Source organism: Amycolatopsis sp. CA-128772, assembly GCF_002904295.1.
GTDB lineage: Bacteria > Actinomycetota > Actinomycetes > Mycobacteriales > Pseudonocardiaceae > Amycolatopsis.
Window position 1 is genome coordinate 57,672 of the sequence record NZ_PPHG01000083.1, and the last position, 57,541, is coordinate 115,212.

Annotated in this window: 51 protein-coding genes (1 of these 51 running past the window's edge); 24 read left to right on the plus strand and 27 right to left on the minus strand. The window is 71.4% G+C overall.

Annotated elements, in window-relative coordinates:
• Positions 1-98 precede the first annotated feature (98 nt).
• From rplI to C2L59_RS35365, 7 genes are all read right to left on the minus strand, one after another.
• On the minus strand, positions 99-560 hold the full coding sequence (rplI, locus tag C2L59_RS35335) for a 50S ribosomal protein L9 (RefSeq protein ID WP_086838958.1): 462 nt from the start codon (positions 558-560) through the stop codon (positions 99-101).
• 14 nt (positions 561-574) lie between these two features.
• Positions 575-823 carry a 30S ribosomal protein S18 gene (rpsR, locus tag C2L59_RS35340; RefSeq protein WP_003098744.1) on the minus strand — a complete coding sequence of 83 codons (249 nt, stop codon included), beginning with the start codon at positions 821-823 and terminating at the stop codon, positions 575-577.
• Between the two features lie 43 nt (positions 824-866).
• Complete coding sequence (locus C2L59_RS35345; protein WP_013231003.1) at positions 867-1,382, minus strand: single-stranded DNA-binding protein; 516 nt, start codon at positions 1,380-1,382, stop codon at positions 867-869.
• 17 nt (positions 1,383-1,399) lie between these two features.
• On the minus strand, positions 1,400-1,726 hold the full coding sequence (gene rpsF, locus C2L59_RS35350; RefSeq protein ID WP_176173898.1) for a 30S ribosomal protein S6: 327 nt from the start codon (positions 1,724-1,726) through the stop codon (positions 1,400-1,402).
• 113 nt (positions 1,727-1,839) lie between these two features.
• The gene (locus tag C2L59_RS35355) at positions 1,840-2,718 is read right to left on the minus strand and encodes a hypothetical protein (protein ID WP_103353880.1); all 879 of its coding nucleotides are present in this window, start codon (positions 2,716-2,718) and stop codon (positions 1,840-1,842) included.
• Positions 2,719-2,803: 85 nt separating this feature from the next.
• Complete coding sequence (locus tag C2L59_RS35360; RefSeq protein WP_199199410.1) at positions 2,804-3,709, minus strand: hypothetical protein; 906 nt, start codon at positions 3,707-3,709, stop codon at positions 2,804-2,806.
• Positions 3,710-3,826: 117 nt separating this feature from the next.
• Positions 3,827-4,657, minus strand: coding sequence for a hypothetical protein (locus C2L59_RS35365; RefSeq protein ID WP_103353882.1), 831 nt, complete (start codon positions 4,655-4,657; stop codon positions 3,827-3,829).
• A gap of 115 nt (positions 4,658-4,772) precedes the next feature.
• On the opposite strand from C2L59_RS35365, the gene C2L59_RS35370 reads away from it, so the two are divergent.
• A complete protein-coding gene (locus C2L59_RS35370; RefSeq protein WP_199199411.1) occupies positions 4,773-5,546 on the plus strand; it encodes a deoxyribonuclease IV in 774 nt (257 codons plus the stop codon).
• On the opposite strand, the gene C2L59_RS35375 is transcribed toward C2L59_RS35370, so the two are convergent.
• Positions 5,543-7,093: a glycosyltransferase family 87 protein gene (locus tag C2L59_RS35375; RefSeq protein ID WP_103353884.1), complete on the minus strand. Its 1,551-nt coding sequence runs from the start codon at positions 7,091-7,093 to the stop codon at positions 5,543-5,545. The two genes, C2L59_RS35370 and C2L59_RS35375, sit on opposite strands and share 4 nt — an antisense overlap.
• A gap of 48 nt (positions 7,094-7,141) precedes the next feature.
• Complete coding sequence (locus C2L59_RS35380; protein WP_103353885.1) at positions 7,142-8,200, minus strand: ROK family transcriptional regulator; 1,059 nt, start codon at positions 8,198-8,200, stop codon at positions 7,142-7,144.
• Positions 8,201-8,255: 55 nt separating this feature from the next.
• Here C2L59_RS35380 and C2L59_RS35385 point away from each other — a divergent pair, with 55 nt between their 5' ends.
• The gene (locus C2L59_RS35385; RefSeq protein ID WP_103353886.1) at positions 8,256-9,302 is read left to right on the plus strand and encodes a Gfo/Idh/MocA family oxidoreductase; all 1,047 of its coding nucleotides are present in this window, start codon (positions 8,256-8,258) and stop codon (positions 9,300-9,302) included.
• A 42-nt stretch (positions 9,303-9,344) separates the two neighbouring features.
• On the opposite strand, the gene C2L59_RS35390 is transcribed toward C2L59_RS35385, so the two are convergent.
• From C2L59_RS35390 to C2L59_RS35400, 3 genes are all read right to left on the minus strand, one after another.
• Entirely contained in the window at positions 9,345-10,313 is a 969-nt protein-coding gene (locus C2L59_RS35390) for a S8 family serine peptidase (protein ID WP_103353887.1), read from the minus strand.
• 62 nt (positions 10,314-10,375) lie between these two features.
• Positions 10,376-12,703 (minus strand): transglycosylase domain-containing protein, encoded by a 2,328-nt coding sequence (locus C2L59_RS35395; protein ID WP_103353888.1) that lies wholly within the window; start codon positions 12,701-12,703, stop codon positions 10,376-10,378.
• Between the two features lie 273 nt (positions 12,704-12,976).
• Positions 12,977-16,354: an RICIN domain-containing protein gene (locus tag C2L59_RS35400; protein WP_103354001.1), complete on the minus strand. Its 3,378-nt coding sequence runs from the start codon at positions 16,352-16,354 to the stop codon at positions 12,977-12,979.
• A 495-nt stretch (positions 16,355-16,849) separates the two neighbouring features.
• Between C2L59_RS35400 and C2L59_RS35405 the strand changes: the two genes are divergently transcribed.
• Complete coding sequence (locus C2L59_RS35405) at positions 16,850-17,428, plus strand: hypothetical protein (protein WP_146060477.1); 579 nt, start codon at positions 16,850-16,852, stop codon at positions 17,426-17,428.
• Between the two features lie 59 nt (positions 17,429-17,487).
• Here C2L59_RS35405 and C2L59_RS35410 read toward each other — a convergent pair whose 3' ends face one another.
• From C2L59_RS35410 to C2L59_RS35420, 3 genes are all read right to left on the minus strand, one after another.
• Positions 17,488-20,823: an RICIN domain-containing protein gene (locus C2L59_RS35410; RefSeq protein WP_103353890.1), complete on the minus strand. Its 3,336-nt coding sequence runs from the start codon at positions 20,821-20,823 to the stop codon at positions 17,488-17,490.
• Between the two features lie 452 nt (positions 20,824-21,275).
• Complete coding sequence (locus C2L59_RS35415; RefSeq protein WP_103353891.1) at positions 21,276-23,939, minus strand: transglycosylase domain-containing protein; 2,664 nt, start codon at positions 23,937-23,939, stop codon at positions 21,276-21,278.
• 67 nt (positions 23,940-24,006) lie between these two features.
• Entirely contained in the window at positions 24,007-24,402 is a 396-nt protein-coding gene (locus C2L59_RS35420) for a DUF5318 domain-containing protein (RefSeq protein ID WP_103353892.1), read from the minus strand.
• A 245-nt stretch (positions 24,403-24,647) separates the two neighbouring features.
• Between C2L59_RS35420 and C2L59_RS35425 the strand changes: the two genes are divergently transcribed.
• The 4 genes from C2L59_RS35425 (at position 24,648) to C2L59_RS35440 (ending at position 27,677) form a co-directional block, all read left to right on the plus strand.
• Positions 24,648-25,193, plus strand: coding sequence for a PadR family transcriptional regulator (locus C2L59_RS35425; RefSeq protein WP_103353893.1), 546 nt, complete (start codon positions 24,648-24,650; stop codon positions 25,191-25,193).
• Between the two features lie 72 nt (positions 25,194-25,265).
• Positions 25,266-26,354: an inositol-3-phosphate synthase gene (locus tag C2L59_RS35430; RefSeq protein ID WP_103353894.1), complete on the plus strand. Its 1,089-nt coding sequence runs from the start codon at positions 25,266-25,268 to the stop codon at positions 26,352-26,354.
• Positions 26,355-26,445: 91 nt separating this feature from the next.
• A complete protein-coding gene (locus tag C2L59_RS35435; RefSeq protein WP_233223852.1) occupies positions 26,446-26,976 on the plus strand; it encodes an RNA polymerase sigma factor in 531 nt (176 codons plus the stop codon).
• A complete protein-coding gene (locus tag C2L59_RS35440) occupies positions 26,973-27,677 on the plus strand; it encodes a hypothetical protein (protein WP_103353895.1) in 705 nt (234 codons plus the stop codon). The genes C2L59_RS35435 and C2L59_RS35440 overlap by 4 nt, the downstream gene beginning before the upstream one ends.
• Here the strand turns inward: C2L59_RS35440 and C2L59_RS35445 are convergent.
• Positions 27,670-28,308, minus strand: coding sequence for an HAD family phosphatase (locus tag C2L59_RS35445; RefSeq protein ID WP_103353896.1), 639 nt, complete (start codon positions 28,306-28,308; stop codon positions 27,670-27,672). The two genes, C2L59_RS35440 and C2L59_RS35445, sit on opposite strands and share 8 nt — an antisense overlap.
• Positions 28,309-28,374: 66 nt before the next feature.
• Between C2L59_RS35445 and C2L59_RS35450 the strand changes: the two genes are divergently transcribed.
• The 5 genes from C2L59_RS35450 (at position 28,375) to C2L59_RS35470 (ending at position 34,665) form a co-directional block, all read left to right on the plus strand.
• On the plus strand, positions 28,375-28,890 hold the full coding sequence (locus C2L59_RS35450) for a MarR family winged helix-turn-helix transcriptional regulator (protein WP_233223854.1): 516 nt from the start codon (positions 28,375-28,377) through the stop codon (positions 28,888-28,890).
• Complete coding sequence (locus C2L59_RS35455) at positions 28,887-30,104, plus strand: MFS transporter (protein ID WP_103353897.1); 1,218 nt, start codon at positions 28,887-28,889, stop codon at positions 30,102-30,104. Before C2L59_RS35450 ends, C2L59_RS35455 begins: the two co-directional genes overlap by 4 nt.
• A 110-nt stretch (positions 30,105-30,214) precedes the next feature.
• Positions 30,215-32,278, plus strand: coding sequence for a PhoX family phosphatase (locus C2L59_RS35460; protein ID WP_103353898.1), 2,064 nt, complete (start codon positions 30,215-30,217; stop codon positions 32,276-32,278).
• 87 nt (positions 32,279-32,365) lie between these two features.
• Entirely contained in the window at positions 32,366-33,991 is a 1,626-nt protein-coding gene (locus C2L59_RS35465) for an SdrD B-like domain-containing protein (protein WP_103353899.1), read from the plus strand.
• On the plus strand, positions 33,988-34,665 hold the full coding sequence (locus tag C2L59_RS35470; RefSeq protein WP_103353900.1) for an SDR family oxidoreductase: 678 nt from the start codon (positions 33,988-33,990) through the stop codon (positions 34,663-34,665). Before C2L59_RS35465 ends, C2L59_RS35470 begins: the two co-directional genes overlap by 4 nt.
• Positions 34,666-34,780: 115 nt before the next feature.
• Here the strand turns inward: C2L59_RS35470 and C2L59_RS35475 are convergent, their stop codons facing one another.
• From C2L59_RS35475 to C2L59_RS35485, 3 genes are read right to left on the minus strand one after another with little or no spacing between them, the layout of a single operon-like run.
• Positions 34,781-36,088, minus strand: a complete 1,308-nt coding sequence (locus C2L59_RS35475; RefSeq protein ID WP_103353901.1) for an amidohydrolase family protein — start codon at positions 36,086-36,088, stop codon at positions 34,781-34,783.
• A gap of 23 nt (positions 36,089-36,111) precedes the next feature.
• Positions 36,112-36,765 (minus strand): response regulator transcription factor, encoded by a 654-nt coding sequence (locus tag C2L59_RS35480; RefSeq protein ID WP_103353902.1) that lies wholly within the window; start codon positions 36,763-36,765, stop codon positions 36,112-36,114.
• Entirely contained in the window at positions 36,762-38,552 is a 1,791-nt protein-coding gene (locus C2L59_RS35485; protein ID WP_103353903.1) for a sensor histidine kinase, read from the minus strand. The genes C2L59_RS35480 and C2L59_RS35485 overlap by 4 nt, the downstream gene beginning before the upstream one ends.
• Positions 38,553-38,741: 189 nt before the next feature.
• On the opposite strand from C2L59_RS35485, the gene C2L59_RS35490 reads away from it, so the two are divergent.
• The gene (locus C2L59_RS35490; protein WP_103353904.1) at positions 38,742-39,443 is read left to right on the plus strand and encodes an ABC transporter ATP-binding protein; all 702 of its coding nucleotides are present in this window, start codon (positions 38,742-38,744) and stop codon (positions 39,441-39,443) included.
• Positions 39,440-41,689: an ABC transporter permease gene (locus tag C2L59_RS35495; protein WP_103353905.1), complete on the plus strand. Its 2,250-nt coding sequence runs from the start codon at positions 39,440-39,442 to the stop codon at positions 41,687-41,689. The genes C2L59_RS35490 and C2L59_RS35495 overlap by 4 nt, the downstream gene beginning before the upstream one ends.
• A 91-nt stretch (positions 41,690-41,780) precedes the next feature.
• Here the strand turns inward: C2L59_RS35495 and trmB are convergent, their stop codons facing one another.
• The 6 genes from trmB to C2L59_RS35525 form a co-directional block, all read right to left on the minus strand.
• Positions 41,781-42,476: a tRNA (guanosine(46)-N7)-methyltransferase TrmB gene (trmB, locus tag C2L59_RS35500; protein WP_103353906.1), complete on the minus strand. Its 696-nt coding sequence runs from the start codon at positions 42,474-42,476 to the stop codon at positions 41,781-41,783.
• Positions 42,477-42,487: 11 nt separating this feature from the next.
• Positions 42,488-43,039 carry a hypothetical protein gene (locus tag C2L59_RS35505; protein WP_199199419.1) on the minus strand — a complete coding sequence of 184 codons (552 nt, stop codon included), beginning with the start codon at positions 43,037-43,039 and terminating at the stop codon, positions 42,488-42,490.
• A gap of 166 nt (positions 43,040-43,205) precedes the next feature.
• Entirely contained in the window at positions 43,206-43,967 is a 762-nt protein-coding gene (locus tag C2L59_RS35510; protein WP_103353908.1) for a hypothetical protein, read from the minus strand.
• Positions 43,964-44,872 (minus strand): ABC transporter ATP-binding protein, encoded by a 909-nt coding sequence (locus C2L59_RS35515; protein ID WP_103353909.1) that lies wholly within the window; start codon positions 44,870-44,872, stop codon positions 43,964-43,966. The genes C2L59_RS35510 and C2L59_RS35515 overlap by 4 nt, the downstream gene beginning before the upstream one ends.
• Before the next feature lie 100 nt (positions 44,873-44,972).
• Positions 44,973-45,722, minus strand: a complete 750-nt coding sequence (locus C2L59_RS35520; protein WP_103353910.1) for an ABC transporter permease — start codon at positions 45,720-45,722, stop codon at positions 44,973-44,975.
• 17 nt (positions 45,723-45,739) lie between these two features.
• Positions 45,740-46,678 carry an ABC transporter ATP-binding protein gene (locus C2L59_RS35525; RefSeq protein ID WP_103353911.1) on the minus strand — a complete coding sequence of 313 codons (939 nt, stop codon included), beginning with the start codon at positions 46,676-46,678 and terminating at the stop codon, positions 45,740-45,742.
• Between the two features lie 196 nt (positions 46,679-46,874).
• On the opposite strand from C2L59_RS35525, the gene C2L59_RS35530 reads away from it, so the two are divergent.
• Positions 46,875-47,462: a TetR/AcrR family transcriptional regulator gene (locus C2L59_RS35530; RefSeq protein ID WP_103353912.1), complete on the plus strand. Its 588-nt coding sequence runs from the start codon at positions 46,875-46,877 to the stop codon at positions 47,460-47,462.
• The gene (locus C2L59_RS35535) at positions 47,459-48,370 is read left to right on the plus strand and encodes an SDR family NAD(P)-dependent oxidoreductase (protein ID WP_103353913.1); all 912 of its coding nucleotides are present in this window, start codon (positions 47,459-47,461) and stop codon (positions 48,368-48,370) included. The genes C2L59_RS35530 and C2L59_RS35535 overlap by 4 nt, the downstream gene beginning before the upstream one ends.
• 179 nt (positions 48,371-48,549) lie before the next feature.
• Here C2L59_RS35535 and C2L59_RS35540 read toward each other — a convergent pair whose 3' ends face one another.
• Together C2L59_RS35540 and C2L59_RS35545 are read right to left on the minus strand one after the other, a co-directional pair.
• Complete coding sequence (locus C2L59_RS35540; protein WP_103353914.1) at positions 48,550-49,206, minus strand: response regulator transcription factor; 657 nt, start codon at positions 49,204-49,206, stop codon at positions 48,550-48,552.
• Entirely contained in the window at positions 49,203-50,357 is a 1,155-nt protein-coding gene (locus C2L59_RS35545) for a sensor histidine kinase (RefSeq protein WP_103353915.1), read from the minus strand. Before C2L59_RS35545 ends, C2L59_RS35540 begins: the two co-directional genes overlap by 4 nt.
• 115 nt (positions 50,358-50,472) lie before the next feature.
• Here C2L59_RS35545 and C2L59_RS35550 point away from each other — a divergent pair, with 115 nt between their 5' ends.
• From C2L59_RS35550 to C2L59_RS35585, 8 genes are all read left to right on the plus strand, one after another.
• The gene (locus tag C2L59_RS35550; RefSeq protein ID WP_199199412.1) at positions 50,473-52,086 is read left to right on the plus strand and encodes a dynamin family protein; all 1,614 of its coding nucleotides are present in this window, start codon (positions 50,473-50,475) and stop codon (positions 52,084-52,086) included.
• 59 nt (positions 52,087-52,145) lie between these two features.
• Positions 52,146-52,793, plus strand: coding sequence for a hypothetical protein (locus tag C2L59_RS35555; protein ID WP_103353917.1), 648 nt, complete (start codon positions 52,146-52,148; stop codon positions 52,791-52,793).
• 46 nt (positions 52,794-52,839) lie between these two features.
• A complete protein-coding gene (locus C2L59_RS35560) occupies positions 52,840-53,316 on the plus strand; it encodes a hypothetical protein (RefSeq protein ID WP_103353918.1) in 477 nt (158 codons plus the stop codon).
• A complete protein-coding gene (locus C2L59_RS35565; RefSeq protein WP_103353919.1) occupies positions 53,313-53,909 on the plus strand; it encodes a TetR/AcrR family transcriptional regulator in 597 nt (198 codons plus the stop codon). The genes C2L59_RS35560 and C2L59_RS35565 overlap by 4 nt, the downstream gene beginning before the upstream one ends.
• An 18-nt stretch (positions 53,910-53,927) precedes the next feature.
• Positions 53,928-54,317, plus strand: a complete 390-nt coding sequence (locus C2L59_RS35570) for a nucleotide exchange factor GrpE (protein WP_199199413.1) — start codon at positions 53,928-53,930, stop codon at positions 54,315-54,317.
• Positions 54,314-56,152 carry a dynamin family protein gene (locus C2L59_RS35575; RefSeq protein WP_103353921.1) on the plus strand — a complete coding sequence of 613 codons (1,839 nt, stop codon included), beginning with the start codon at positions 54,314-54,316 and terminating at the stop codon, positions 56,150-56,152. The genes C2L59_RS35570 and C2L59_RS35575 overlap by 4 nt, the downstream gene beginning before the upstream one ends.
• Positions 56,153-56,253: 101 nt before the next feature.
• Entirely contained in the window at positions 56,254-56,946 is a 693-nt protein-coding gene (locus C2L59_RS35580) for a hypothetical protein (protein ID WP_103353922.1), read from the plus strand.
• A gap of 349 nt (positions 56,947-57,295) precedes the next feature.
• Positions 57,296-57,541 carry the 5' portion of a phosphoenolpyruvate carboxykinase (GTP) gene (locus C2L59_RS35585; RefSeq protein WP_103353923.1) on the plus strand. 1,575 nt of this gene lie beyond the right edge of the window, so the window shows 246 of its 1,821 coding nt (coding positions 1-246); its start codon is at positions 57,296-57,298; the stop codon falls past the right edge of the window.

Here is a 57,541-nt window from a genome sequence, read left to right on the forward strand (position 1 = left end):
TCTCCTCCGACGCCGCCGCTGTGTCCGGGGTTCCCCGGAAAGCGTGAAGGCGGGCCGCCCCACCAGGGGGCGACCCGCCTTCTCACGGTTTGACCGCCTTACTGCGCGACGGCCTTGACCTCGAGCCGCACGTCGACCTTGACGTCCGGGTGCAGCCGGGCGCCGACCGAGTGCTTGCCCACGGTCTTGATGTGGTCACGCAGCTCGATGACGCGCTTGTCGAGCAGCGGGCCACCGGCCGCCTTGATCGCGTCGACGATCTCGCCGGCGGTGATCGAACCGAAGAGCTTCTTCGAGCCCTCGGCCGCCTTGCCGGTGAGCTGGATGGCGCCGAGGCCCTCCAGCGTCGCCTTGATCTCCTTGGCGTGGTCGAGGTCGCGGATGCGACGGCTCTCCTGCGCGCGCTGGATCGTGCGGACGTTCTTCTCCGCGCCCTTGGAGGCCGCGATCGCGTAACCCCGCGGGAGCAGGTAGTTGCGCGCGTAGCCGTCCTTGACCTCGACGATGTCGCCGGGGCCGCCCAGGTTGGCCACGTCCGTGGTGAGGATGATCTTCGCCATTTCGGTGCCCTCCCTTAGCGCGCGGTCGAGGTGTAGGGCAGCAGCGCCATCTCGCGGGAGTTCTTGACCGCGATGGCGATGTCACGCTGGTGCTGGCTGCAGTTGCCGGTGACGCGACGGGCACGGATCTTGCCGCGGTCGGAGATGTACTTCCGCAGCAGGTTGGTGTCCTTGTAGTCGATCAGTTCCGGGCGGCCCTTCTTCTCGGCCTTGCAGAACACGCAGACCTTCTTCTTGGGCTTGCGGATGGGTGGCTTGGCCACTGTCTACTCCTGGTAATTCAAATCTTTGTGGATGTGTACGAGATCAGAAGGGGGGCTCGTCCGAGAAGCCGCCGCCGCCACCGCTGCTCGCGGCCGGGGCGGAACCCCACGGGTCGTCGGCCGGCATTCCGCCGCCACCGCCGCCGCGGTTCCCACCGCCGCCACCGCCGCCGCCGAAGTCACCGCCGCCACCGCGGCTGACCTTGTTGACCTTGGCCGTGGCGTAGCGCAGCGAGGGGCCGATCTCGTCGACCTCGAGCTCGACGACGGTCCGCTTCTCGCCTTCCTTCGTCTCGAACGACCGCTGCTTCAGGCGGCCCTGCACGACGACGCGGGCGCCGCGGGTCAGGGACTCGGCGACGTTCTCCGCCGCCTGCCGCCAGATGTTGCAGCGCAGGAACAGCGCCTCGCCGTCCTTCCACTCACCCGACTGCTTGTCGAGCGTGCGGGGCGTGGACGCGACGGTGAAGTTCGCGACCGCCGCACCGGACGGGGTGAAGCGCAGTTCCGGGTCGGACGTCAGGTTGCCGACCACCGTGATGACGGTGTCTCCAGCCATCGGGGTTCCCCTCGGGCTCAGGCCTTGGCGGCAGCGGGCTTGGCCGCGGCGCGCTTGACCTCGCGACGCATGACCTTGGTGCGGAGCACGGTCTCCTGCAGCGACAGCTGGCGGTCCAGCTCCTTCACCGCGTCCGAGGACGAGTTCAGGTCGAGGAGCGCGTAGATGCCCTCGGCGTGCTTCTTGATCTCGTACGAAAGGCGGCGGCGGCCCCAGACGTCGACCTTCTCCACGGAACCGCCCGAAGTGCGGATCACGTTGAGGAAGTTGTCCAGCGTGGGGGCGACCGTGCGCTCGTCGAGCGTGGGGTCCAGGATGACCATTACCTCGTAATGGCGTGACACAACCACTCACCTCCTATGGGCTCGCGGCCACGGACTGTCCGTGGCAGGAGGGTTTGTCCAGGTAAGGCTACCTGGGGGTGCCGGCGGGGCCGGACAGCGGGTCTTCCCGGGGGTCAGGCGGCCCGGCGCAGGACCCAGGTGCGGACCAGCCCGGCGGTGACGCCGGCGAGCACGATCACCGCGATCAGCATCGGCAGCTGCACGTCGTTCGACGCGCTGTTCGAAGCCAGCGACTGCGCGTTGCCGGCGTCGCGGACGTCCACGCCCTGGCCGCTCTGGTCGCCCGCGCCCGCCTGCGGGGCGGACGCGTCACCGGGCAGGGTGCCGTTCGCGGGGTAGCGCACACCGGGCGCGACGGCGGTGCCGGCGGTCGCCGTCGGGATGCCGCTGTAGTCACGCATCGGGGCGCTGCCGCCCGTGCCGCCCGCGGTGCCGGGGTTGAGGTTCGAGAGGTTGCCCGACGCGCCGCCGGGGCTGGTGCCGGTGCCGCCCGGCTGGGTGCCGGTGCCGCCCGCGCCCGGCTGGCCCGGGGTGCTCGGCGCCACGTAGTTGCTCGCGAGCAACGTGAGGCCGCAGCCCTTGGCGACGGCGCTTTCGACGCTGTTCAGCGTCTTGTTCCAGTCGAGCCCGAGGCCCCACGTGCCGGAGCTGGCCAGCGCGGTGCGGACCGCCTTGCCGATCGCGGCGCCGGTCGCTTCGCCGCCCGCGGTGTTCGGCACCTGGCCCACCGGGATCGAGTGGTTCTTGGCGATGGAATCGCCCGCCCAGCTGCCGATCGCGAGGGTGCCGGCGTTGTTCGCGCCGTTCGTCACCAGGGTCTTGACCGAAGCTCCGTCGATCGCCACCTGGTCGCCCATCTGGCCGGTGACCGAGCCCGTGCAGCTGGTGCTGACGAGGGTGGTCGCGGCGGAGGCCGGGCCCGCGGAGAGGAACGCGCCGCCGACCGTGAACGCGGCGATGGCGGTGACGGTCATGATCTTCCGCACGAGCATGTCCTCCAGGGGAATTACGGGAGCGTCGTTCCGGGCAACACCAGGATGAACGACCAAGATACGTGAAAGATACTCGGCAGTCGGCTCAATTGGCAGCGGCCATCCGGCGGAGCACCCAGGTGCGGACGAGGCCCGCACTGACTCCGGAGAGGGCCAGCACCGCAATCAGCAGCGGCAGGTTCGACCCGTTCGTGAAACCGTCCGATGCGGACGGTAGCGCTTCGGCCTGACCCGCCGTCTGGACGCCGGAATTCCCGTCCGGGGTGCCCTCCGGACCGGTGAGGCCGTACTGCGGGGCGTAGCCCGGGATCTGGCTGCCGTACCGGATCGCCGGCGACGGCGTGAAGAGCCCGGCCGTCGCGAACGGGATGCCGCTGTAGTCGCGCATCGGGGCGTAACCCGTGCCGAGGGTGAAGGGGAAACCGCCGAACACCGGGCTGCTCGAGAAGCCGGGCAGGAGCGGGCTGTTCGCGTCGGGGATCGGCGTGGTGCCCGCCGGGGTGCCACCCTGCTGGGGCGCGCCCCCGGTCCCGCCCTGGGCCGGCGGCGGCTGCTGCGGGTTGCCGCCCGTGCCGGGCTGCGGCGACGACTGCTTGCCGCCGCCGCTCACCGCGCTCAGGCCCTGCTGCGCGCCGCTCGTCACGCCCTGCACGCCCTGGTTGAGCGCGCTCGCCGCGGGCGCGCCGACCACCGGCACCGGGGAGACGACGGTATTGACCACGTGCACGGTGACGTTGCAGACGGTGTTGAGCAGCCCGCTCACGGTCTTGGTCAGCACGGTGGTCGCCTCGGTGACGATGCCCAGATCGATCAGGGGCAGGCCGAGCAGCGAGCCCTGGATGTGGTCGCCGGGCGCCGCGTCCACGGTCTTGCCGCAGGGCACCGTCTTCGTTTCGGCCGAGGCGGTCCCGGGCAGGCCGAGCACGGCAGACCCCGCGAGGACGATCGCCGCCGCACCGACCGCTGTAGCCCTCCGTGTCCGTTCCTGCATGCTCGCCGCCCCTGGTGTCGTCGCCTACTTACCAGTACAACGACGCTAAGGCAGCCGGGTGACGCCCGCTCGTTCAGAAATGTCCGGCATTCGGGTGGAACCGGGTGTCACCGTGCGTCAGGCGGGGCTGCGGCGGATCCAGGCGCGGACGAGGGCGGCCGCCACGATCGCCAGCGCCAGCACCGCGAGCAGCATCGGCAGCTTCGCCGGCGGGGTGACGCCGGGCAGCGCCTCCGCGGTGCCGGACTTCTGCTCGTCGACGGTCGGCGGGAGCTGCTGCCCGGGGATGATCTGCGCGATCACCGGTGCCTGCACCAGGCTGCCCGGCAGCAGGGCGGCGTTGGTGAAGATGCCCGAGATGGCGTCACCCGGCAGGGTGGCGTTGCCCGGGCCGGTGAGCACCGGGCCGGTGCTGTTGCCGGGCGGGTTCGGCACCGGACCGGGGCCGGGCGGGTTCGGCACCGGCGGGGTCGGCGGGTTCGGGCCGGGCGGCGTGGGCTGGGGCGGGTTCGGTCCCGGCGGCAGGGGCAGCGGCGGCAGGGGCAGCGGCGGCAGCTCGGCGACGACGCCCTGGGTCAGGCCGCCGACCGCGTTGACCGTGCCCTGCGCGGCCGGGCAGACGCCCTTCGCCGTCGCGTCGCCGACCAGCGGCAGCCGGCCGAGGCCGAGCGCCTTGACCGTGTCGCCGAGGGGCAGCGTGAGCAGGGGGGCCGAGCCGTTCGTGTTCCGCGAGCTCGAGTCGAGGCCGACGGTGAGCTGGTTCGGGGCGTTCAGCGGGGCGCCCGCGTCGAGCACCAGGCCGTTCGAACTCCCCTGCTGCAGCGTGGCTTCGCAGCTCCCGCCGAGCGTCGGGTTGGTGCCGGCGCTCGCCAGGCCCGGCGCGAACAGCACTGCCGAAGCCGCGAGGGTGACTCCCAGTGCGGTGACCCGGGCGACTCGCTTCCCCATCGATGCCCTCCGGCAGTCGGACCAATCTGGATCACGGAACGCGCTCACGGTACTCCACGAGCGTGACCAACCGGGCCCACCGGCCGAAAATACGCCCGGGAGTAGCGTGCTCGGCATGCTGATTGGCGCCCACGTCCGTGACGACGACCCGTTGACCGCGGTCGCCGAGCGCAAAGCCGACGTCGTCCAGTTCTTCCTCTCCGACCCGCAGGGCTGGAAGGCCCCGAAGCCGCACCCGCACGGCGAGGCCATCGCGGCCGACCCGGTCGAGGTGTTCATCCATTCGCCGTACCTGATCAACGTGGCTTCGCTGAACAACCGGATCCGGATCCCGTCCCGCAAGAACGTCACGCAGCACGCGGACGGCGCGGCGGCCATCGGCGCGAAGGGCCTGATCGTGCACGGCGGGCACATCGGCGCGAACGACGACGTCGAGGCCGGCCTGGAGAACTGGCGCAAGCTCTTCGAGCGGGAGCAGGAGAAGGGCGGCTTCAAGGTCCCGATCCTGATCGAGAACACCGCCGGCGGCGAGAACGCGATGACCCGCGACCTCGAGGTGATCGCCCGGCTGTGGGACAAGGTCGGCGAGTTCGGCGCCGGGTTCTGCCTGGACACCTGCCACGCGTTCGCCGCGGGCTGGGACCTGGCCACCGCCGTCGAAAAGGTCAGGGCCATCACCGGCCGAATCGACCTGGTGCACCTCAACAACTCCCGCGACGAGTTCGGCTCGACCCGCGACCGGCACGCGAACGTCATCGAGGGCGAGGGCACGATCGACCCCGAGGTGCTGGTGGCGGTCGCCCGCGAGGCGGGCGCCCCGGTCGTCGTCGAGACGCCGCCTGGCGGGCAGGCCGCCGACATCGCCTACCTGCGGGAACAGCTCGGCTAGACGGCCACGGCCTTCCGGCGGCGGCGGGTGGCGTTCGGGACGATCACGTCCCGGGCGCCGTCCAGGAAGCCGCCGGCCGGGTCGTCGTCGCCGTCGAGGCGGACCGGGTCCGTTGCCGGGCGCCAGACCTCCCGGACCACCAGCACGCACAGCGCGACGACGGCGAGGTCGCGGACCACGACCGTGCCGAGGAACCAGCCCTCGGGCAGGCCCTTGTGGTCGATGCCGAGGTAGTAGAACATCCGCGGCACCCAGACGACGGCGTCGATCAGCATCCAGCCCAGCAGCAGCCGCCAGCGCGGGATGGCCAGCACGGCCAGCGGCACCAGCCACAGCGAGTACTGCGGGCTCCACACCTTGTTGGTGAGCAGGAACGCGGCCACCACCAGGAACGCGAGCTGGCCGACGCGCGGCCGGCGCGGTGCGGCGAGCGCCAGGTAGGCGATCCCCGCGCAGCAGGCCAGGAACAGCACGGCCACCGTGATGTTGAGGTACGTCGGTGTCTGGTTCTTCTGCAGCACGCCGTCGAACCCGGCCCAGCCGGTCGTGTACGAGAAGACGTTGTAGAGCGAGTCCGGGTCCATCGGCCGCAGGGCGCTCATCCGGAAGAACTCCCACCAGCCGCGGGTGGTGAGCAGGATGAACGGCGCGTTCACCGCCAGCCACGTCCCGACGGCGGCGATCGCGGTCTTCCAGAACGGCGTCAGCTTTCCTGCGCGCAGGCACAGCACGAACAGCACGCCGAGCAGGAAGAGCGGGTAGAGCTTGGCCGTCGCGCCGAGGCCGAGCAGCAGCCCGGCGAGCACCGGCCGCCGGCGCGCCCAGGCGAGCAGGCCGGTCGCGGTGAACGCGGTCGCGAGCGCGTCGAAGTTGGTGAACGCGTGCACCAGGACCAGCGGCGAGATCGCCACCAGGACCATGTCCCACGGACGGCGTCTCACCGTCCGGCCGGTCGCCCACACGGTGACCAGCCACGCGGCCGACAGGAAGAACGCCGTGATGTCGAAGTAGATGGCCACCGGCAGCGCCCCGGGCAGCCAGCCGGCCTCGGCGAGGTTCAGCCAGCCCGCCGCCAGCTTCGCGTTCGCCCACTGGAAGAGGCCGGTGAGCACCGGGTACTCCATGTACCGGGTGTTGTCCTCGGCCGTCTGCGAGCTTTCCCGCCACGACGTGGCGTACGGGAAGGTGCCCGGCCGGTCGAGGCGCTCGGAGCCGTAGAGCGGGACGATGTCGGAGTAGCACATCGCGACGAACGGGCGGCCCGCGCGCCAGTCGAGCTGGGTGGCGCCGCTGGAGTCCTGGTACTGCTGGATGCACGAGCCCTTGCCGAACCAGCACAGCATCAGCGCGAGCGTGGCCAGCAGCAGCCCGACGCGCTGCGGTGACCAGAACCAGTGCCTGCCGACCGCCGCGTGCTCGCCCAGCGGCCCGCCGAGGGGTCTGGTGACCGCCGCCGCGAGGGGGTCGCTCCAGCTCGGGACGACCCGTTCCGCCCGGGTCAGCGTCACGGGGCCGGGTTCCGCCTCCCGCGTGGTCTCCTCTGGCACGAGGCGGATGGTATCGGTGATCGGGGTGCGCGGCGGTGAAGCCGGTGATCATGCCGGATTCGCGTAGTACGAGGCCAGCACCTCGGCGGCCGCGCCGCGGGTGACGATCTCCTCGCCGGAGCCGTCTTCGACGACGTCGATGCGCTGCCAGTGCGGCGCCGGCAGCAGCTCCCCGAGCCGGGCCGCGACGGCGTCGCGGTGGACGCCCGGCTCGTCGCGGACCGCGCGGCCGGCCAGCACGATCTGCTCCAGGTCGAGCACCTGCACCAGGTCGGCGAGGCCGATGCCGAGGAATCCGGCGGCGGTCCGGGTGTCGGCGGCCTGCTTGGCCATGATCTCGACGCAGCCGCGCCGCCCGCAGGCGCAGCGGGGCCCGTCGTAGGCGATCGTCGTGTGCCCGAACTCACCCGCGTTGGTCCGCGGGCCGCGGTAGAGCCGCCCGTCGATCAGCAGGCCGACGCCGATGCCGGTGCCGACCAGGATCACCGCGGTCGCCGTCGGCTCGCCGTGCGGCCAGAGCCGGGCGAACGCGGCCGCGTTCGTGTTCTTGTCCAGCGTCACCGGCAGCCCGGTGCGCTCCTCGAGCAGCGCACGCAGCGGGACGTCGTGCCAGCCGGGCATGTTCGTCGCGTCGCGGACCAGGCCGGCCCGGTGGTCCAGCGGGCCGACCGCGCCGATGCCGAGGCCGAGCACGTCGAAGCCGTCGGCGAGTTCGAGCGCGGTGGCGCCGACGGCCTCGACGGCCTGCGCGGGGGTGAAACCGGCCGGGAGCGGGCCGCCCGCCATCTCCTCGACCTCACCGACGAGGTTGGTGCGCACGACGTGGAACTCGTCGCGGTCGAGGCGGGCGCCGAGCGCGTGCTTGGCGCCGGCGCGGATGCGCAGCCGGGTGCGGGGCTTGCCGACGCCGCTGGACGGCTGGCGCTGCTCGTCCAGCAGGCCGGTGTCGAGCAGTTCGGGCACGATCTTGGAGACGGCCTGCTGGGTGAGCCCGGTGCGTTCGGCGAGCTCGACCCGGCTGAGGCCGCCGGCGCGCAGGATGTGGCTGAGCAGCAGGGCACGGTTGTGCTCGCGCACGTCGCGCAGGTTCACCCCGGTGTCCGCCATGGACGAGATCTTCGCACGTCTGGCCAATTAGGCAACGCTGTTGTTTAATGGCGGCATGGCGGACGACTTGCGGGTGGGCATCCTCGGGTACGGCATCGGGGGACGCGTCTTCCACGCGCCCCTGGTGGCGGCGACGCCCGGGCTGACCCCGGCGGTGATCACGACGTCGGGCAGTGCCGCCCAAGCGCGCACCGACCACCCCGGCGCCGAGGTCGCGCCGGACGCGGAGGCGCTGTTCGAGCGCGCGGGCGACCTCGACCTCGTGGTCGTCAGCACGCCCAACCGCACGCACGTGCCGCTCGCGCTGCGGGCCATCGAAGCCGGTCTGCCGGTGGTCGTCGACAAGCCGTTCGCGCCGACCGCGGCCGAAGCCGAGCGGGTCGTCGACGCGGCGAAGGCGGCCGGCGTCGGCCTGACGGTCTTCCAGAACCGGCGGCTCGACTCCGACTTCCTCACCGTGCGGAAGGTCCTCGATTCCGGCCGGCTCGGCGAGGTGTTCCGCTTCGAATCCCGCTACGACCGCTGGGTGCCCAAGATCAAGGACAACTGGCGCGAGTTCGGCGACCCGGCCGAAGCCGGCGGCCTGCTCTACGACCTCGGCGCGCACATCGTCGACCAGGCGCTGCAGCTGTTCGGCCCGGTCACCCGGGTGTACGCGGAGGTTGACCGCCGCCGCGCCGGCGTCCAGGTCGACGACGATGTCTTCGTCGCGCTGCACCACGCGAACGGGGTCCGGTCGCACCTGTGGTCGTCGGCGCTCGCGGGTACGCAGAACCCGCGGTTCCGGGTCCTCGGCGACCGGGCGACGTTCACCAAGTACGGCCTCGACGTGCAGGAACCGCAGATCAAGGCCGGGCTGCGGCCCGGCGACGCGGGCTGGGGCGAGGAGCCCGCGGCGGACGCCGGGAAGCTCGGCGTCGGCCCGGACGTCGAGACCGTGCCCACCGAGACCGGCCGCTACGAGCAGTTCTACGCCCAGGTCCGCGACGCGCTGCGCGGCGAAGGCGAGTTCCCGGTCGACCCGGAGTCGTCGGTCGCGGCCCTGCGCGTCATCGAGGCCGCCCACCGCTCCGGCGTCGAAGGCACCGTGGTCGAACTCTGACCCCCTGACCGGCCGTGACCTCGGTGACCCCCAGCTCCGAGGTCACGGCCTCCTTTTTCGCAGCACGACGAGAGCCGCACCGAGCACGAGCATGCCGCCGGCCGCCCACAGCGCGATGACCCACCACGGGGTTCCGGTGTCCGGCTCCACGGACAGCGCGGCCACCGGGTCGATCAGCCCGTAGCCGTATTCGTTGTCCCGGCCCGGCGGGCCGAGGTCCTTCGCCGTCCGGGCCAGCTGGTCGGTCACCTGAGCCGCGGTCAGGTCCGGGTACCGCGACCGCACGAGCGCGACCACCCCCGACACGATCGCGGCGGCCTGGCTGGTGCCCGACGTCGGCGCCTTCTCGCCGGGGCGGGATGTCGAGATGTCGACACCGGGGGCGGCGAAACTCACCTCGGGGCCGGACACGCTGACGTCGTCGCGGAACTTCCCGGTCCGGTCGACCGCCGTCACGGCCAGCACACCCGGGCGGTCGGCCGGGCTGGTCACCTCGCGGTCCTCGCCCGCGTTCCCCGCCGCCGCCACGACGACCACGTCGTGGTCACGCGCGTAGTTGACGGCCTCGTCGTACCCGGTGGACCGGCCGCCGCTGCCGAGCGACAGGTTGACGACCTTCGCGCCCTGGTCCACCGCCCAGCGGACGGCGGCGACCGCGTCCGCCGCGCCACCGGTCAGCCGGGCCGGCAGGATCTCCGCCTTCGGCGCGACCCCGCGGGTGCCGGCGGTGCCGCGGCCGGCGATGAGCAGGGCCATGGTCGTGCCGTGCCCGATGGCGTCGCCCGCGGGGGCGCCGAGGTCGGGGAAGTCGGCGCCGGGCCGCACCGCCCCATCGAGGTCGGGGTCCGCGGCGACGCCGGTGTCGATCAGGCCGACCCGCACGCCGGCGCCTTCGGAGAGCTGCCACGCGGCGGGCAGCCCGAGTTCGCCGGCCCAGTACGGTCCCGCGGCGTCCGCGGTCGTCGACAGCGTCAGCAGGACGGCGAGAGTGAGGGGAGCGAGTTTCCGCATGGCCTTCCCGACGGACGATCGCGGGACGGGCGTCCCGCGATCATCCTGGCAGACCCGGGTGGTCAGGGGCCGAAATTCGCCTGGCCGGTGTCGTTCCCGTTGCCGCGCCCGGGACCACGGCCGTCGCGCCGGTCGCGCCCGCGGTTCTGCTGCTGCTGTTGCTGCTGGTCCTGGTTGCCGCCGCGGCCGAAGGTGAAGTCCTGTTGCTGTTGCTGCTGCTGTTGCCGGAACTGCTGCTGCTGTTGTTCCTGCTGGAGCTGCAGCTGGAACTGGTCGTCCTGCGGCGCGGTGATCGCCTGGACGCGGTCGAAGCGTTCGCCCGGTCGCCCGGCCAGGTACAGCTGCATGAACCGCTGCCACACCGGGCCGGCCACGACGGACGGGGTCAGCGGCGCGCCGGTCGGGCCGCGCAGCGCCTTGTCGCCGTCGCCGCCCACCCACACCGCGGCGGACACCGACGGCGTGTAGCCGACCATCCACGTCTGGGAGTTCGTGTTCGCCGCGGACGCCGGTTCGTCCTGGCCCGGGGTGTGCTGCTGGGTGCCGGTCTTGCCGGCGCACTCGTGCCCGGCCGGGCAGGTCAGCCGCGAGAACGGGATCACCGGCGCCAGCGCGGCGGTGACGTTCCCGGCGACCTGCTTGCTCTTGCCGCGGTCGTTGTCCGCGAACGCGTCCGTCGCGCGCGTGTCGGCTTCGTAGGCGGTCTCGCCCTGGGCGTTCGTCACCTTCTGCACGAAGTGGCGGCCGCGCTGGACACCGCCGGCGGCGAAGGTCGCGTACGCCGCGGCCATGTCCGCCGGGGTGACCGCGGTCTGCCCGCCGCCGATGGAGATGTTGTTGTCCCCGGTGAACAGCACGCTGCGGCCGCCGTTCTCCTTCGTGCGGATGCCCGCCTCCTGCGCGGCCTCGGCCACGCCGGACGGCTTGGTCACGTTGAGCACCATGTCGTAGAAGACGGTGTTGGTGGACCGCTGCATCGCCTCGGCCACCGTGCACGTCTCGGAGCAGCTGCTGGTGGTGCCGGCGTTGCGCACCGGCAGCGGCACGTCCGGGAACGACCGCGGCGAGCGGCCGTCGAAGACGGCGTTGAGACCGCGGCCGTCCTTGAGGAACGCGGTGAGGTCGAACGGCTTCATCGACGACCCGGGGTTGTGCGGTTCGTCCGCCCAGTCGCGCCCGGCCTGGTCCTCCCCGTTGGGGCCCTTCACGATCGGCGCCCCGCCGTAGTAGGCGAGCACGCCGCCGGACCGCGGGTCGACGGCGACCAGCGCGTCGAGGATGCGGTCGTCGGTCTGCCCGGCCATGCCACGGGCGACCGCCTTTTCGGCGGCGTCCTGCGCCTTCGCGTCGATCGTCGTGAACACCTGGAACCCGCCCGAGTAGTACTTCTCCTCGGGGATGCCCGCGGCCGCCAGCTCGGCCTTGACCTGCTTCTTGACGAACGGGTTCAACGTGGTGCCCGGCCGCGATTCGACGAGCGGGACCGGCGTCGGGAACCGCGCCGCCTTCCGGTCGGCCGCGGTGAGGTAACCGTTGCGCTGCATGCGGTCCAGCGCGGTGCTCCACCGGTCGCGGGCCACTGTCGCGTTCTCCGACCGGCCCGGCTGCTGGATCAGCCCGGCGAGCAGCGCGGACTCCGAAAAGGTCAGCTGGGCGGCGTCCTTGCCGAAGTACGCCTGCGCCGCCGCCTGAACGCCGTACGCGCCGCGGCCGAAGTAGATGATGTTGAGGTAGGCGGTGATGATGTCCGCCTTCTCGTAGGTCTGGTTCATCTTGAACGACTTCGCGAGCTCGACCCACTTGCGGGTCAGTGTCGGCGCGTCGTCGCCGGAAGAGACCTTGATGTACTGCTGGGAAATCGTCGAGCCGCCGCCGGAGCCGCCGGTGACCTGGTTGTAGGCGGCCCGCAGGATGCCGGAGACGTCGAAGCCGGAGTTGGTCTCGAAGGACGCGTCCTCGGTGGCGATCACGGCCTTCTTGACGACGTCCGGGATCTGGGTGGAGGTGAGGAGCTGCCGGTTCCCGCCGGTGGGCACGTCCTTGCCCATCTCGGTGCCGTCGGCGTAGAGGTAGGTGACCGCCTGGCCCTGCGACTGCGCGACCTTGTCCGGCGAAGGCACGTCGACGGCGGAGTAGGTGACCACGAAGGCGATCGCGGGGACCAGGAAGAACAGGCCGGCCGTGACGTACAGGACCCGCCGGACGATCTTCCAGCGGCGTTTGCGGCGCAGGTCCGGCGGCGGGGCGGCGGGCCCGGTCTCGGCCGGTTCGACGGGTTCGAGCGGTTCGTGCCGGGCGTGCGGCCGTGGCGGGAGGGGCCGGCGTGGCTGGTAGCGACCACGCGGAACCGGCCGCCGGCCGGACCTCGAGCGATTTCGGTCGGTGTACACGGGCCGTCCTCGTACGCAAGTGGGCTGCGGGCGCAGACCCCTCGACACTCCACACGGACCGCGGGCGGCGGTGGTTCACGCGGAACGGGCCCGGCAGGCTTGGTGCTTGCCGGGCCCGGTCGATCAGTTGCCGATCACTTGCCGATCAGTTGCTGATCAGTTGCCGATTACTGCCGATCAGTTGTCGATCAGTTGCCGACCACTTCCGATCAGTTGCCAATCACTTCCGACCACTTCCGATCAGTTGCCGATCAGTTGCCGATCAGTTGCGGGTCAGGGCGCTGTGCCCATGAACTTGCCCCACCACTGCGTGTCGTCGAGCACGTGGTCGCCGTCGAGGTCGAGCGCGCGCTGGGTCATCGGCGCGCCTTCCGTCTTCGCCGAGTCCTTGGGCCCGGCGTAGAGCCCGCTCTTCATGTTGTGCAGCCCCTCGGACGTGAACGACTCGGTGTTCGTCAGGGTGCCGAAGCTCCACTGCTGAGCCGGGTCGTTGACGTCGCAGGCCGCCTCGACGATCGCCGCCCCGCTGGCCGTGCTGCCGCCGGCGACGGTGAGGCACAGGTGGCTGCCCCGGTCGACGACCTGCACGATGTGCGCGAGGCTGGTGCCGCTGCCCTCGGTGCGCAGCTCGTTGAGGTGCCAGTAGTTCGTCGTGAAGGCGTTGCACGCCCGCTGCTCCACGACCGCGCCGTTGGCCGGGGTGTTGCCCCGCAGCAGCAGGCACATCTTCGAGCCGTCGTTGTGGAAGCTCGGGTTGTAGTCGCCCGGCTCGTCCGTGCCGTAGGCCGGTTCGAGCGCGGCCGCGTCCCAGGCGACCTTCTCCGTGCCGTCGCCGGTCTGGTCGATCGTGCCGAGGTGCACCTTCGGCACGCCCTTGAACGGGAAGACCCCGAGGTTCATCCAGCCGTTGTTGCTGGTCGACTGGGCCGCGCGGACCGCGACCGGGCCGTTGGCCGTGTCGATCGTGTAGGTCACCGTGCCGCCGTCGCTCATGTGCGCCGGGATGTGCACCTTGACCCTGGCCAGGCCGTCGATCGCGGTGAACGTCCAGGTGCCGGTGATCTGGGTCTTGCGGCCCTCGGCGTTGTCGGCGCGGGTGTGGCTGAACCAGAAGTGCGAGCCGTAGCCGCCGCCGAGCTGGTGCAGGTCGATCTTCGACGTCTCGAACCCGTTCGCGTCCTTGGCGAACGCGAAGTCGAAGCTGCCGAAGCTCTTGCCGATCCCGTTGCAGTTCGGGTTCTGGATCGGCCTGGTGGCGTCCGGCACGTCGTCGACGGTCAGCGCGTCACCGGCCAGCCCGACCGTGTTGCACGCGGGTGGGTAGCTGGTCCCGTTCGCCGGTTCGGCCGCGAAGTCCGGGTAGTCGTACCGGATGAACTCGTGCCCGCACTCGTTGTCGCAGTCGGACTTGTAGTTGAGCGCGGTGTGCACCCAGCACTTGAGGTCGTACTGGCCCGCGCTGTTCGTGTGCGCGCACGGACCGGCGGGTTCGCCGGCGACCTCCGGCGCGTTCGGCAGGTGCGAGGAACCCCAGTCGCACGCGTTGTCCCCGGTGCAGAACAGCTGCGGGGCCGGGACCGCCGCCGCCCGGTAGCCCTCGGTGTTCCACCAGGCCGCGCGGAAGAACGGCACCTCGACACCGGGCGCCTCGAACCCGCTCGGCGGGTAGGTGGCGAAGCCGAGCACCTTCTCCTCGTACGGCCACTGCTGCGGGTGCGCGAAGTCGTGCGGGTCACTGCCGAACGGGTGGCGGCTCGGGTTGTAGCGCGGGTTGGCCGGGTTGTTCAGCCAGCCGAGCCCGTACGCGCCGTTCGTGCCCGCCTCGCCCGGGTTGTGGTAACCCGAGTTGTACGCCCAGGTGGCATAGAACCAGTTCTCGATCTTCGCCGGGTCGTTGTTGTTGACCTTCATCCCGACGCTCTGCATCAGGTTCCACTTGGAGACGAGGATCCGCAGGCCGGCGGCGACGTTGGCGGCGTAGTCGGTGCCCGCCGCGATCTGCTGGTTCGCCGGCAGCAGCGTCTCACCGGGCTTGGCGTGCCCGGCCAGCCGCATGCCGTCGGTGATCTGCGAGACGCCGTAACCGCAGTCGGCGTCGTCCCAGTGGATGTCCCAGTCGTTGCTCGCGTCGGTGTCGTAGATGTCGAGGCCGTAGTAGTTGCCGATCAGTGCGTTGCCGGTTTCACCGGGCAGCGCGTACCGGCTGGCCTGCCACAGGTTCGACTCCTGGCCGAGGATGCCGAGCATGATCTGCGCCGGCACCTGGCCGCCGGTCGACAGCGCGGCCGGCGGGAACATGCCCTGCGGCGTGTACGCGCTGAGGCCGTTGTTGTTCCAGTTCGCCGGGCGGGACGCGAAGAGATGGCCCTTGACCGCCATGTCGGCCGCCCACTCCACCTGCTTCGGCTTCGGCTGGTACACCTGCACGGCCGTGTTGTTGCGCGGCACCGAACACGTCCGGGCCGGGTCGGTCGTGTCGCTCCAGCGCGGCTTCGGCGTCGAACCCGGGTCGAAGCTGAAGCCGAGCGCCTTGCCGGTCTTCGTGCTCTGGCTCTGGATGTGCACCTGCTCCGGCACGGCCGGGTCCGCGTTGGTGATCTGCGTCTGGGTGCGGGTGACCGCGGCCTCGCCGAGGGTGGAGACCTCGCTGGTCGCGGGGGTGTCCAGCTTGCGCACCGGCGCGGGCAGCGCGGCGAGCGTGTCCGCCTTGCCGGTGATGAACACCCGGCCGGCCGCCCCGCCGGCGACGTCGAGCGCGCCGAACCTGCCGCTGGCCAGCGGCGTGACGGCGGACTTGCCGCCGGCCCCGGGTGCCACCCGGAAGACGCGGGCCTTGTCCTGGTCGCGGTCCATGAACACGACGCCGCCGGCCGAGTCGGCGCGGACGCCGAACGGCACGCCGCCGGTGTCCTTGACCAGCCGCGTCCGGGTGCCGTTGTCGCCGACCTTCAGCAGGCCGAGCCGGTCCGCCACGACGAACCCGCCCGCGGTCGGCGTGGCCGACGTGACCTGCCCGGCGAGTTCCGTGCGCGGGCTCAGCTTCGCGGTCGCGGCGTCGACGACGAGCACCCCGGTCTTGCCGAGGTCTTCGTCGGCTTCCTGGGTCAGCGCGGCGGTTTCCCCGGCGCCGCACCCCGGGTTGTAGTAGGCGAGCGAGGTGCGCACCGGCAGGTTGGTGACCGCGCCCGTGGTGAGGTCGACGACCGCGGTGAGACCGCCGCGGCCGGTCAGCGCTTCCTTGTTGGTGAACCGGCGCGGCGCGTAGACGACGACGGCACGCTGGCCGGAGCCGGTCACGCAGGCGTTGCCGATCCACTGGTCGACGTCCGCGTTCGGGTTGCCGAGGGTGGCGGCGGTCCGCCAGGTGTAGCCGGTCTTGGCCTCGGCCACCAGGACGTGGAACCCGGAGGCGTCGCTGCTGGTGGTCCAGAGCCGGTCGCCGGAGCGCTGCCAGCCCTGGCCGAGCAGCTCGTCGCGTTTGGCGGGGTCGACGGCGGGCGGGTCGGCGGGCAGCGCCGGCGTGGTGTTCGCCTGTACCGCACCGGGCGGCAGCGTGGGGACCGCGTCGGGGTCGGCCGCGGCGGTCATCACCGGGGCCAGGGTCAGGAAGGCCAGTGCCGCCACCGCGGCTTTCGGCCAGCTTCGTCTCATTTCTTCCCTCTCTCGCACGCCGGGCGCGCCGAATTCACCGGTCGCCGGGGAAACCGGCATGCGAAATCCTTTGAAATACGCGGCTGACGAATCGGGAAAGCGTTATCCGGCGGAGCGGGCGGCGGCTCGACGCGGATCGGCGCACGAGAGTGGCGAAGGCAGGACAATGAACACGGTTCTCCCCCGGGTACTGCTGTGACGCCGGGGCCTCCCCGTGCTCCGGCGGTCGTGGCCAGGGCAAACGCCCAGCGCACTAGATCATCAAAGCTCTCGGGGTTCAGCTCGCGCCAGCCGCCATTCGGGTGCAATACCGGGCAAAACGCCCACGGGGTGTAGCGCCTTCACTCGCTCTTTGCGGGCGGCCGGATATCAGGCCGAGCCCTCTGCTCCATTGGAAGCAATTCGCATTTCCTCCTTGATCGCGCCGGTGTGGGTCGGGCACGCTGCGAACCGCAGGGGTTTTTACCCGGCATTCATTTTTCGAGAGGGGTAACAATGGCTGGAACACGTCTTGCCGCCGTGCTGGCGGCGACGGTGCTGTCCTTGCTCGGCGGCGCGGTCTCGGCGGCGGCGGCACCGACGCACCCGGACTTCCGCGCGGACGCCGTGGCGGCGGGCCTGACCGCCGACCAGGCCGCGGCACTGCAGGCGAAGGCGGACAGCTACCTCGCCACGACCGGCGGCAAGCAGATCGCGCCGAACAAGATCGACCTCGACGGCAACGCGACGGTCGTGCTCACGGTGCCGGGCGAGTCGAAGGTCCGGAACCTCAAGACGACGAACACCGCGGCCGACTGGGACCCGTGCTTCTACGGCGAGCAGCACGCCAAGGACGGCTACTTCTGCGCGTACAGCCAGGAGTGGTACATGGGCGACGTGATCGAGGCGTACAACTGCGCCAGCTACTCCCTGCCGAACTGGACCGGCACGGGTTCCTGGATCAACCAGCAGACGTCGGGCACGCGCGCCCGCTTCTACGGCAAGACCGGCAACCTGCTGTTCACGACGCCGGTGCCCGACAGCTTCGACGAGTCGTACTACTGGGGTCCGGTGTGGAGCATCCGCAACTGCTGACGTCGTAGGGGAAACGGGCCCTCCGCGCACCCTGCGCGGAGGGCCCGTTCTCCCTTGAGCTACTGCAGCGGAACGGCCTGCGTGTACGCCTTCCAGTACTGCTCGGTGATGTTGCCGCCGTAGTCACAGGTGGACTGGACGACCTGGCTGGTGCCGACGGAGTTCGCGGTACCGAGGGACAGGCACTTCCCGGTCCCGAGGTTGACCACGAACTGCCGGGTGGCCCCGGAAGCCGGCGTGGGTGGCGGCGGCGCCGTCCAGATCTGGTTCCTGTCGCCGGCCACGCAGGATGCCAGCACGATCGGTGCGCCGTCGTCCGTGCGTCCGCCGGCCGGCTGCAGGCACAGCCCGGCCGTGCGGTCCTTGACGACGTAGCCCTTCTGCTGGGTCGAGTCGGGCAGGTTGATCAGGACGTTGGCGTCGACCTCCTCCCAGTACCCGTAGCCCCATGTGGGGCTGCAGGCCCGGAACTCCGCCGTCGAACCCGGCTTGGTCACGTTGCCGGTGAGCTGCAGGCACGCGTACCCGCCGTCGGTGGCGGCCGACTCGTTGACGATCATCGGCGTGTACCCGGGGCCGTCCGGCACCGTGTCGATCGCCGCTGCGTCGAATGCGAGCGCGTCGACGCCGATCGCATTGGCGGTGATCGTGTCCAGGTGGATCTTCGGCGGCCCGTAGAACGGGAACACCCCGAGGGTGTACCACTCGTCGTGGTGGAGGGACTGCCGCACCGGCACGTTGACCGGGCCGTTGGCCGTGTCGACGACGTACACCGCGTCCGCGTCCGCGAGGTGGGACGGGATGTAGACCAGCACCTTGGCCAGTCCGTTGACGGCCGCGAAGGACCAGGTGCCGATCAGCCGGGTCTTGAGGCCTTCGTCGGTGTCGGAGCGGGTGTGGCTGTACCAGAAGTGCGCGCCGTAGCCGCCGCCGACCTGGTGCAGGTCGATCTTGGACGACGGACTCGGGTAGCTGAACGAGAAGTTGGCGCCGGCCGCGTTCCCGTTGACACCCCGGCAGGGCCGCACCGGATTGGTGGCGTTGTCGACGTCGTCGGCGACCCTGGCCGTGACGATGATTCCGTTGTGCGCGGGATTGCTGTCACCGAGGTTGCACCGCGGCGGGTAGCTGGCGCCGTCCGGGGGCTTGCCGACGCCCGGGTCGTACCGGACGAACTCGAAGCCGCACGTGCTGCTGCAGTCCGGTTTCCAGGTCGCCGCGGTCTTGACCCAGCACCGCAGATCGAGCTTGCCGGCCGAGTCCCGGTGCAAGCAGGGCCCGGGCAGCTCACCCGGCACGTCGGGCTGGACCGCAGTGCCCCAGGAGCAGTTGTTGTCCGCGGTGCAGAAGGTCTGCGGTGCGGGCCGTGCGGTGCGGCGGTTGTAGTTCGCCGTTCCAGGCGTGGTGTCCGGACCGGTGGCCCCGTTCCAGGTCGCCGCCCGGAAGAACGGCTCCGGCTGGTTCGGGCCCTCGTAGCCCGACGGCGGGCTGGTGGCGAAGCCGAGCACCTTCTCCGGGTACGGCCACTTCTCGGGGTGGGCGAAGTCCGACGGCTTGGTGCCGAAGTTCGTCCGGTCCGCCTGGTAGCGCGGGTTCGCCGGGTTGTTGAGCCAGCCGAGGCCGATCACCCCCGCGTCGTCCGGCTTGGTTCCGTCGTGCAGCCCGGAGTTGTAGGCCCAGGTCGCGTAGAACCAGTTCTCGATGCGCATCGGGTCGTTGTTGTTCAGCGTCATGCCCCGCGCCTGGAGCTGCTGCCACTTCTGCAGCAGGATGTCCAGGCCCGAGTTGACGTTCGAGACGTACTGGGTGCCGATCGCGCGTTGCTCGCTGGCCGGTCGTGGGTTGTCCGAGGTGTGCGGCTTCGGGTGCCCGGCGAGCCGCATGCCGTCGGTCGTCTGGGTGACGCCGTAGCCGCAGTCGGCCTCGTCCCAGCGGATGTCCCAGTCGTTGCTGATGTCGCCGTCGTAGATGTCCAGGCCGTAGTAGTTGCCGACCAGCGGGTTGCCGTACTCGCCGGCCCAGATGTTGCGGGCGGCCTGCCACAGGTTGGACTCCTGGCCGAGGATGCCCAGCAGGATCTGCGCGGGCACCTTTTTACCCTGGCTGCGCGCACCGGTCACCGCGTTGTCCGCGGCCCACTCCACCTCGCGCGGGGTCGGCTGGTAGACCTGCGTGCCCGGGTCGTTGCGCGGCACCGAGCAGACGCGGTCGGCGTCGACGGTGTCGTTCCAGCGCGGCTTGAGCGTGTCGCCGGGGTCGACGCCGAACCCGAACGCCTTGCCCGTGCGCAGGCTGCGGGTGGCGATGTGCACCGGACGCGGCCGGTGCGGGTCGCTCGCGGCCTTCGTGCCCGGCTTGACCGGCGCGAGGACCACGTCGGTGATCGCCGTCTGGCCCAGCGAAGAGACCTCGGCGTCCGCCGGCACGTCCAGCTTGGCGAGCGCGCCGGGCAGGGCGGCCAGCTTGGCCGGCGCACCGGTGACGAACACCTTGCCGCCGACGCCCGAGGCGACGCCGACCGAGCCGAGCGGGCCGCTGGCCAGCGTGGGCGCGTCCTGGCGGGCCTGCCGGGACGACGGCGCACGCCGGACCCGGCTGTCGTCGCCCGCGAGGTCCATGAAGACGACGCCGCCCTGGGCGTCGGCGCGGACGTTGAACGGGACGCCGCCGGTGCCGGCGACGAGCCGCTGCTTGGTCCCGTCGGTGCCGACCTCGAGCAGGCCCGCGGTGTCGGCGACGACGAACCCGCCGTCGACCGGGGTGGCCGACGTCGTCTGCCCGTCGAGTTCCGTCCGGGCGCTGAGCTTGCCGGTCGTCGTGTCGACCGTGACGACGCCGGTCTTCGGGATCCGATCGCCGCCTTCCTGCGTCAACGCGGCGGTTTCGCCCGCACCGCAACCGGGGTTGTAGTACGACAGCGTCGTGCGGATCGGCAGCTTCGTCACCGCGCCGGTGACGAGGTCGACGACCGCGGTGAGGCCGCCGCGGGAGGTCAGGTCCTCCTTGTTGGTGAAGGTGCGGGGCGCGTAGACGATCACGGCCCGCTGTCCCGACCCGGTGACGCAGCCGTGGCCGATCCACTGGTCGGTCTCGATGCCGGTCACCGTCAGGTCGGCGATCGTGCGCCAGCTGTAGCCCGTCTTCGCTTCGGCCGTCAGGACGTGCAGGCCCTCGGCGTCGCCGGTGGTGGTCCAGAGCCGGTCGCCGGAGGCCTGCCAGCCCTGGCCGAGCAGCTCGTCGCGGTTCGCGGCCGCGACGACGGGGGGATCGTCGGCGGGAACCGCTTGTCTTTCCTGGGTCGTCTGCTCGGCGGCGGCCGGCGTGGCCGTCACCGCCGGCAGCAAGGTGAGGAAGGCCAGCGCACCGAGCGCAGCCTTCCGCCGGCTGGATCTCATCTTTTCCCTTTCCTGCGCGCAGGAATAGCCGAAAGAATTCGGACACGGGGATTTCCGGCGCGCGAAACCGTGGTTTGCCGACGTGTGGAGAAAACGCTTACTCGGCCAGCTGCGCTAGAATGCGCGGAACGGTGAACCCGTGGGGTGCGCGAAGGGTGGTCGGCCGCCGGAGAACGACGTCATGAGGAAACCTCACAGCCTGGTGGCGCCGATGCCCTCCCCTGACTCGGCCACGATCATCAGCGCGAACTCGTGGCAATCAACATCAAACTTCGCCTGGCCGGGGCCGCCAAGCCGCCATTCGAGTGGAACCCACCGGTGACTGGGCCACTTGGTGGAAGACTCACCTGGCGGCTTTGTGGCTTTTGTCCGGTGTCTGCGTTTTTTCGCGGGAAATACTCCCGGTAAATAAAAAGGCCCCGCACTCTTCGCGAGTGCGGGGCCTTCTTGCGTCAGCCGGTTTCCGTGCCTGGTGGCCGGGCGAATCCGTCACCGCCGGGCAGCGGCGGGGTGGGCCCGCCCGTGCCCGGGCCCGGCCGCGTCTTGGTCGGCTTGCTCGGGGACGTCTCGGTTTCGGTGTTCGTCTCCGAGCTCGGCGTGCTCGGCGGCGTGCTTGGCGTCTCGGTCGGCGTCGGCGTCTCGGACGGCTTCGACGCCGTCGTGGTCACGTCGTTGGGGTCCTTGCCGATCGGGGCGACCTTGTCGAACTTCTCCGGCGCGGTCCCGGCCAGGTACTCCTTCATGAACTGTTCCCAGATGGGACCCGGGTAGGTGCTACCGAAGATCGGCTGGTTCTTGTTGTCGTGCAGGGGGCGGTTGCCGTTGCCGCCGACCCAGGCCGCCGCCGCGACCGACGGGGTGTAGCCGACCATCCACGTCTGCGCGTTGCGGTTCGCGTAGTTCGACGGGTCGCCCTGCTGCAGGTCGTACTGCTGCGTACCGGTCTTGCCCGCGCACTGGTGGCCGCTCGGGCAGTTCAGGTGCGAGTGGGTGATGACCGGGCCGAGGGCCGTGGTCACGTTGCCCGCGATCTGCGCGGTCTTCTGCGCGTCGCTGTCGAACGCCGGCGTGGCCTGGTACTTGCTCTCGTCGAACTCGACTTCGTCCTGCGCGTTGGTCAGCTTGGCGACGAAGTGGGCGTCCCGGCGCATGCCGCCGGCGGCGAACGTGGCGTACCCCGCGGCCATGGCTTCCGGCGTGGCCCGGGTGGCGCCACCGCCGAGGGCGATGTTGATGTCCTGGCTCATCTCCGGTGACGTCGGCACGCCCGCCTCGTTGGCGGCCTGGGCCACTCGCCCCGGCTTCGTCACGTTGAGCACCATGTCGTAGAACACGGTGTTCGCGGAGATCTCCATCGCCGTCGCCACGGTGCACTGCGTGCCGCAGCTGGCGCTGTCACCCGCGTTGCGCAGGGGGGTCTTGCGGCCGGGGAACATCCGGTTGTTCGACCCGTCGAAGGTGTCGCCGAGGCCCTTGCCCATCTTGAGGTACGCGGTGAGGTCGAACGCCTTGAAGGACGAGCCCGGGTTCTGCCGCACGTTGGACCAGTCCTCGGCGACCTGGTCGTTGCCCTTGTCGTCCTTCACCGTGTCCGGGCCACCGTAGTACGCCAGGATGCCGCCGGTCTTCGGGCTCACCGCGACCAGCGCGCCCAGGAGGTCGGGGTCGCTCTGGCCCTTCATCTTGTTCGTGACCGCGTCCTCGGCCGCCTTCTGGGCCTTGGGGTCGATGGTGGTGTAGACCTTGGCGCCGGTCGAGTGCAGCCGGGCGCTGTCGTAGCCGTCGGCGGCCAGTTCCTCGTCGATCCGCTGCTGGATGTGGTACGGCATGGACTGGCCGGTGTCCTTGGCCGCCTTCGGGATCGGCGTCGGGAACTGCGCGGCCGAGCGCTCGTCGGCGCGCAGCCACTTGTTGGCCACCATCTGGTCCATCACGTAGTTCCAGCGCCGCGTGGCGTAGTCCTGGTTCTCCGACTTGCTCGGCCCCTGGATCAGGCCGGCGAGCAGCGCGGCTTCCGACGCGCTGAGGTCCTTGGCGTCCTTGTTGAAGTAGGCCTTCGCGGCCGCCTGGATGCCGTTCGCCCCGCGTCCGAAGTAGACGATGTTCAGGTAGCCCGTGATGATCTCTTCCTTGGACTCCTGGTTGTTCATCTTGAACGACTTGGCCAGCTCGGTCCACTTCCGGCTGAGGCTGGGGGCGTCGTTTTCGGTGGCCTTCTTGATGTACTGCTGGGAGATGGTCGACCCACCGCCCTGGCCGCCGGTCGCCTGGTTGTAGACCGCGCGCAGGATGCCGGTGACGTCGAAGCCCGAGTTGGTCTCGAAGGTCGCGTCTTCGGCCGAGTACACGGCGTGCTTGACGATGTCGGGGATCTCGCCCGGCTTGAGCAGCTGGCGGTCACCGCCCTTGGGGAGCGACCGGCCCATCACGGTCTTGCCGTCGGCGTAGTAGTACGTGACCGGCTGGCTCTGCAGTGCCGCGACGCTCTCCGGGGTCGGCACGTCGACCATGAAGTAGGTGATCACGAACGCGATCGCCGGGACGACGAAGAAGACGCCGACGCAGGCGTAGGCCACCCGCCGGATGATCTTCCAGCGGCGCTTCTTCCGCTGCGCCGGGCTGAGGACCGGGCGGCCCTTCTCGTCGAGCTCGCGCTGGGGCTCGACGTCGTCGGCGAACTCGTCGAACCGGTCGTCGTCGTAGGAGTCGTATGCGTCCTCGGTCCCGTTGTGCGCGTGGTGCGTGATGAGATCCGGCTCACGTTCGGTCTGCGGCTCCGGACGGCGACCGGCCGGCGGGGGCTGCCGGAAACCCTGCGGCGGCGAGCCGGGCGGGGTGCCGGGCCGGCGTCCGGGCGGGGGTGGCTGACGCCGGCCGGACGCGCCGTTCTGGCCGCGCGCCTGCGGGCGTCGTGGCTGGTCATCGGGCCACTGCGGGCCACCTTCGTCGCCGGCCGGCCAGGCCGGCCCGGACTGCCGCGCGCCACCGCGGGCCGGGTTGGCGCGCCGGCCGGATTCACCGGGCCACGCCGGTCCCGCGTCTTCGCCCGGCCACTGGGCACGGCGAGGTGCGTCTGGCTCCTGGTTCGGCCAGGAGCGGTTGTGGTCGTCGGTCACGGACGGTCCTCCCGGATCAGTACCCGCAGGGGCACTGACCTGCGCGTTGCGATGGTCGTACGGTGGCTCACCGGCCTGTGGTCCTTCGCGGACCTGCCGGTTCCCCTGTGCCCAGGACGTATGACCGGACCAAGTGGTTCCAGTGGCACGCCCGGCACACTTCGACGTCGTACACGGTGAACTCCGCGAACGAGCCCGCCATCCTGGTCAGCTCCTCCGGGGTCCGCGCCGAGCCCGCGACGTGCTTGAGCTCGTCACCGTAGACCCAGGACACCAGGGTCAGCGGCTCCTGGCGGCAGATCGGGCAGGGTTGGTCACCGGCCCGGCCGTGGAACTTCGCCGCCCGCAGCAGGTACGGGCTCGCGTCGCAGGCTTCGAAGCTGCCGACGCGCCCGGAGCGGACTTCGGCCAGCAGCGCACGGCGCTGCAGCGCGTAGTCCACGACCTGCCGCTGGTTAATCACGAGGACAGAGTACGGGCTCTTCCTGTGGCGTCCACGCCCCCTAGCGGCGGCAAGCCCCGGACCGGGGCGGACACGCCGGACGTTCGATAACTCTCCGGTGAATTTCGCCCTCGATGGGTGGTGGGTCAGGGTTAGCTTCGCCACTTCGATGTATCGGCGCGATATAGTGGCTGAGTAGGTTGGATCGAGGCGCTCGTTCGGAGCAACGCGGGTCGTCTCGGTTTGTTCCCGGAAGGGGGTGCGCTGTGCTGGAGTTCGCGATCCTCGGTCTTCTGCACGAAGCGCCCATGCACGGGTACGTGCTGCGCAAGCGGCTGCACGAGACGCTCGGCACGCTCCGGACGTTCTCGTACGGCTCGCTGTACCCGACTCTGCGGAAGCTGCTCCGGGCCGGGTACCTGGTCGAAGAGCTGGACGAGGCCGACGACCGGGCGTGGTCGCGGCGCGGACGGCGGGTCTACAAGCTCACCGCGGAGGGCAAGGAGCGTTTCGGCGAGCTGCTCGGCGACGCCGGGCCGCAGACCTGGGACGACGAGGGTTTCGGCGTCCACCTGGCGTTCTTCTCGCGGACCCCGGCCGACGTGCGGATGCGGATCCTCGAGGGCCGCCGCCGCCGGGTCGAGGAACGCCGTGAGGGCATGCGGGCGGCGCTGGCCAGGGCCGAGGAGAAGATCGATCGCTACACCCGCGAGCTGCACCGGCTGGGGCTGGAGACGAGTGAGCGGGAGGTGCGCTGGCTCAACGAGCTGATCGCGCACGAACAAGCCGAACGGCAGGGTCCGGAGACCTGAGCCGCCCGGCCCGGGCCGCAGCGTCGCGGCACCAGACCTACTGAACAGACACGGATTGAAGGAGAAACCCCCATGGGCGAGAACCGCCGCGTACGGGTGGCCATCGTGGGCGTCGGCAACTGCGCGGCGTCGCTGGTCCAGGGTGTCCAGTACTACCGCGACGCGGACCCGGCCACCCGCGTCCCCGGTCTGATGCACGTCGACTTCGGCGGCTACCACGTCCGCGACATCGAGTTCGTCGCCGCGTTCGACGTGGACGCCAAGAAGGTCAGCCGCGACCTGTCCGAGGCGATCTTCGCCTCGGAGAACAACACCATCAAGATCGCCGACGTGCCGCCGCTGGGCGTCACCGTCCAGCGCGGTCACACCCACGACGGCCTCGGCCGCTTCTACCGCGAGACGATCGAGGAGTCCGACGACACCCCGGTCGACGTCGTCGCCGCGCTGCGCGAGGCGCAGGCCGACGTGCTCGTGTCGTACCTGCCGGTGGGCTCCGAGGTGGCGGACAAGTTCTACGCCCAGGCCGCGATCGACGCCGGCGTGGCGTTCGTCAACGCGCTGCCGGTGTTCATCGCCTCCGACCCGGAGTGGGCCAAGAAGTTCACCGAGGCGGGCGTCCCGATCGTCGGTGACGACATCAAGTCCCAGGTCGGCGCGACCATCACGCACCGCGTGCTGGCGAAGCTGTTCGAGGACCGCGGCGTCCAGCTCGACCGGACGATGCAGCTCAACGTGGGCGGGAACATGGACTTCCTGAACATGAAGGAGCTCGAGCGGCTCGAGTCGAAGAAGATCTCGAAGACCCAGTCGGTGACGTCGCAGGTCGACCGCGACCTCGGCAAGGGCAACGTCCACATCGGACCGTCGGACTACGTCCAGTGGCTCGACGACCGCAAGTGGGCCTACGTCCGGCTCGAGGGCCGCGCGTTCGGCGACGTGCCGCTGAACCTGGAGTACAAGCTCGAGGTCTGGGACTCCCCGAACTCGGCGGGCATCATCATCGACGCGGTCCGCGCGGCGAAGATCGCCCTGGACCGCGGCATCGGCGGCCCGATCCTGTCGGCGTCGTCCTACTTCATGAAGTCGCCGCCGGAGCAGTACGACGACGCCACCGCGCGCGACGCCGTCGAGAAGTTCATCCGCGGCGAGGTCGAGCGGTAAAGGCTGGTCCGGAGGAAGGCCGTCACCCCTGGTGGCGGCCTTCTTCGCGTGCTGGACTAAACCGGTGGGGCGGGGCGGGCGTTGGCGTCGCGTGAGCGCGAGCGTGGGCGAAAGCGCACCGGGAGACCTGGGCGCGCCGACGTTCCACGACCTCTTCCGCGAGTCCTTCGGCCAGCTGACGCGGCTGGCCCACCTGCTCGGCGCGGACGACGCGGAGAACGTGGTGCAGGAGGCGTTCGTCAAGCTCCACCAGCGCTGGGACACCCTGGCGGACCACACGAGGGTGTCGGGCTACCTCCGCACGACCGTGGTGAACATGTCCCGCTCCCGGACGCGGCACCTGAGGGTGGTCCGCCGGGCCCCGCAGGAGCGGCCGCCGGACGAGCTGTCGGCCGAAGTCACGGCCCTGGCCAACTGGGAGCACCGGCGCCTGCGCGAGGTGCTGGCCAGGTTGCCGCGGCGCCAGCGCGAGGTGCTGGTGCTGCGCTACTGGCTGGACCTCAGCACGGCGGCCATCGCGGAGACGCTCGGGATCTCGCCGGGCACGGTGAAGGCGACCACCCACCACGCGATCGCGAACCTGCGCAAGCACCTGGGGGACGAGCCGGGAGGTGAGGGATGACCGACCTCGAACGCAAGCTGGCCGAGACGCTGAGGGAGCAGGCCGGGGAGGTCACGCCCGACCTCGAGGCGGCCTGGGCGGAGCAGCAGCGGAGGCAGCAGCGGCGGCCGCGTCGCCGCCGGGCCGCGGTGTGGGGCGCCCCGCTGGCCGCGGTGCTGGTGGTGCTGACGAGCGTGCTGCTGGCCACCCAGCTGAAGGTGGGCCAGGCGGCGCCGGTGGCACCCGGCCAGGAGCTGGTGCTCGCCAAGCCGGAGCACTTGCCGATGGCGGACTTGCTCCTGATGAGCTCGCCGGTGCCCCTCACCGAGTTCGCCGGCCAAACCGACCGCTGGCGTGGGTGGGCCTTCTCGACAAAGCGGAGGCAGGAACCCGGCAGGCCGCTGTTCTGCGTGGCCGCCTTGCCCGTGGACCAGCCGTTCGACGGCGCCGCCGCCCAGTTCGGGATGTCTCCGCAGTGCGTTCCGTTCGCGCCGGCGGACGGCAAGGCGGTCTTGGCCGGGTACGCCGGCGAACCCGGCGGGCCGCTGCCGCCGGGCAAAGCGGTCTACTTGCTCAGCGCTCTGGCGAACCAGTTGCGGCTCTACGACGCACACGGGGACCTGAGCCAGGGCCGGTGGGTGGGCCGGCTGGCGGATTCCTACCAGGTGTTCCTGGCCGACGTGACGCCCGGCTCGCCCCCGGTGCGCTTCGACGTCAGCTGAGCCCCAGCGCCCCCGGCAGGTCGGTGATCTTCTCCACCACCGCCGTGGCCTGCTTCAGCACCTCGGGGTCCGGCGGGAAGTGCAGGTTCGGCACCGCGTAAACCGCCATCCCCGCCGCCAACGCCGAGCGCAGCCCGTTCGTCGTGTCCTCCACCGCCGCGCACTCCGCCGGCGTCACCCCCAGCAGCTCCGCCGCCCGCAAGTACACATCCGGCGCCGGCTTCCCCGCCCCGACCTGCTCCGACGACACCGCCGCCCCCACCGGCAGGCCCGTCACGTCCAGGAAGCCCTTGATCAGGATCACCGGTGACGAGCTCGCGATCGCCACCGGCCACCGCGCCGACACCTGGCGGACCACCTCCACCGCGCCCGGGATCAACGGTGGCTCCGCCGCGTACCGGGCCGCCATGCGCTTGACCACCAGCGTCGCGATCTCCGGCGGCGACAGCTGCGCCCCCAGCTCCTCCGCCAGGTAGCGCGCCCATTCCGGGGTGCTCATCCCCTGCTGCGCCCGCGTCGCCTCCGGGCGCCACGTGCCGCCGTGCTCGGCCACCACCGCCCGGCGCACTTCGTCCCAGATCCGCTCGGAGTCCACCAGCACGCCGTCGAGGTCGAAGATCACCGCTTCCATGCCCCGAGCCTATCCTGTGAGAGGAGTTACTTAGCTACCCTTACTAATTTTTGTTAGCCTAGCTAAGTGACTTCCGCGATCACCGATCTCGCCCACCGGCTGCGGCCGCTGGTCTTCCGGCTCTACCACCAGGTGCGCCGGCAGACACCACAGCTGTCGCTGACCCTCACCCAGGGTTCCGTGCTGAGCGAACTCGTCAACGGCGGCCCGCGGCGGATGAGCGCGCTGGCCGAGTTCGAGCAGGTCAAGCTGCCGTCGATGACCGATGTCGTCGGCCGGCTCGAACGGCTCGGGCTCGCCGCCCGCCGCCCGGATCCCGCCGACGGCCGTGCGGTGCTCGTGGACGTCACTGACGAAGGCCGTCGCTTCTACGCCGAGACGGTGGCCGCCCGGGAGGAGTTCCTCCGCGAGCGGCTCATCGCCATGGACGACGCCGACCGCGCTGCGATCGAAGCCGCCCTCCCGGCCCTCGCCAAATTGCTTTTGGGGGGTCCAGGGGGGCTCGCCCCCCCGGCCGGGGTCTGGGGCTCGGCCCCAGAAGACAGAGCTCAACACCACCAAGGAGGAACTGATCAGCGATGAGCGCTGAATCCCACTCGAGCCTGCTGGACGCCGTCAAAGGCCAGCCCAAGCAGGTTTGGATCACCGCGTTCGCCGCGGTCATCGCCTTCATGGGGATCGGGCTGGTCGACCCGATCCTGCTGTCCATCGCCAAGGGCCTGGACGCGACGCCGTCGCAGGTCACCCTGCTCTTCTCGTCCTACCTCGGCGTCCAGGTCATCGCCATGCTGGTCACCGGCGCGGCGAGCGCCCGCTTCGGCGCCAAGCGGACCGTCCTCGTCGGGCTGACGCTGATCGTCGCCGCGACCGCCCTGTGCGCGGCCGCCGGGTCGATCGAGCAGCTCGTCGGGCTGCGCGCGGTCTGGGGCCTCGGCAACGCCTTCTTCATCGCGACCGCGCTTTCGGTGATCGTCGGCGCCGCGACCGGTGGCCAGTCCGGCGCGATCCTGCTCTACGAGGCCGCCCTCGGCGTCGGCCTGTCGGTCGGCCCGCTGCTGGGCGCGTTGCTCGGCAGCGTCTCGTGGCGCGGCCCGTTCCTCGGCACCGCGATCCTGATGGCCGGCGCGCTCGTGCTGTGCGCGGTGTTCCTCAAGAGCGACAAGCACGAGCAGCGGGCGCCGATCAAGCTGCTCGACCCGCTGCGCGCGCTGAAGCACACCGGCCTGCTGCGCACCTCCGTCGCCTCGGCGCTGTACACCGCCGCGTTCTTCGCGGTGCTCGCCTGGTCGCCGTTCGTCCTCGGCTGGAGCGCCATCGCCGTCGGGCTCGTGTTCTGCGGCTGGGGCCTGTGCGTCGCCGTCGCCGGGGTCGCCCTCGCGCCGCGGCTGGCCGCCCGGCTCGGTGAGCGGCACGCCGCCGCGGCCGCCGTCTTCGGGTACGCCGTGCTGATGCTGGTTCTCGCCGTGCCGAGCAAGCCGGTGCTGGTCGCCGGGATCGTCGTCTCCGGGCTGGTGTCCGGCCTGCTGAACACGCTGTTCACCGGCACCGCGATGTCGATCAGCGACGCGCCGCGCCCGGTCGCCAGCGCGGGCTACAACTTCTGCCGCTGGCTCGGCGGGGCCGTCGCCGCGACGCTGGTCGGGCACGTCGCCGAGTGGTTCGGCTCGCCGCAGGCGCCGTTCGTCGCCGCCGCCGTGCTGTGCGTCGTCGCGGGTGCGCTGCTCTCGCTGCGGGAGAAGACCGCGGACCCGCACACCGTGCCGCCGGAAGCCGTGCTCGTCGGCGACGAGTTCTGACGCCTCCGTTCGGGGCAGCAGTACACCCGCCGTTCACCTGAATGTCTGGAATGGCTGGTTTTGGGAGCTTAGGTTCGGTTCGTTCCCCGAACCCCCACCCTGGAGGCGAAGTGCCCGACCGCCTGCTCCCGCTGCTGCCCACCCACCCGGGCGGCCGCTCCCCGGTCACCTGCGAGTACCGCTGCGGCAACGCGTGCGCCCACCCCGAGGCGAACGAATCCGCCAACGAGTACTTCGGTGACGTCGTCAAGGACATCTCCCGCCGCCGCGTCTTCCAGGCGGGCGCGGTGATGGCGGCCGCCGCGGGCGGGTTCGCCGCGCTGTCCGGCACCGCCGCCGCCTCCCCGCTGCCGAAGCCGAAGCCGAAGCCGCGGCCGGTGCCCGGCACCGACTTCGACCCGGTCCCGCCGAACAAGCTCGACCAGGTCAGCGTCCCCGGCGGCTACGCCCAGCGCGTCGTCGTCCGGTGGGGCGACCCGGTCGTCGCGGGCGCGCCGAAGTTCGACTTCACCGAGCAGACCGCGGCCGCGCAGGCGAAGCAGTTCGGCTACAACAACGACTTCGTCGGCCTGATCCCGCAGGACCCGCTGGGGCTGGCGAACCTGCTCGTGGTCAACCACGAGTACACGACCGAGGTCCACATGTTCCCGGCCGACCAGTATGACCCGGCCAATCCGACCGAGGAGCAGGTCAAGGTCGCCTGGGCGGCGCACGGCCTGTCGGTCCTGCTGACCCGCCGCGACCCGGTCCACGGCGGCCTCGAGGTCGTCCCGAGCCGGTACGGCCGCCGGATCACCCTCGACACGGTCTTCGAGGTCCGCGGCCCGGTCGCCGGGTCCAAGTTCCTCAGGACGTCGGCCGACCCGTCCGGGCGCCGGGTCCGCGGCACGCAGAACAACTGCTCCGGCGGCGTGACGCCGTGGGGCACGGTGCTTTCCGGCGAGGAGAACTTCGACCAGTACTTCGCCAACGCCGACAAGGTCACCGACCCGGTCGCGGCGGCGCGGCTCAAGCGCTACACCGTCGGCACCGGGGCGAGCACCCGCAAGTGGGAGCGGTTCGACAAGCGCTGGGACGTCGCCCAGGAGCCCAACGAGCCGAACCGGTTCGGCTGGGTCGTCGAGATCGACCCGAACGACCCGGCCTCGACGCCGGTCAAGCACACCGCCCTCGGCCGCTTCAAGCACGAGGCCGCGAACATCAAGATCACCGCCGACGGCCGGGTCGCCGTCTACTCCGGCGACGACAGCCGGTTCGAGTACATCTACAAGTTCGTGTCGAAGGGCAAGTACAAGCCCGGCCGCAGCGCGCACGCGCGGCGGCACAACTCGGCGCTGCTCGACGAGGGCACGCTGTACGTCGCCCGCTTCACCGGCGACAGCCCGGGCGAGGTCGACGGCTCCGGCAAGCTCCCGGCCGACGGCGAGTTCGACGGCACCGGCGAGTGGATCCCGCTGGCGAGCGGCGACAGGTCCTTCGTGCCCGGGTTCACCGCCGAAGAGGTCTACGTCTTCACCCGCCAGGCCGCCGACCAGGTGGCCGCCACGAAGATGGACCGGCCGGAGGACATCGAGCCGAACCCGGTCAACGGCCGGATCTACGCGGCGCTGACCAACAACAGCGACCGCGGCGCCGCGGGCAAGGCCGGCGCCGACGAGGTCAACCCGCGCAACGGCAACAAGAACGGCCACGTCCTGGAGTGGGAAGAGGACCGCGGCGACGCGGCGTCGACCCGGTTCTCCTGGCGGCTGCTGCTCGTCTGCGGCGACCCCAAGGCCGCGGACACCTACTTCGGCGGCTTCCCGAAGAACCAGATCAGCCCGATCTCCTGCCCGGACAACGTCGCGTTCGACCGGCACGGCAACCTCTGGGTCGCCACCGACGGCAACGCACTCGGCGCGAACGACGGCCTCTTCTCGGTGCCGGTCACCGGCCCCGAGCGCGGGCACGTCAAGCAGTTCCTGTCGGTGCCGGTCGGCGCCGAGACGTGCGGCCCGGTCGTGACCGACGACCTGGTGCTCGTCGCGGTCCAGCACCCCGGTGAGAACGCGGCGAGCTCGGCGAACCCGACGTCGCACTGGCCGGACGGCGGCACCGCGCAGCCGCGGCCGGCCATCGTCTCGGTGTGGCGGAAGGGCCGCTTCGGCCGTCCCGGGCGCATCGGCGAACGCTGAGGTCCCCGGCCCGTGCCGATCGAGGTTCACTCTTAAGTGGACGGTTCTCGGCCGGTGCGGGCCGGTGCCGCGCGCCATAGTCGAAGCATGGTCCGTTCGGCGCGCGTGCTGGCAGTGGCGGTGGTGGCGCTCGGTGTGGCGGTCGTCCCCGCGTCCGCCGACGAGCCGCCGCCGTCGTGCGGCGGGGTGGCGGCCAACCCGAGCGTCGAGGAGACGGCCCGCAACGGCGCGCCCGACGGGTACGTGTTCAACCCGGCCGCGCCCGTCCCGCCCGGAACGCCGGCGGCGAAGGCGCCGCGGCTGCTGACCGAGCAGGCGTACGCCGTCGACGGGCAGCGGTCGGCGGTCATCCAGACCCCGGACGGCAAGACGAGCACCGCCTACCAGACCGAGCGGTTCGTCCCCGGCGGCGTCTACACGCTCAGCGTCTGGGCCGCTTCGATCGCGCCGAGCTACGCACCGGGCACCGGCCTGCGGTTCTTCGACGCGTCCGGCACGCAGGTCCAGGAGACCAAGCTGGTCGCCGACCACTACGCCGGCGACGGGACCCTGGTCCGGCAGGACTTCCCGGCGGCGATGGCACCGGCGAAGGCGGCCGCGGTGAAGTTCTTCGCCACGACCACCCTCGACCGGCTGCACTGGGACTGCGTCGACCTCCAGCTCGCGGCGTACTCGGTGAAGAAGGAAGTGCAGAACCCGGCGACCGGCGCGTGGGGCTCGTTCGCGACGGTCACCGCGGGCGAGACAGCGCACTACCGCGTCACGGTGACCAACGAGGGCACGCAGGACCTCATCGGGATCACCGTGACCGACCCGTGGTGCACCGGGACGTTCGAGCCGTTCGCGCTCGCCGCGGGTGCGAACCGGCAGCTGACCTGCGACCACCCGGACCTCACGGTGGCCGACGACAAGCACGTGAACACGGCGAAGGTCACCGGCGTGCAGTACCCGGGCGGCACGCTCGGCGACAAGACGGCGTCGGCGACGATCACCGTCCTGCCGCCGCCGGCCATCGCGAAGATCGGCGACTTCGCCTGGGCGGACCGCAACCGCGACGGCATCCAGGACCCGGACGAGCCCGGCGTCGCGGGCGTCAAGGTGACGCTCAAGGACGGCGCCGGCGGCACGGTCGGCACCACGACCACGGACGACAAGGGCCACTACGGCTTCGAGAAGCTGAAGGACGGCACCTACCAGCTCTGCTTCGCCGTCCCGGACGGCTTCGCGGTGACCCGCAAGGACGTCGGCACCGAAGACCGCGATTCGGACGCGGACGCCGACGGCTGCACGGCGCCGCGCACCATCGGCGGCCCGTCCCACGAGGACTTCGCGGCGGACGCCGGCCTGGTCACGCCGACGAACCGGATCGGCGACCTCGCCTGGACGGACACGAACGGCAACGGCCTGCAGGACCCGGGCGAGCCCGGCCTGGCCGGCGTCAAGGCGGTCCTGAAGGACGCGGCCGGCAAGGAACTGGCGAGCGTGGTCACCGGCCCGGGCGGGGCCTACGGCTTCGACGGCCTGGAGGACGGCGCGTACCAGGTGTGCTTCACGGCGGACGGCCACCACCCGACGGCCCGGCTCGGCGGGGACGACACCCGCGACTCCGACGCGGACCCGGCGTCCGGCTGCGCGGACCCGCGGACGCTCGGCCCGGGCCACCGCGAGGACCGCACGGTGGACGCCGGGTTCGCCGCTACGGTGGGGGCATGACGGATCTTCCCCTCGCCCTGGTGACCGGCGCGTCCCGCGGCATCGGCGCGGCGGTCGCCCACCAGCTGGCCCCGACGCACCGCGTCCTCCTCGGCGGCCGCGACGCCGACGCGCTGGCCGTCCTGGCGAAGGAGCTCCCGGGCGCGAAGCCGTGGCCGGTGGAGCTGACGAATCCGGCTTCGCTCGCTTCGGCGGTCGAAGAGATCTCGTCCCTGGACGTCCTGGTCCACTCGGCGGGCGTCGCGCGCCTGGGCCGCATCGAGGACGCTTCCGCCGAGGCGTGGCGCGCCAACTTCGAGGTCAACACCCTGGCGGTGGTCGAGCTGACCCGCCTCCTGCTCCCGGCCCTGCGCACGGCGGGCGGCCACGTGGTGGTGATCAACTCGGGCGCCGGGCGCACCGCCCGCCCGGGCTGGTCCCCGTACGCGGCGAGCAAGTTCGCGGTCCGCGCGTTCGCCGACGCCCTGCGCGAGGAGGAGCCGCGGATCCGCGTGACCTCGGTCTACCCGGGCCGCACGGACACGGACATGCAGCAGGAGATCTTCGCGGGCGAGGGCCGCGACTACGACCCGACGCACCTGCTGAAGCCGGACTCGGTGGCCACGGCGGTGGTGACGGCGGTGTCAGCCACCCCGGACAGCCACCAGACGGAGATCATCCTCCGCCCGCGCTGAGCCCGGCGAAGTGCGCTCGGGCTTCGGATCGGGGTGGGCGGGGAGGTCCGGGTGGTGTGCCGGTCGTGCTTCAGCGTTCCGGTCGCGTCGGTGGAACCAGGCCCGCGGCCGAACCTCAAGCCCGCAGCCGGGCCGCCGTCTCGGCCACGCCGGCCTGCACCTTCGCCCGCTCCACCCTCGTCGACTCCCCGTCGGCCACCACCTGCTCGCCCGCGACCCACACGTCCCGCACCCGCCGCGATCCCGCCGCCCACACCAGGTTCGACAGCAGCTGCACGTCCGGCACGTCCAGGCCGCACGCGAACGCCGGGTCGTCCAGGTCGATGTGCACCAGGTCGGCCCACCGCCCCGGCTCCAACGAACCGATGTCCGACCGTCCCAAAGCCGAAGCCCCACCCCGCGTCGCCAGCAGGAACACGTCCGCCGCCGTCAGGACCGTCGAGTCGCCGGTGGCCAGGCGGGCGAACATCGCCGCGAGCTGCAGTTCCTCCCACAGGTCGATGTCGTCGTTGGACGCCGGGCCGTCCGTGCCGAGGCCGACCGCGACCCCCGCCGCACGCAGGTCCGCGATCCGCGCGATGCCCGAAGCGAGTTTCGCGTTCGACCCCGGGCAGTGCGCCATGCCGACGCCGTACGAAGCGAACAGCGCGATGTCGTCGTCCGACAGGTGGATCGAGTGCGCCGCCAGCACCCGGCCGTCCAGCACGCCGAGCTCCCGCAACAGCGCCGGCACCGAACCGTGCGACTCGCGCACCACGAGATCCTCCGCAGCCGCCTCGGCCACGTGGATCTGCACCAGCGCGCCCCGCGCGGCCGCCGACTCCGCCGTGGCGCGCAAGCCGTCCGGAGACAGCATGTACGCCGAGTGCGGGCCGTAGCCGAGCTCGATGCGGTCGCCGTGGCCGAAGCGGAGGCCGTCCGTGTCGATCCAGCGCTCGATCGCCGCCAGCTGGGCCTTCCAGTCCAGGCCCGGCAGCTCCATCACCGGCGGCGCGACCAGCACGCGCCCGCCCGTGGTGAGGACCGCGTCGACCAGCTGCTCGCCTTCGAAGTACATCTCCGCGCTGGTCGTGACGCCGTGGCGGAGCATCTCGACCGAGCCGAGCAGCATGCCGGTGCGGACGTCCTCCGGGCGCAGCTTCGCCTCGGCCGGCCAGATGATCTCGTTGAGCCAGGGCAGCAGCGGCAGGTCGCCGCCCATCCCGCGCAGCAGCGTCATCGGGCTGTGCGCGTGCGTGTTGACCAGGCCGGGGAGCAGGATGCCGGTCAGGGTGGTGACCGGTGCGGCGGATTCGGGGGCGGTGGCCGCCGGTCCGCAGTACGAAATGCGCCCATCGGCGTCGACATCGACGACCGCGTCACGAAGAAGGGAACAGGAGGGGTCGGCGGGGAGAACGACAGGGGCGTGGAAACGGCGTTGCATCTCTGGATACTACGCACCCGCAATCACGAAACGACTCCGCTCCGCCACGCCCAGGCCGCGGTTTCCACCCGGTTCCGCGCGCCGATCTTGCCCTGCACCGACGCCAGGTGCGTCTTCACCGTCGACAGTGACATGAACAGCTCCGCGCCGATCTCGGTGTTCGTCAACCCGCGCGCGGCCGCCTTGACGACGTCCAGCTCGCGGGCGGTCAGCGGCTCGGACGGCGGCTCGGCCGGCCGCTTCGCCGAGCCGGCCCCGTTGAAGTGCTTGAGCAGCCGGATGGTGATCTGCGGCGAGACGAGCGCGTCGCCGCGGTCGGCCGCGCGGACCGCCTCGATCAGCAGGGCCGGGCCCGCGTCCTTCAGCAGGAAGCCGTGTGCGCCGTTGCGCAACGCCGTGTGCACGTACTCGTCGAGGTCGAACGTCGTGACCACGACCACCTTCAGCGGGTCGGTCACGTCCGGCCCGGCCAGCTGCCGGGTCACCTCGAGGCCGTCGAGGCCGGGCATGCGGATGTCGAGCAGGCAGACGTCCGGGCGCAGTTCGCGGGCCTTCGAGACCGCCGAGACGCCGTCCGCGACGTCGGCGACGACCTCGATGTCGTCCTGGGCGTCCAGGATCATGCGGAACCCCATCCGCACCATCTCCTGGTCGTCGGCGATCAGTACCCGGATCACTCGTCCCCTTCCGCAGCCGCCAGCGGCAGCCAAGCTTCGACGCGCCAGCCGCCGTCCGGGCCCCGCCCGGCCGACAACCGGCCCTTGAGCAGCGCGACCCGTTCGCGCATGCCGACCAGACCGTAACCGCCCGATCCGCCGGCCGGCCGGTGCGCCGTCGCGCGCCCGTCGTCGGTCACCCGGAGGTGCAGCTCGGCGCCCTGCACCTCGGCGACGACGAACGCCTCGGTCGCGTCGGAGGCGTGCTTGCCGACGTTCGTCAGCGACTCCTGCACCAGCCGCAGGGCCGAGCGGCCGACCTCGTGCGGCAGGTCCGGCGGCAGGTCGAGGTGCATCGACGTCGGCACGCCGTGGTTCGCGCTTTCGACCAGCTTCCGCAGGTCGGCGCCCAGATCGGTGGTCGCCTGCTCGCTGAACTCGCTCGACCCGGCCGGCGCGTCGCCGCGCATCGAGCGGACCAGCCGCCGCATCGCGGCGAGCGCCTCGACCCCGGCGTTCTCGATCCGGCCCATCGCCTCGACCGCGATCTGCGGGTTCTTCTCGGCCATCAGCCGCGCGGCCTGCGCCTGCACGACGATCCCGGTGACGTGGTGGGCGACGACATCGTGCAGCTCGCGGGCCAGCGCCATCCGCTCGGCGGTCTGCGCGTCGCTCACCGCGGACTGCACGGCCTGGGTGCGTTCCGAATCCCGCGACCGCAGCATCAGGCCGAGGGCGATCGAGATGCCCAGCATCAGCGTCGCGGCGAAGGCCAGCACCGAAAGCGTCTGCGGATCGGTCTGCAGGCCCTCCCGCGCGGCCGAGTTGAGGATCGTGCCGAGCGCGACGACGCCGGAGAGCACGGCGACCCGGGACCACGACTGGCTCAGCCCGCGCGCCCGGGTCAGGTTCACCACCACGCCCATCCCGGCGATGACCTGCGTCGCCGGGATGCCACCCGGCACCGGGTAGTCGTAGGACCGCAGCTGCAGGAACGGCGTGACGACCGCGGACAGCAGCATGATCCCGGCCAGGCCGAGCAGCGCGTCCGCGGGCCGCCGCGGGGACAGCACCGCGATCACGGCCGCGACGATCGAGCAGAACAGGATCGGGAAGCCGCGGGCGGTGTTCGAGTACGTGTAGCCGAATTCGAACAGCAATGCGAACGCGAGCAGGCCCATCAGCGGCCACTGGCCCATCGCCAGCTCGTTCACCCGGTGCAGCCGCCGGCTCCGCGGATCGGCGCGTGGGCTGCGGTCACGGGCCGCGATGGCCGGCACCAGCGGGCCGACGAGCAGCATCAGGCCGAACAGCAGCGCCTGGGTGCCGGTGCCGCCGTCGATGTCGCCGACGCCGGCGTACCGGCCGAAGACCGCGATCAGGCCGGCGACGACCAGGAAACCGGCCACGCAGAACGCCACGCCCGCCCGCGCCCGGCGGGCCACGTAGTAGACCATCAGCACCCCGGCCACGACCTCGGTGATGGTCACCTTCGGCAGCACGCTGGAGTACGGCGGGATGTGGAACGCGTGGATGAACAGGGTGGAGAAGATCAGCACCCCGCCGCCGGCCACCCCGGCGACCGCCGCCCGCTTCTGGGCCCACACCCCGCAGGCGGCCATCGCGAAGATGCCCGGCAGCAGGCCGAAGTCGACGAAACGCGGGCCGTGCTCGTCGAGCGCCGCCTGCGTCGTGAAGACGACGTCGAACAGCAGCGCGGCGAACAGCACGGCGGAGGGCACGCCGATGCGCCGCACCAGGGCGGCGGCGCGGGTGGAGAGCGTGGTCGGTGGGGGCGCGGCGGGCACAACGTGACGTTACGTGATCCGCCGGTGCCCGCACCTTGGCCGAGTGGCCCGCGCTCCCTCGGCCGATCGGCCGAGGCGGGCCGGTGCGTGACTGGCCTTCTGCCCGAAGTGGACACACCCCGGTATCGGCGAGGCTCATCGGCGTCAAGATCCGAACCGGCTGAGACTTTGAACCGCAGGGAGAATTTCGTGGACCCGAACACTCCACACGCGACGAACGGCCCGGTGCTCTCCGGCCGCGGGCTGGTGAAGCGCTACGGCGCCCAGTACGCCCTGGCCGGCATCGACATCGACATCCAGCCGCGGGACGCCGTCGCCATCGTCGGGCCGTCCGGCTCGGGCAAGACGTCGCTGCTGCACGTCCTGGCCGGCATCCTGCGGGCCGACGACGGGCAGATCTTCCTGGCCGGCCAGCGGATCGACCACCTCGGTGAGAAGAAGCGCAGCGAGCTGCGCCGCACCGAGTTCGGGTTCGTCTTCCAGTCGGGGATGCTGGTCGCGGAGCTGTCGGCCGAAGAGAACGTCGCGTTGCCGTCGCTGCTGGCCGGCCTCGGCCGCAAGGAGGCCATCGACGCCGGCCGCCAATGGCTCGGGCGCCTCGGCCTGGCGGGCAAGGAAAAGCGCCGGCCCGGTGAGCTCTCCGGCGGCGAGGCCCAGCGCGTCGCGATCGCGCGGGCGCTGACCCACCGGCCGAAGGTGATCTTCGCCGACGAGCCGACCGGCGCGCTCGACACGCGCACCGGCCGCGAAACGATGGACGCCCTCCTCGGCGCCGCGCACGAGACCGGCGCCGCGGTGATCGTGGTGACCCACGACCGCGAGCTGGCCGAATCGATGCCGAAGACCGTCGCCATCCGCGACGGCCTGATCGCGACGAGGCTGGCGGCGTGAACTCCCTCCAGATCGCCCTGCGGGTGCTGCGGGTGGACCGGCGGACCCGGACGTCGGCCATCCTCACCGCGATCGGGGTGGCCGTCGCGACCGGGCTGGTGCTGCTGCTGGCGACGCTGCCCTTCGCCACGCAGAACCGCGAGCAGCGGGCCCTCTGGCAGGGCGAACAGTTCTACAGCCGGGGCGCCGACGGCCCGGCCAGGCTGCTCTACTCCTCGTCGAAGGACTACTTCGACGGCCGGCAGATCATCCGCGTCGACATCGCGCTGACCCCCGGGACGACGCCGGGTTCGGTCGGGCTGCCCACGGGGGTGCCGCAGCTGCCGGGGCCGGGTGAGACCGTCGTTTCGCCCGCGCTCGGCCGGCTCCTGCAGGCCAACCCGGCCGGGCAGCTCGGCGACCGGTTCGGCAAGCCCGTCGGCTCGCTCGGCGAGGACGGCCTCCGGTTCCCGGAGCAGCTCGTCGCGCTGACCGGGCACGCGCCGGACGCGATGCCGGAGAACTCCTCCCAGGTGGCGGGTTTCCCGAGCGGGAAGGCGAGCCCGGACGCCCTGCTCATGCTGCTGTCCTGGGTCGGCATCATCGTGCTGCTGGTGCCGAGCCTGGTGCTGGTCGCGTCGTCGGCCCGGCTGACCGCCGCCCGGCGTGAGCGGCGGCTGGCCGCGATCCGGCTGGCCGGGGCGACGCCGGGGCAGGTCACGAACATGGTGGCCGCCGAGACGACGTTGTCGGCCGGCATCGGCGCGCTGCTCGGCCTGCTGATCAGCCCGGCGCTGCACGGCCTCGCGTCCTTCGTGCCGTGGGCCGGCGGCACCTGGCTCGCGTCCGACTTCGCGCTTCCGGCCGGGCTGACGGTGTTCGTCGTACTGGCCATCCCGGTGCTCGTGGTGCTGGCCGGGGTGCTCGGCCTGCGCCGCGTGCTGAAGAACCCGCTGTTCGCCACCGGCGGCCACACGAAGAAGCCGCTGCACTGGTGGCGGCTGCTGGCGCTGCCCGCGGCCGGAGCCTTCTTCCTCGCCGCGGTGACGACGGCGAAGGAATACGGCGGCATCGGGTTCGTGATGGCGGGGCTGTTCTTCCTGGTCGGCTCGGCCGCGATCGTCGGCCCGTGGGTGACGTCGGCGGTCGGCGGCACGTTCGTCCGGATCTGGCGGCGCCCGTCCGCGCTGCTCGCCGGCCGCCGCCTGCGTGACGACCCGAAGGGCGCCTACCGCTCGTCGGCCGGGATCGTGCTCGCGGTGTTCGCCGGCTCGATGGCGCTGACGCTGCTGCCGACGTTCGAATCGATGGCCGGCGGCGGGCGGTCGTTCTCCGATTCCGTGCTCTACGTCGACACCGACGGCCGGCACGCGGGCACCATCGTCGACCAGGCCAACGCCTCACTGCAGAAGTACGGCCAGAGCGAACGGGCGGTCGCGGTCGGCGAGGTCTACCTGGTGAAGGGCCAGGCACCCAACCGGTACGGCCACCGGGCGCTGGTGATGACCTGCGCCGACGCCGTCAAGCTGACCCGGTTCGGCCTCACGCCGGAGAACTGCACGGGCGGCCCGGCCGTCTTCGGTGACGAGGCGCTCGACCTGGCGCAGTACAAGCTCGCCGACAACTGGGAAGGGCCGGCCGTGGCCGTCAAGTCGGGGACGCGGGCGGAAGCCGTCCACCTTCCCGACGCGGACCTGTCGGGCACGTCGATCATCGACCCGGCCGCGCTGCCGGACGGCTTCACGCCGAAGTACGTCACCGTCGTCGCGCCGACCACCGACGCGAACCGCGAGATCGTCCGGACGGCGCTGGCCGCGCCGGCCGCGGGCGAGGAGATCGGCAGCCGCGACCAGTACCTGTTCAACCAGCAGACCGAGCTCGGCGACCTGCGCCGGGTCACGGTGATCGGGCTGCTCGCGGCGGGGATCCTGGCCGGCTGCAGCGCCGCGGTCGCGACCGCCGGCTCGGTGATGGACCGCCGCCGCACCTTCGGCGCGCTGATGGCCGCGGGCACCCCGGTGCGGGTGCTGGCCAGGGCTTTGCGGATGGAGGCCGCACTGCCCGCGCTGGTCGCGACCATCGGCGCGGGAATCGTCGGGGTCCTGGTCGGCGTTGGGTTGTTCAGCATGGTCGACGAGCGGGGCATCGTGCTCAGCCCGTGGATCCTGGCGCCGGTCGTGCTCGGGGTCGGGGTGGCCCTGCTCGGCGCGTCGGTCTGCACGCCCGCCCTCAAGCGGGTCCAGGCCGAACCGCTGGCCGACGAATAGGCGTTCGCCCCTCTGTCGGGGGAGGGGCGAACCCGGCACTTTCACGTGAAAGCGACGACCAGGGGGCGTAGCTTTCACGTGGAAGTGCCGCCTAGCGCCGTTCGAAGATCAGGTCGTGCGAGACGCGGCCTTCAACGTCGGCGCGCCGCTCGAACTTGGTCACCGGCCGCCACTCCGGCCGCGGCGCCCAGCCGTCGTACCGGTTCTTCAACGCCGGTTCCGCGGAGCAGACCTCGAGCATCTGCTCGGCGTAGTTCTCCCAGTCGGTCGCCATGTGGAAGGTGCCGCCCGGCGCGAGCCGCGACGCCACGAGCGCGGCGAAGGACGGCGACACGATCCGCCGCTTGTGGTGCTTCTTCTTCGGCCACGGGTCCGGGAAGAACAGCCGCACGCCGTGCAGCGAGTCCGGCTCGACGTGCTCGGTCAGCAGCACGACGGCGTCGCCGTGCAGCAGCCGCAGGTTCTCGACGCCCAGGTTTTCGGCGCGCAGCATCAACTGGCCGAGGCCCGGGTCGTAGACCTCGGCCGCGACGTAGTTCAGTTCCGGCGCCGCGGCGGCCAGCTGCGAGGTCGTCTCACCCATGCCGGAGCCGATTTCCAGCATCACCGGCGCCTCGCGGCCGAACCACGCGGTGAAGTCGAGCGGCCCTTCGGGCAGCTCGCCCACCGTGCGGCCCAGCCGCGGCCAGTGTTCGTCCCACGCCCGCTGCTGCCCGACGGTCATCCGGCCACCGCGCTTGACGTAGCTGACGATGCTGCGCAGCCGGGGTCCGTCTTCGTTTTCCACAACGGGAGAGGTTAACGAACGGCTTCGAACACCCCGAGCCGAGATCGCAGGCCGGCCAGTCCGGCCACCGGAATCGGGTCCGGCGTCCGGCCCGTGTGCGCGGGCAGGACGTCGATCCAGCCCGGGTGCCGGTCGGTGTTCATCACCGTCGTGGGAATCGCGTGCCCCGATTTCCCGCGTTCGGACGGCATGAACTCCCAGTAGCCGGATTCGCCGTCCGCGGCCCACGGGACGAATTCCCACCCCGGGCGCCGGCCGAGCAGTTGCGCGATCCGGTCCTCGACGCGGAAACCCTGTTCCCGCGAATCGAGCTTGCCGTCCGCCATCGCGCGCAGCCACCACGGCGCGGGGATCGGTCCCGCCATCCCGGCCGAAGCGCGGAACAGGGCCAGGACGCTGTCTTCGGGTGCGCGGTGCACCCACGCGCGGCGGAGTTCCGCCGGCGTCGCCGCCGTCATGACGGCCTGCGGGAGTTCGATCGCCCGCGACCATTCGAGGTCCAGCATGGGTTCGAGCCGGGGTGCGTCGCCTTCGACGCGGGCTCGGGGAATCGTGCCGCCCAATTCTTGCCCGGTGTCCACCGTCAAGATTCACCTCCAGGGGAGCTCAGACGGTTCCGGTGCTCACTTCGAATATTGCCTGGTCATAGCAGTATGTCCGGCGCCTGTGAGAGAAGCCACAGCCATTTCATCTCGTCTTAACACGGATTTCTGCGGTATGAGACGCCGGTCACGCGTCGCGTCGCGCCGTCACGAGCACCCCGGCCGCCAGCAGCGCCACGCTGATCGCCGCGAAGTACCCGAGGTACCCCCACGGGCCCAGCGCGGGGGCGGGCAGCTGCAGCGCACCGCCGGTGAACCCGCCCGCGCCGACGAACTGGTCGGCCGCGTGGAACGGCATCCACTGGTAGATGTGCCTGCCGATCCCCGGGATGAAGACGAGCACGCCTTCGAGCACCTGCGTCCAGACGAGCACCACGGTCAGCCCGAAGGCGACGCTGCGCAGCAGGAGCGCGACACCGACGCCGGCCACCGCGGTGAACAGGAAGACCAGGCTCTGGCCGAGCACCGAGCGCCAGTCCGCGGCCGTGTGCAGCGCGAGGTCGGCGTCCGGCTGCACCAGCGACGCCAGCCCCCACGAGCCGAAGCCGACGACCAGCCCGAGCACGGCACCGACCGCGCCGACGACCACGACCTTCGCCAGCAGCGCGGGCACCCGGCCCGGCACGGCCTGGAACGTCAGCCGCATGGTGCCCCAGTTGAACTCCGACGCGGTCGCGAGCACGGCCAGCACGAGCAGCACGGTCCGGCCGTTGCCGCTCGCGAGCTGCGTGTTGCCGACCGTCGGCGGGATTTCCGGCCCGGCGAGGGCGAAGAACAGCGCGGTGAAGCCCAGCGGCGCGACGAGCGCGATGGCCAGACACCACCACGGCGCACGGGTGCTGAAGAGCTTGATGCGCTCGGCGCGCAGGAGGTTCGTCGGCGCGGTCACTGGCGGGCTCCCGGGGTGGAGAACTCGACGGCCTCGTGCGTGAGGTCGAGGTAGGCCTGTTCGAGCGAGCCGGTGATCGGGCTCAGCTCGTGCAGCGTCGCGCCGGCGTCGAAGGCGAGCTGCCCGATCCGGTCACTGTCCATTCCGGATACGACGAACGCGCCGTCGGCCTCGGTGAATTCGGCGTGGCCGGTCAGCGCGGCCCGCAGCTCGTCGGCGTGCGGGGTGCGCACGCGCACGCCGTGTTCACTCGTCTGTGCGACGAATTCGTCCATCGTGCCCTGGTAGATCAGCCGGCCCCGGCCGATCACCACGAGGTCCTGCGCGGTCTGCGCCATCTCGGGCAGCAGGTGGCTGGAGACGAACACGGTCCGCCCGTCCGCGGCCAGCGAGTGCAGCAGCTGCCGGATCCAGGCCATGCCCTCGGGGTCGAGTCCGTTGACCGGCTCGTCGAACAGCAGCACGCGCGGGTCGCCGAGCATCGCGGCGGCGATCCCGAGCCGCTGCTGCATACCGAGCGAGTACTGCAGGACGCGGGTCTTGCCGACGCTCGTCAGCCCGACCAGCGCCAGCACCTCGTCGACGCGTTTGTCCGGGATGCCGTTGGTCGCGGCCAGCCAGCGCAGGTGGTCGCGCCCGGTGCGGCCGGGGTGGCGCCAGGTGGCGTCCAGCATCGCGCCGACCGTCCTTAGTGGATCTTCCAGCTCCCGGTACGGCACGCCGTCGACGAGCACGGTGCCCGCGTCGGGCCGGTCGAGGCCGAGGATGAGCCGCATCGTGGTGGACTTGCCGGCCCCGTTCGGGCCGAGGAAGCCGGTGACGCGCCCGGACCGCGCGGTGAACGTCAGTTCGTTGACCGCCGTGGTGGCGCCGTACCGCTTGGTGAGTGCGCTGGCTTCGATCATGGGGCTCCCCGTCCGTCGAGGGGAAGCCTACTGCGAAACGGGAATCCGGGTCGCCCCCCGACAGCGCGACCCGGATTCCCGTTTTCCCCTTGTTCCCCCTTTATGCGTCCCGCTTCTTCGCGACCCCGAGCGCGACGAGCAGGAACACGATCGCGATGCCGGCGAAGTACGCCAGCGCCCAGCCGGGGCTCAGCGGCGAGTCCGACGGCGCCGGGCCGTCGACCACCGCGGAGCCGCGCAGGAACTTGTTCGCCACGTTGAACGGCATCCACTCGTGGATGTGGTGCCCGACCTTCGGGATGATCTGCACCAGCTCTTCCACGGCCAAGTAGTAGATGAGCAGCAGGGCGATCGCCCCGGCGCTGTGCCGGATGAGGATGCCGAGCGCCACCGCGAGCACGGCGCTGATCGCGAAGACCGGCCCCAGCCCGGCCACGTTCAGCCAGTCCTGCGTGGTGTGCAGGCCCAGCCCGTCGTTCGGCCGCATGAGCATGGCCAGGCCCAGCGCGCCGAACGCGCCGATCTCGCCGATCACCAGCGCCATCAGGCCGACGACGACGGCCTTGGCGAGCAGCGCCGGCGAGCGGTGCGGCACCGCCTGGAACGTCGTGCGGATGGTGTTGAAGCGGTATTCGGTGGTCACCGCGAGCGCGGCGAGCACCATCACGACGGCGATGCCGAACTGGGAACCGCCGAACTGCGTGGCCGACACCGCGATGGGCGAGTCGGCGGGCGACGCGCCGGCCAGGATGGCGGCGAAGCCGATGGTCAGGGCCAGGGTGATGAGCGCGCACCACCACGGCGAGCGGGTGCTGAACAGTTTGATGCGTTCGACCGCGAGCAGGTTCATGATCTTGGTTTCCCCGGTTACTTGGCGGACTCGAGCACGTGCTGCGCCTCGGCGTCGAGGCCGGTGTGGTACTCGACGGAGTCGCCGGTGATCTGCATGAAGGCCTGCTCGAGCGAGCCGGTCTGCGGGCTCAGCTCGTGCAGCACGATCCGGTTGGCGGCGGCGATCTCGCCGATCTTGTCGCTGTCCATCCCGGACACCACGAGCGCCTTCTCGTCCCCGGTGACGCCGGCGCTGGCGCGCTGCAGGGCGTCGCGCAGCTCGGCCAGCTGCGGCGAGCGGACCTTGACCGTGTTCTCCGCGGCGCGGGAGACGAAGTCCTCGGTCGAGGACTGCGAAATGAGCTGCCCCCGGCCGATCACCACGAGGTTGCTGGCGGTCAGCGCCATCTCCGAAAGCAGGTGGCTCGACACGAAAACGGTGCGGCCTTCCTCGGCCAGCCGGTGCATGAACTTCCGGATCCACAGGATGCCCTCGGGGTCGAGGCCGTTGACCGGCTCGTCGAAGAGCAGCACCTCGGGGTCACCGAGCAGGGCGGCGGCGATGCCGAGCCGCTGCGACATGCCGAGCGAGAACCCGCCGGCGCGCTTGTTGGCGACGCTGGTCAGGCCGACGGTGTCGAGCACCTCGTCGACCCGGGCCGCCGGGATGCGGTTGGACTTCGCCATCCAGAGCAGGTGGGCGCGCGCCGAGCGGTTCGGGTGCACCCACTTCGCGTCGAGCAGCGCGCCGACGGTCCGCAGCGGCTCCTTGAGGTCGTGGTACTTCTTGCCCCCGATGGTGACCTGGCCGCCCGTCGGGTTGTCCAGGCCCAGGATCATCCGCATGGTGGTGGACTTGCCCGCCCCGTTCGGGCCGAGGAAGCCGGTGACCTGGCCCGCGGCCACGGAGAACGACAGGTTGTTCACCGCCAGCGTTTTTCCGTACCGTTTGGTGAGGCCCGTTGCCTCGATCATGGCTGCTCCTCTTCGCCCCTCGCTTACGACGCGTTCATCGTCGCGGGTCGGGGCCGGTTCGCGCGTCACCCTGTAGACCGAACCGCTCCCCCTACCTGAGTAGTACCTTGCTGGCTCCCCGGCCGATGCGCGATCCGTGATGACCCTGAGTCGACCCTGATTCGACGTCATTAATGAACTGTGGTTCAATAATGACGTGGCCCGGCCGAGGAGCATCACCGACGAACGCCTGCTGGGCGCGGCGGAGACCGTGATCGGCCGCTGTGGCCCCGGTTTCACGCTCGCGCAGGTGGCGGCGGAGGCCGGGGTTTCGGTCGGCACGGTCGCGCAGCGGTTCGGCTCGAAGAGCGGTCTGCTGCAGGAGATGAGCCGGCGGGCGACGCGGCGGGCGGTCGAGCACATGCGGGAGAGCGCCGAGCGGACCGGCGACCCGGTCGACGGCCTGCGCGCCGCGGCGGTGTCGGTCTACGCGGTGCTCGGCGACGCCGAAGAGGCGGCGAACCACCTGGGCCAGCTCGGCGTGGACATCGGCGACCCGGTGCTGCGCTCGCTGCTGGGCGAGCACTTCACAGCGGTCGAGGAAGAACTGCGGCGGCTCGTGCGCGCGGCGGCTCCTTCCCTGCCGTACGCCCCGAGCGTGCCGCGGGCGGCCCGGGTCGTGCTGGACGTGATCAACGGAGTGTCGATCGACTGGTCGATCCGGCCGCACGGGCGGCTGGCCGACCGGCTGGCGGAGGACGTCGACGCGGTGCTGTCCGCGTGGCGGGGACGGGAGGAACCATGAGCTTGCAGGGCAAGGTCGCCGTGGTCACCGGAGCGACGCGGGGCTGCGGCCGGGCGATCGCGGTGGAACTGGGCCGCGCGGGCGCGACGGTGTACGTCACCGGCCGCACGACGCGCGAAACGGCGTCACCGCTGAAGCGCCCGGAAACGATCGAGGAGACGGGCGAACTGGTGGAGGCGGCGGGCGGCCGTGCGGTGGTCGTCCGCTGCGACTTCACGTCGGTGTCCGATGTGGACGCCTTGAAGGCCCGCATCGAGTCCGAAGTGGACGGAATCGACATCCTGGTCGACGACGTCTGGGGCGGCGACATGTACTTCCGCTTCGACGCCCCCTTCTGGGAGACGCCGCTGGAGGACGCGCTCAACCTCACGCACAACGCGCTGGACACGCACCTGATCGCGCTGCACAAGCTCCTCCCCCTGGTGGTCGCCCGCCGCGGCCTGGTCCTCGAGGTGACCGACGGCGACAACGACGACTACGTCGGCGCGGGCCTGCCGTACTACCTGGCCAAGTGCGGCATCCGCGCCCTCGGCCGCGCCCTCGGCGTCGAGCTGGAGAAGAACGACTGCGTCGGCCTCGCGGTGACCCCGGGCTTCCTCCGTTCGGAGTCGATGCTCGACCACTTCGAGGTCACGGAGGACAACTGGCGCGACGCGATCGGCCAGCTCGCCCCGGTCGACTTCAAGATTTCGGAGACGCCGTACCTCCTGGCCCGCGGCGTCGCGGCCCTCGCACAGGACCCCGCGGTGTCCCGCTTCGCCGGCCAAACGCTGGCGTCCTGGACACTGATGAAGGAGTACGGCTACACGGACATCGACGGCGACCGCCCGGACTTCGGCCGCTGGCTCACCGAAGTCCGCAACGCAGGCAAGGACCCGGCGGCCACCCCACCGGACGCCTACCGCTAGCCGAGGCCGGGGGCGCGGGTGTACGGCCGGTCGCGGATTGGCAGTGCGCAGGGCCGGGGCGCACATCCGGCGGCCCCGGCCGGCCGCGGATCGGCGACGCGCCGTGCGAGGAAGCTTGCCCGGCCCCTCCGCCGCGAGCGGGCGACGGCGGGAAAGCCGGCCCGGCTGCGTGAGGCCGCTTAGCCGAGGCCGGGGCGGGCGAGGCCGGTCTCGTAGGCCAGCACCACCGCCTGCACCCGGTCCCGCAGTTCCAGCTTCGCCAGGATCCGCCCGACGTGCGTCTTCACCGTCGCCTCCGACAGGAACAGGGTCTCGGCGATCTCCAGGTTCGACATGCCCTTGGCGATCAGCACCAGCACCTCGCGCTCGCGGTCGGTCAGCACGTCCAGCTCGGCGGTGTCGCGCATCGGTGGCCCCCCGGTGCCGACGAAGCGGTCCAGCAGCCGGCGGGTCACCGACGGCGACACCACCGCGTCGCCCGAAGCGACCGCTCGCAACGCCGATACCAGGTGGTCGGGCTGGGTGTCCTTGAGCAGGAATCCGCTCGCCCCGCCCTGCAGCGCCGCATAGACGTACTCGTCGAGGTCGAACGTCGTCATCACGAGCACGCGCGCGGTGCCGGCCGCGACGATGCGCTTGGTCGCCTCCACGCCGTCCAGCACCGGCATCCGGACGTCCATCAGCACGACGTCCGGCCGCAGTTGCGAAGCCAGCTCGATCGCCTGCGCGCCGTCGCCCGCTTCGCCGACGACGTCGATGTCGGCCTGGGCGCCCAGCACCATCCGGAACCCGACGCGCATCAGTTCCTGGTCGTCGACGACCACCACCCGGATCACTTGTCCAACCTAACCGGCAGGGCCGCGCGGACCTGCCACCCTCCGCCCGGAGCCGGGCCCACGTCCAACGTTCCGCCGTACACGTGCGCGCGCTCGCGCATGCCGATCAAGCCGTTCCCGCCCGGCAGCCGGGGGTCGCGGCGCCCGGCCGGGACCAGCTGCCCGACGCCGGCGCCGTCGTCGGACACCAGCACCTCCACCAGGTCACCCGTGCGCTGGACCCGGACCGAAGCGGTCGCGCCGCGCCCGGCGTGCTTGAGCGTGTTGGTCAGCGACTCCTGCACGATCCGGTAGACCCCCAGCGAGACGCCGGCCGGCAGGTCGCCGAGCTCGCCGAGCTCCAGGTCCACCGGTACCCCGGCGGTGCGCATCCGGTCGGCCAGCTCGGCGAGGGCGTGCGCGTCCGGCTGCGGGACCCGCGGCTCGCCGTCCGCGTCGTCGCTGCGGAGCACGTCCAGCAGGCGACGCAGTTCGCCGAGCGCGCCGCGGCCGGTCTCGGAAATCGTTTGCAGGGCCCGGTGGGCGAGCTCGGGGTTGCTCTGGATCGCGTACGACGCGCCATCGGCCTGCACGACCATGACGCTCACCGCGTGCGCGACGACGTCGTGCAGCTCGCGGGCGATCCGCCCGCGCTCCTCGGCCACCGCGATCCGGGTGGCCTGGTCCCGTTCGGTCTCGAGCAGGTGCAACCTGGCCTCCACTTCCACGTCGTAGGCGCGCCGGGCCCCGACGAACTCGCCGAGGGTCCAGCACAGGGCGATCCCGAACGCCAGGAACAGCGCCGAGATGAGGAGCTCGTCCGACGGACCCAGCGCCAGCTGCACGGCCGACCCGGCGACGACGGCCCCGACGTACACCAGCCCCTGCCGCCGCCCCGCGTAGACGACGACCGAGTAGATGCTCATCGCCAGCCCGGCGACGCTGGAGATGCCGAGCTGGAGCGTCCCGTGCACGGTGCTGATCACCAGCACGACGTACGCCGACCACAGCGGCGACTTCCGCCGGAACACCAGCGGCGCCACCATGGCGAGGTTCACCGGCACGGCGATGTACCAGGGCGGCATTTCGGCGATCTCGTCGAAGCCGTCGGCGGCGAACAGCAGCATGTCGATCAGGCCGAGCAGGACGGCGAGCACCGTGTCGCCCGCCATGGGGTGGGCACGCATCCAGAGGCTCAGCCGTCGCACCACACAACCCTAGGTCGCCCGGCGAATCCCGCGCGTCGGTCGGCAGTACCACCTTCGGTGCGACCTGGGGATGAGGCCCATGGCACGATTCACGGGTTGTCGCTTCGACCGGGGAGGGCTGGGGGCCGTGACGTCACCGGAGCAGGGCCGGCTCGCCGGCCCGCTGTCGATGTCGGTGGCCAACCTGTGCCACCGCCTGCAGTCGCAGGTCTCCGCGCGGACCGCCGCCGGCTTCGCCGAGGTGCTGCGCCGGCTCGGCGCGCCGCTGCAGGTGGCCGTGGCCGGGCGGATCAAGTCGGGCAAGTCCACGCTGGTCAACGCCCTGATCGGGCGCCGGGTCGCGCCGACCGACATCGGCGAGTGCACGCGGCTGGTCACCCGGTTCCAGTACGGCACGGTGGACCGGGTCGAAATCGTCTTCACCGACGGCCGCAAGCAGGTCCTCCCCTTCGCCGCCGACGGCATGATCCCGGCCGAGCTGGGCGTCGACATCGAGCGGGTGTCGCACATCGAGGCGTACCTGACCAACGCCGTCCTGCAGGGCATGACCGTGATCGACACCCCGGGCCTCGGCTCGCTCGACGCCGCTTCGGTGTCCCGCACCGAGCAGCTGCTGGGCGCGGCGAAACACCGCAAGGAAGAAGACGACGAAGAGGGCTCGGACGAGCTCGACGACACCTCGCGCAACGCCGTCGCCGGCGCCGAGGCCGTCCTCTACGTCGTCACCCAGGGCGTCCGCGCCGACGACCAGCAGGCCCTCGCCGCCTTCACCGCGGCCACGGCGAGCCGCGAGGCGGGCCCGGTCAACGCGATCGCCGTGCTCAACAAGGCCGACACCATCGCGCCCGAGTCGGTCGACGGCGCCGGCGGCGACGTCTGGAAGGCCGCGACGCTGCTCGCCGAGAAGCAGGCGTCGACGTTGAAGCCGCGCGTGGCCGACGTGCTGCCGGTGATCGGGCTGATCGCCGAGTCCGCCGAGTCCGGCGGCTTCACCTCCGCCGACGCCGAGGCCCTGCGGCAGCTCGCCGGCCTCGACGACGACGTCCTGCAGACCATGCTGATCTCGGCGGACATCTTCACCAGCTGGGAGTGCGACGTCCCGGCCGGCACCCGGCTGCGGCTGCTGGAGAAGCTCGACCTGTTCGGCGTCTCGCACGCCGTCGAGGCCATCCGCAAGGAACCGGAGATCACCGCGGGTGCGTTGCGCCGGACGCTGCTCGACGCGTCCGGCCTCGAAGCGGTCCGGCAGCGGCTCGCGGTGGTGTTCGCCGCCCGCGCCGACGGCATCAAGGCGGCCGCCGCGCTGGCCTCGGTGACCGCGCTCGCGCACGCGTCGGGCGACCCGGCGGAACGCCAACGCGTCCACGACGCCATCGAGGTGCTGCTCGCCAAGCCCGAGGCCCACCAGCTGCGGCTGCTCGAAGCGCTGACGCTGGTCGCCTCCGGCGCGGTCGACATGCCGGAGGACCTGTCCGAAGAGGTGCTGCGGGTCGGCAGCAACGCCGACCTCGCCGCCCAGCTGGGCAAACCCGGCGCCACCCGGCCGGAGCTGGCCGCGCACGCCCTCGACCGTGCCGGCTGGTGGCGCTCCTTCGCGTCCTTCGGCGCGACGCCGGCGCAGAGCCGCGTCGCCCACGTCGTGCACCGGGCGTACTTCTTGATCTGGCAACAGGTCCGCGAACCGCAGGGCTGAGTTTGTCTCTGCTTGCCGACTTCGCCTGAACACCGCGTTTCCCCGCGTACTGTGAAAACGTGCGCCTAGAAAACACGACATCCTGGCGGGCCGGCTGGAGCAGCGAGACCGAAGTCGACGTCGCGCTGTACATCCGGGACGCCCTGGCGCTGTCCGTTTCCGAAGGACAGGTGCTGCCGCCGGTGGAGCCGCAGGTCCCGGTGCACGTCCCGCCGGGGGTCGACCGCGCGGCCGTCCAGGCGCAGTGGGCCGACTGGTGGGTCGACCTGCTGGCCTTCCTGCGTCACCGCGAGGACCCGGACCCACGCAGCCCCCGCACCCGCTACGGCCGGCCGGCGCTCGCGCAGGGCTCGGCGATGCGCCAGGCGGTCGACTTCTTCGCCCCGGCCGCGGCCCGCCACTTCGCCAACGCGCGCGGGCCGGCCCTGCGCGGCGCGGGCGAGCCGGCGGGCGGCACCCCGTGGGCTCCCGGGTTCTACCGCCGCCAGATCGTGGCCGGCGAGCGGCTCGGCCAGCTGGTGCGCGAGGCCGAGGTCCGGCAGGGCCGCCGCGCGTACCCGTTCCGCCTGAACGTCATCGAGATCTCGGTCGCCGGCTCGATCTGGCTGCGCACGGCCGACGACCAGCTGCTGGTCTCGTCCCGCCTCGCCGAGGACGGCCCGGGCCTGGAAGCGGTCCTGCGCACGGTGATCGACGACCTCGTCTGACGACCCGGCTTTCATAAACCGAGCACGCGGTCTGATAATAGACGGCATGGAGACCACCGTCGACGAGCCGCCGTGGCTGCGCACCGGGTCCTGGGTCGGCTGCCCGCTCCTCGGCGGCGCCCTCGGCGTGGGTGTCTGGGCCATCGCCGCCTGGGTCAGCGACCTGCCCGCCTTCCCGTTCCAGGGCGTGTTCAAGGTCCTCACGAAGCTGACGCAGCCGTGGGCGACGCTGGCCGCGGTCGCCGGCGGGCTCGTCCTCGGCCTGGTGTTCGCCGTGATCTGGGCGCACGATCGCCTGGTCGTCACGGTGTCGCCGACGCGCGTCACCCTGGTCCGCGGCGACAAGACCCGGCGCATCGAGGCCGACCTCGCCGCCGTCTACCTCGACGGCAAGGACCTGGTCCTGCGCACCACCGACGGCCGGGAGATCGCCCGCGAGAAGACCGACCTCACCGGCCGCGAGCTGGCTCCCGCCTTCGCCGAGCACGGCTACCCCTGGCAGGACGAGCCGGTCGAGCGATGAGGACCGTCGACCCGGCCAAGCACGCGGCCAAGCGGACGGCGATCGTCGACGCGGCCGCCGGCTGTTTCGCCGAAAAGGGCTTCGAGCGGACGACGACCGCGGACATCTGCCGGGCCGCGGGCATCAGCTCCGGCAGCCTCTTCCACTACTTCCCCAGCAAACGCGCGGTCTTCACGGCGATCTTCACCGACGACGCCCGCCGCACCGGCGACCGGCTGGCCGAAGCGGCGGAGGCGGCCGACCCGTGGACCGCCCTGCTCGACGTCGTCGCCGAGCTCGCCGGCGAGGTCGCGCACCCGGCCGTCGTCCGCCTGGTCCTGGAAGCGGCGGCGCAGGCGGCCCGCGACGACGAGTTCGCCGAGCTGATCCAGCGCAACGACGCGGCCCTTCGCGACGGCCTGGCGGTGCTGGTCGAGCGGGCGGTCGACGCCGGGCTGATCGACCCCGGCATCGCCCCGCGCGCGGCCGCCGGCTGGGTCGCCGGGCTGATCGACGCGATGATTTCGCGCGCCGCCATCGACCCGGACCTCGAGCTGGCCGCCGAACAGGCGATCCTCCGGACGATCCTGGTCCGGTTCCTCCGGCCCGTTTGAATCCGCCAGACTGTGGTCATGGGCTGGTTTCGCAAGGACGGAACCGACGGCGGTTCCGTCGCGTCGGACACCGATGTGCACCCCTTGCAGCAGCAGGTCAGCGATCTCGAGCGCGCACTCGCCGATCGCCAGGCGCTGATCCAGATGTGCCTGTACGCCCTGGACCGCGCCCGCAGCGGTGGCGTCGTCGAACGCCTGGAGGAGGGGCTCGCCGCGATCGGCGTCCAGGCCCTGCGGCCCGACGGCGAGCGGTTCGACCCGGCCCGCCACGAAGCCGGCGGCGCCGTCCCCACCGAGGACCCGGCGCTCGAGGGCATCGTCGCGGAGACCGAGGTCATCGGCTTCGCCGACCACGACCGCCTGCTGCGCGCCCCGATCGTCACCGTCTACGCGAAGAAGAACCCGTGAGCGCACCGACCGCGCCGAGCCTGCCCGTGCAGGTCGCCGCGACCCGAGACCAGCTGCTGACCGTCGTCCGCGACGCCGATCCGGCCGCCGCCAAGTGGGTCGAGGACATCCGGAAGGCCCGGCCGAAGAAGCCGGCCGTCGTGGTCGTCGGCGAGACCAACCGCGGGAAGAGTTCGCTGGTCAACGCCCTGCTCGCGCGGCCGGGTCTCTCTCCGGTGGACGCCGACGTGGCCACCGCGACCTACCTCGTCTTCGACCACGCGGACAGCTGGGGCGCGCAGGCGTGCTACCCCGGTCAGTTCGCGCCGGTGCCGATCGACCTCGGCCAGCTGATCCACTGGGTGTCGGCCGCGCACGAGCTGCCGCCGGGCCAGCTGCCGCCGCGGTACGTCGAGGTCACCGGCCCGGTCCCGCTGCTCGAACGGCTTTCGCTGGTCGACACCCCGGGTGTCGGCGGCCTCGACTCGATGCACGGCGAGCTGGCCAAGGAGGCCGCCGCGGGCGCGACCGCACTGCTGTTCGTCGTCGACGCGTCGGCGCCGTTCACCTCGACCGAGCTGCAGTTCCTGCGGGACGTCGGCGAGCGCGTCGAGACCGTGGTGTTCGCGCTGACCAAGGTGGACATGTTCCGCGGCTGGCGCGAAGTCATGGAGGCCGACAAGCAGCTGCTGCGCGAGTACGCGCCCCGGTTCGCCGACGCCGTGTTCCACCCGGTGTCGGCCCGGATGTTCGAGACGGCGGCGAAGGCGCCCAACGAGCAGATGGCCGCGATGCTGCGGGAGAAGTCCGGGGTCGCGGCGATCCAGACGGCGTTGCAGGAGCTGCTCGTCGGCCGTTCGGCGATGCTCAGCGAGGCGAACACGCTGCGCGCGCTGTCCAGTGCGCTGGGCGAGCTGAAGGCGAAGCTGCAGGCCGAGAGCCGCGCGCTGTCGGCCGGCGAGGCCGAGGCCGAGCAGCTGCGCGAACGCCGTGACCGGCTGCAGGCCGAACGCCGGAGCTCGACCCGCGGCTGGCAGCTCAAGCTGCGCGGCGAGGTGCAGCGCACCCGCGTCGAGGTCGGGCACGAGAGCAGCCGGCAGATGCGGGACGCGCAGACCCACTTCCGCCAGCTGATCGACGCGGCCAAGCGCGACGAGCTCGCCGCGTTGCCGCAGCAGGTCGACATCGCGCTGCAGACGACGTCGCAGCGGATCTCGATGCTGCTCTCACAGCGCCTGAACCAGGTCACCAACGTCTCGCTGTCGGAGCTGTTCTCCCCCGAAGAGCTCGACGTCATCCGCGCGCAGTTCGCCCGGGCCGGCGGCCCGCCGGTGGTGCTGCGCCCGCCGGACAAGAAGCCGCCGACGGCCGAGGACAAACTGCTCGTCTTCATGGGCATCTCCGGCGGTGTCGGCGCCGGCAAGGTCGCGGCGCTGCCGCTGGCCGGCGTCGCGATCCTGAACCCGGTCGTGCTGCCCGCGACGATCATCATCGGCCTGGGCGCCGGGTGGTGGATGGCCCGGACGCGCAAGCACGCGGCGGACAAGCAGCACATGAAGCAGTGGCTGGTCGAGGCCATCGCGGACGCCCGCTCGACGCTCGACCAGCTCGTCGCCGAGCAGCTCATCGAGGCCGAGCAGCAGCTGTCGATGGCGCTCGACGAGGCACTGGGCCGCCGCATCGACGCGATCGAGGCCGAGCTCAAGGAAGTCGACAAGACGATCAAGATGGGCGCGCAGGAGCGGGCCAAGAAGATCGCGATCGTGTCGAAGCGGCTCAAGGAGGTCAGCGACGGCCGCGAGCGCGCCGAAGCCTTCCTGACGCGCATCCGGGCACTGCGGGACAAAACCGCCTGAGCACCGGTCCGGTTGTGAAGCGGAACCGAACGGGCCTACGGTGAGTCATACCCTCAGACAGCAGGTCGGAGCGTGTTACCCGGTTCGAAGGGGGAAGTCCCATGTGGGTCGACGAGAGTGGCGGCAGCGACACCGACGCGAGCAGCCCGGACGCGATGACCGTCCACGTCGACGGCCAGGAGTACCAGGCCGAGGTCAACTACGACGTGAACGAAGACGGGGTGAACGACACCGCGATCATCGAGCACGACGACGGCTCGGCCCAGGCCTTCATCGACACGAACCACGACGGCGAGGCCGACCACTACGCCGTGCTGGACGAGAACGGGAAGGTCGTCGACCAGGCGGTCTACGACGAGGCCAGCGGCCAGTGGGTCGAGGACGGCTCCGGCGGCCACGACCACTCCGACACCGGCGGCCGTGACGACAGCTCCGGCGGCCACATCCACGCGGACCTGCCGGACGGCGAGGTGGACGCGGGGGTCGCGACCATCGACACCGACCACGACGGGCACAACGACACCGCCATCGTCGAGACGAAGAGCGGCGGCACCATCGCCTTCACCGACAAGGACGGCGACGGCGAAGCGGACATCGCGGTGCAGACCGAGGCCGACGGCACGACCACGACGTTCGAGCACTCCGGGCACGGCCAGTGGACCGAGGTCTCCAGTGGACTGGTGAACGACGGTGACCCGGCCGCCGACGCGGCGTGGGGCGAGGCCGGCACGCAGACGCTGGAAGGCGTCGCGCGCATCGACTCCGGCACCGGGCAGTGGATTTCGCCGAACTGAAAGTGACCCAGATCATAGTTTGAAAGCCCGGGGCTGCGGCCCCGGGCTTTCTTCATGTCTTCAATGAAAACAAGCAGGTCACGGCTGTGTCGCGGGCCACCGGAAGATTTTCAGCGAATGCACCGATCAAGTGACATCTGAATCGATTCCCTTATCGTTCTTGTGAGAGAACCTACACGTCAGCTCTCGGTTACTCGCCGGTCATGCGGCTACTCTCGAAGAATCCCAAATCGCGCACACCGGTTCGCCAGCCGGTGCGCGAAGCCATTCGGTCGCCGGCAATGACGCCCGCACCGGGACAGTGTTGTTCCGGTGTGGGCGCTTTTGTCGTCGGAAGTCAGGAGTAGAGATGACCGCAGTCGCCATCCCCGGACTGGACACCGCGCCGACGACGCACACCGGCGTGCTGTCCTTCGTCCGGGAGGTCGCCGAACTGACCACCCCGGACCGCGTGGTGTGGGTCGACGGGTCCGACGAAGAAGCCGCCCGGATCAACCAGGAGCTGGTCGAGGCCGGCACGTTCGTGCAGCTCAAGTCGAAGCCGAACTCCTTCTGGGCCACTTCCGACCCGAACGACGTCGCCCGCGTGGAAGAC

Bases quoted from the DNA above. Each gene is read 5' to 3' on its own strand.
- rplI (WP_086838958.1), bottom strand. From the start codon at position 560: ATGGCGAAGATCATCCTCACCACGGACGTGGCCAACCTGGGCGGCCCC.
- C2L59_RS35345 (WP_013231003.1), bottom strand. From the start codon at position 1,382: ATGGCTGGAGACACCGTCATCACGGTGGTCGGCAACCTGACGTCCGAC.
- C2L59_RS35355 (WP_103353880.1), bottom strand. From the start codon at position 2,718: ATGCTCGTGCGGAAGATCATGACCGTCACCGCCATCGCCGCGTTCACG.
- C2L59_RS35360 (WP_199199410.1), bottom strand. From the start codon at position 3,709: ATGCAGGAACGGACACGGAGGGCTACAGCGGTCGGTGCGGCGGCGATC.
- C2L59_RS35365 (WP_103353882.1), bottom strand. From the start codon at position 4,657: ATGGGGAAGCGAGTCGCCCGGGTCACCGCACTGGGAGTCACCCTCGCG.
- C2L59_RS35370 (WP_199199411.1), top strand. From the start codon at position 4,773: ATGCTGATTGGCGCCCACGTCCGTGACGACGACCCGTTGACCGCGGTC.
- C2L59_RS35380 (WP_103353885.1), bottom strand. From the start codon at position 8,200: ATGGCGGACACCGGGGTGAACCTGCGCGACGTGCGCGAGCACAACCGT.
- C2L59_RS35385 (WP_103353886.1), top strand. From the start codon at position 8,256: ATGGCGGACGACTTGCGGGTGGGCATCCTCGGGTACGGCATCGGGGGA.
- C2L59_RS35390 (WP_103353887.1), bottom strand. From the start codon at position 10,313: ATGCGGAAACTCGCTCCCCTCACTCTCGCCGTCCTGCTGACGCTGTCG.
- C2L59_RS35400 (WP_103354001.1), bottom strand. From the start codon at position 16,354: ATGAGACGAAGCTGGCCGAAAGCCGCGGTGGCGGCACTGGCCTTCCTG.
- C2L59_RS35405 (WP_146060477.1), top strand. From the start codon at position 16,850: ATGGCTGGAACACGTCTTGCCGCCGTGCTGGCGGCGACGGTGCTGTCC.
- C2L59_RS35410 (WP_103353890.1), bottom strand. From the start codon at position 20,823: ATGAGATCCAGCCGGCGGAAGGCTGCGCTCGGTGCGCTGGCCTTCCTC.
- C2L59_RS35430 (WP_103353894.1), top strand. From the start codon at position 25,266: ATGGGCGAGAACCGCCGCGTACGGGTGGCCATCGTGGGCGTCGGCAAC.
- C2L59_RS35440 (WP_103353895.1), top strand. From the start codon at position 26,973: ATGACCGACCTCGAACGCAAGCTGGCCGAGACGCTGAGGGAGCAGGCC.
- C2L59_RS35445 (WP_103353896.1), bottom strand. From the start codon at position 28,308: ATGGAAGCGGTGATCTTCGACCTCGACGGCGTGCTGGTGGACTCCGAG.
- C2L59_RS35455 (WP_103353897.1), top strand. From the start codon at position 28,887: ATGAGCGCTGAATCCCACTCGAGCCTGCTGGACGCCGTCAAAGGCCAG.
- C2L59_RS35465 (WP_103353899.1), top strand. From the start codon at position 32,366: ATGGTCCGTTCGGCGCGCGTGCTGGCAGTGGCGGTGGTGGCGCTCGGT.
- C2L59_RS35470 (WP_103353900.1), top strand. From the start codon at position 33,988: ATGACGGATCTTCCCCTCGCCCTGGTGACCGGCGCGTCCCGCGGCATC.
- C2L59_RS35475 (WP_103353901.1), bottom strand. From the start codon at position 36,088: ATGCAACGCCGTTTCCACGCCCCTGTCGTTCTCCCCGCCGACCCCTCC.
- C2L59_RS35515 (WP_103353909.1), bottom strand. From the start codon at position 44,872: ATGATCGAAGCCAGCGCACTCACCAAGCGGTACGGCGCCACCACGGCG.
- C2L59_RS35520 (WP_103353910.1), bottom strand. From the start codon at position 45,722: ATGAACCTGCTCGCGGTCGAACGCATCAAACTGTTCAGCACCCGCTCG.
- C2L59_RS35525 (WP_103353911.1), bottom strand. From the start codon at position 46,678: ATGATCGAGGCAACGGGCCTCACCAAACGGTACGGAAAAACGCTGGCG.
- C2L59_RS35535 (WP_103353913.1), top strand. From the start codon at position 47,459: ATGAGCTTGCAGGGCAAGGTCGCCGTGGTCACCGGAGCGACGCGGGGC.
- C2L59_RS35545 (WP_103353915.1), bottom strand. From the start codon at position 50,357: ATGGCGGGCGACACGGTGCTCGCCGTCCTGCTCGGCCTGATCGACATG.
- C2L59_RS35550 (WP_199199412.1), top strand. From the start codon at position 50,473: ATGGCACGATTCACGGGTTGTCGCTTCGACCGGGGAGGGCTGGGGGCC.
- C2L59_RS35560 (WP_103353918.1), top strand. From the start codon at position 52,840: ATGGAGACCACCGTCGACGAGCCGCCGTGGCTGCGCACCGGGTCCTGG.
- C2L59_RS35565 (WP_103353919.1), top strand. From the start codon at position 53,313: ATGAGGACCGTCGACCCGGCCAAGCACGCGGCCAAGCGGACGGCGATC.
- C2L59_RS35570 (WP_199199413.1), top strand. From the start codon at position 53,928: ATGGGCTGGTTTCGCAAGGACGGAACCGACGGCGGTTCCGTCGCGTCG.
- C2L59_RS35580 (WP_103353922.1), top strand. From the start codon at position 56,254: ATGTGGGTCGACGAGAGTGGCGGCAGCGACACCGACGCGAGCAGCCCG.